Source organism: Rhodococcus jostii NBRC 16295, assembly GCF_001894825.1.
Classification (GTDB): domain Bacteria; phylum Actinomycetota; class Actinomycetes; order Mycobacteriales; family Mycobacteriaceae; genus Rhodococcus_F; species Rhodococcus_F jostii.
The window spans coordinates 1-56,906 of the sequence record NZ_BCWY01000018.1 but is presented as its reverse complement, the minus strand read 5'-3'; the positions used below and the strand labels follow the sequence as shown (position 1 = coordinate 56,906).

Genomic DNA, 56,906 nt, shown 5'->3' with positions numbered 1-56,906 from the left:
GCCCCCATCCTCTACGTCCTGACCTACGACGACTTCGACGACGCGATCGCGTTGCACAACGAAGTACCCCAAGGACTGTCGTCGGCGATCTTCACCACCAACCAACGCGAAGCGGAACGATTCCTGTCCGCCGACGGCTCAGACTGCGGCATCGCCAACGTCAACCTCGGCACCTCCGGCGCCGAGATCGGCGGAGCATTCGGCGGCGAGAAAGAAACCGGCGGCGGACGCGAATCCGGCTCCGACGCCTGGAAAACCTACATGCGACGATCCACCAACACCGTCAACTACTCCACCGAACTCCCACTCGCCCAAGGCGTCAACTTCCTCTGACACCGGAACGTATCGAGCTGAACGAGAGGGAAATGCGATGACGAACCTTCGATCCGACACCCAGTGGGACTCGGTGAGCGCCTGGGACGACGACCCGGTGGTCGCGTCGTGGAACGGTCTTCCGGTGTTGGAACAGAATGTCACGGCCGACGTGTGTGTCGTCGGCCTCGGCGGATCGGGTCTCGCGGCGATCGGCGCCCTGGTCGAACGTGGGCTGCAGGTTGTCGGCGTCGACGCCGGTCGGGTCGCGGCCGGCGCGGCGGGGCGCAACGGCGGCTTCCTCCTGGGCGGCCCGGCGACGTTCCTCCACTCGTCCCTCACGACCTGGGGGACGTCGTCGGTCGATCTCTATCGCGCGACTCTTCTCGAGTTGGACCGGCTTGCCGAGATGCTGGGTCCGGAGGTCATCGCACGGACGGGCTCCATTCGCCTCGCGGGATTGCCCGGCGAACCGGTCGACGACGCCGAGGCCGCCGACCGTGTGGCGGAACTCGTGGATTGCGCAGCACTGGAAACGGTGCTGCGTGAGCACGACATTGCTGTCGAAGAATACGACGGCGAGCTCGGGCGCGGCCTGTTTCTGCCCGACGACGCGGCCATGAACCCCTCCCGTCGAGCTCTGGGGCTGGCGTCACTCCTTCGGGGGCGGGCCGGCCTGTACGAGCACTCGCCTGTCACCGCCGTGGAGAGTGGAAGGGTGACAACAGAACACGGTTCGGTCAGTGCGCCTGTCGTCATTGTCGCGGTGGACGGCAAACTCGAACAGGTCCTCCCGGACTTGCAGGGGCGGGTCCGGACGGCACGCCTGCAGATGCTCGGGACGGCGCCGGGGCTGCCCGAACGCCTGTCGTGTCCTGTGTACGGACGCTGGGGATACGACTACGCCCAGCAAGCCGGCGATGGGCGCCTGTTCGTCGGGGGCGGGCGAGACCGTTTCGTCGACACCGAGTGGACATTCGACACTTCACCCACTCCGGACGTCCAGGGTTACATCGAACGAGTAGCGGAACGTATGGCGGGCAGGCCTGTCGACGTCGTTCGGAGATGGGGTGCGTCCGTGAGTTACACCACCGACGGCCGACCCCTCTGCTCCGAGGTTCTTCCCGGTGTCATCGCCATCGGTGGGTACAACGGCACGGGAAACCTGGTGGGCCCCGTCGCTGCCCGCGCGGCTGTGGCACTGGCACTCGACTCGACGACACCCCCGGTGTACTTCTCCGCCTAGCCGGCGAGGGGGGGAGGGCCGACGGCCCTCCCCCCTCGATCGCAACCGCGCGAACGCCGTATTCCGGTGTGTCAATCCGCGAATCGGTTGACGTCGAACAACTCCAAGGGGAATTCAGGGGTCGATCCGCAACTGAGATCGGCGGCGATTTCCCCGATTACCGGTGCAAATTTGAAACCGTGACCAGAGCACGCGGAGATGACCGTCACGTTCCTGTAGGCGCGTGGATTTCCGATGACGAAGTGTCCGTCGGGTGTGTTCGTGTACATACACACCGCGGCCCGCACGGGGCGCGAACCCAATCCGGGCAGATAACGACGAACGAGGTCCCGCAACGGAGCGGTGTCCTCGTCGTGGACCACACGATCCAACTCGTCAGGGTCGGTCTCGCGCCCGCCGAGATGGAGCGCGATCTTGACCGTCTCGCCGTCCATGCTGGGGAAGCCGTACCACCTACCTTCCGGACTGTCCCTCAGAAATACCGGGAACCGGTCCGGCCCGAACTGTGTCGGATCCTCGGCCGGGAACCATGCGAGTATCTTGCGCTCCACAGTCAACGGGAGCTGGGCGGCAGGGAGAAGGCCGGGAATCCAGGCGCCGGCCGCGACCACGACGTGGTCGGCTCGTATGACCTCGTCATCGAGTCGCACGAGCACCGTGTCACCGGGACCGTCCTCGATACCCAGGACGCGGCTCTCGGGCCGCACAGAGGCACCCAGTTCGCACGCACGGCGTGCTGCACCGGTGATCGCCAACTCCGGCCTAATCACGCCGGCGTCCTTCTCCCAGATGGCCGTATCCCCCTCACCCAATCGCTGAGTAGGAAACCGGGTACCGAACTCGGCCGGGTCGAGAATCTCCTGGGTGAGGGCATGGACCTTGGCTGCTTCGAGGGAGCCACCCACGATCACGCCGGTCGAGGGGCCGATGCTGAGGCCCCCGGTCATCGTCAGGACGGGTTCGCCGATTTGCTCACCGAGTTCCTGCCATCCTCGGAGCGCGGCCCGGAGCATCGGGACATACGCCGGATCCTCATGATATGCGGTTCTGAAGATGCGCGACTCGCCGTGCCCGGAGCCACGATCGTGCCCGGGAGTGAACTGCTCGAGACCGACGGCAGGAACACCCCGCTCCGACAGTCTCCACATGATTGCGGAGCCCATCGTGCCGGTACCTATCACGGCGACACTGGTCCTCGTCGTAGTCATCGAGCACGTACCAGCGCGTATTCGCCGGCGGGGGAATCGGTCATGATCACAAGCCCTCTCGAATGTGCAGTACCTCTGTCCCGGCAGATAGTGGTGCCGTCGAGCGCATCCACTACCTGCCGACCAGATATGTTGCCATCCCATGACTCCGCACCTGAGTCGCCGAACGTCGTGCGCTCGAACATTCGGTCACACGGGAAGTCGCCTCGCCACTAGCCGAAGCTGACGCCCTGTTCAATTCCGAGCTGCGTCAGACTTTCTCGCAGCGATGCGTCCTGCTGCGCGCGATACAGCGCCTCGGGGGTGTGCACTTCCCGTTCGAGAGCGCCCGCGAACCAGTCGATGGTGTAGTCGGCGCCGGTGTTCGTGGTGTCCTTCGTGCCGTTGCCGGACAGGTTCGACTGGAAGATCCCGGCCGCGCTGCGCGGAAGGAAGTCCTCGTACACGATCGGTGTGGCCACCAGCGTTCCCGACCGAACCAGTGCGGCCGGATCGCGGTCCGCCACACCGGAGGGGGAGTGCGCGTCGCCCACGCGGTACGTGAAATACGCGAGCGCCTCCTCCTCGAGACCTGCTTCCGTGGTGGGGAAGTCGGAGGCGTCCCACACCGACCTCCCGGCATCCTGCCACGACGAACCGTTGCGTGCGGCGGCATCCGTCTCCGCCATCAGCGCGTCGTACCGTTCCCGGCCGCGGGGAGTGAGCGCGATTCCGCGCGACTCGACCTCACCGAACCGCACCCGCAGTGTGCCGTCGACGACCTCACCGTTCGATTCACGGAACTTGCGGGGCTCCGCGAGGGCCCGGAACGAGGTTTGCCGGAGCAGAACGTCGGGGCCGTTCCATCTCGGCGGGCCCTGGATCTGGTCGATCATCTTCAGGCCGCGTCGCTGCATCCGGGTGTAGAGCTCGTCGATGTCCAGGACGCGCGGTGTCAGGTGATTGATGTGGGTTCGGGTGACTCCGCCGATGTCGGCGGCCACGGCCGAGACGTGCTCCAGTTCGGCGTACCACGCACGATCGGTCGGCTCGGACGACAACTCGAATGCGGAGGTCGCCAAGTGGACGAACGTATCGGCCTCGGCGGAGGGAAGACCGCGTTCGGCGATGGCACGCTCGGCCAGCGTGAGTAGTTCCTCGCCGAACAGTGCGCGTCGGCCGAGGAACGTCTCGAGCCGGCTCTGCAGGTCTTCGGAGAAGAAGCGGCGATCGTCGACCGCGAGCATCGACGTGAACACCCGAAATGGGTTACGTGCGAGTTCGTCGACCTCGATCGGCCGGAATGCCGTCGACACGACCGGAACTGCGCTCCGCGCTGCGTCGCGCAGGTCGTAGAACCCGACGGGCTGCATACCGAAACCGGCGAAGATCGTGCCGACCTCACGGAGTTCCCGGGGAGTGCCCACGCGGATCGCGCCGTGTCTCTCGGCGGTCACCCGGCCGATGTCGCCGAGCCGCTCCGCGTCGTCGCGCCCGGCGACGACGGCTGTGTTGATGTCCTCGCACACGTCGACGAGTGTGGCGTAGGCCGGTACCTCACGGCCGTACATCGAGGACAGAGCGGCCGCGAATCGCGCCCGCAACTGCCAGGTGGGGATTACGGTCATACTTCTCATGCTCCGATCGATGTCCCGGTTATGCGTTCGCGCGGATCTGACCTCGCGCCACCATCGCGGCACGCACTCTCGACTGGGCGATACGACGAGCGGCATCGTGTGGCAGGGCGCCGTGCGCCGCGACCTCGTCGAGGACCTCGCTGGTATTGGCCCGGAGGCGCTGGGAGACGAGGTCGAGTACGGCCTTTCCTTCCGGACGGAACGGGGAGTAGCGGGCCTCCATGGCGACACCGGCCGCCACGATTCCTCCGGCGTTGGCGACGAAATCCGGAACGACCAGTACGTCGTTGCGCGCAAACACCTTCAGCGCCTGCGGGCTGGCAGGCAGGTTGGCACCTTCGACGACCAACCTGGCCTTGACCTCGCGGGCGGCCTGTTCGTCGATGACGTCCTGCAAGGCGGCAGGGACCAGGACGTCGCAGTCCACGAAGATCTCACGCCCTGCGGGCAGGACGGTCGCACCCGGATAGTGCTCGACCAGGTGATCACCGAAATCGGCTTTCAGCTTCAGCAGCAGAGCAACATCGAGGCCATTCGGGTCGTGAAGGGCGCCCGCTGACGTCGACACGGCCACGATCGTGGATCCGAACGCGGCGAAGCGTTCTGCCGCGGCGGAACCCACAGCGCCGAAGCCTTGGATGGAGATCCGTGCGGTGCCGAGGTCGATGCCCCGCCGTTCCGCGGCGACCTGAGCGGACTCGGCGACGCCGAAGCCGGTCACGCCGAGCTGATCGTACGGAACACCGCCGAGTTCGTGCGGGCTGCCGACCGCCGCGCCACGGTCGCCGAGTTCGTCCTGGAAGATGGCCGCGTCGTTCTCGGTGAGTCCCATGTCGAGCCCGAGGACGTACTCGCGTGGTACTTCGTTGGACAGCTTGCGGGCAAAGGCCCGGAGGATCTCCTCCTTGTTCGCTGCATTCGGATCACCGGCGATTCCCGCTTTCGCTCCGCCGTGGAACATGTCGACACCCGCCCATTTCCACGTCATCACCCGTGCGAGGCGTGCGATCTCGCCGACGGTGACGGTAGGGCTCATCCGCGTTCCGCCCTTCCCGATTCCCCGGGCCGTGTTGTCGATGACGAGCACGCCTTTCATGCCCGAGCGGCGGTCGGAAACGACCACCACCTTCTCGGGACCCCAGTCGTCGATCTCAGAGAGTAGGTCGGTCATGATCGGTGTGCTCCTGTGCTGCGTAGTGTTTGACCGTCGACCGGTTCCGGCCGACGGCGATATCGTGGACATCTGTTCTCGACTCGAAGGATGACGCGACATGCTCAACCCAGTTCATCTGCGGACACTCGAAGTGGTGACCGAGACCGGATCGTTCGCGGCGGCGGCTCGCGAGCTCGGATACACGGCCTCGGCGGTGTCGCAGCAAATGGAAGCGCTCGAAAGAGCTTCCGGTATGCGTCTTTTCGATCGTGAGGCGCGTGGGGTCAAGATCACCGAGATGGCGAGAATGCTGACCGAACGCGCTCGGGGCGTTCTGGCCGAGCTCTACGAACTCGACGCCGACGTGCGGGGAATCGCCACCGGGCGTACCGGTCGGCTCCGCGTCGGATGCTTCCCGACCGCGGGTGCACGTATTCTGCCGACGGCGTTGTCGAACTTGCGGGAGACTCATCCGGCAGTTGAGGTGTCTCTCAGGATCGGCGAGCCGAAGGATACCGTGCCCATGGTCGAATCCGGCGAACTCGACATCGCGTTCACCTACGAGTACGCGGCGCTGCAGCAGCGATGGTCCGATGCAGTGGTCGAAAAGCCGTTGATCGTAGAGGATCTGGTATTCCTGAGCCCCTCCGATGAGGGAATCCGTGAGGCGACGGATATCGAGCGTGCCAGCACGTTGCAGTGGATCTCGAGCGGCGCCGGCACAGCCGGTGAGCTGACGATGTACCGAATCTGTGCGGATATGGGATTCGTCCCCGAGCTCAACCTCAGAACCGAATACTACGATCTCGTCACGGAATTCGTCGGTGCCGGACTCGGAGTGGCGATCGTCCCCGCATTGGGAATCCTCGACCACCCGACTGTGTCCATCGTGCCGCTGCACTCGCCCTGGGCGCGCCGCACGGTCGCGTTGGTTCACCGTCGGAACCCCAGCAACCCGCTGATACCGGTGGTCGTGGACTCCTTCGTGGAAACGGTGACCACGCACGATTGGGGTCGGTACGTCACCGTGGCGGCGCTCTGAACGTCTCGAACTATCCACCGTGATCCCTTTCCCGTAGCCTGCGCGTGGTCACCGATGCGTCAACCATGCACGACCGGGCGGACGACTGAAAGTGCTGGAGCGACCGACCTGGTGACCCTCAGGGCAAGTTCTGCTTAATGATGAAAATAGCTGGTCCAGGGCTTGCCTGCTGACTTCGGGGCCCGCCGGGGTGCCCGTGACCCCAGTATTCGTCATGGTGACGGTCACGGCCCGGCGCGAGGAACAGTCGACCTTACGGTGAGACATCGAGACTCTGATCCTGTGACTCTTGCCCGCTGATCGGCGCCACAGGATGATCTAGGAATGGCCGAACAGATCGACGACTATTTCACCTCCGTGGTGTCGGAGCTGGTGCCCGGTGAACGCCGCCCCGGACGGCGCCCGGACGACCCGATCCAGCTGCCGTCGCCGTTGTCGGTGCAGGGCGCCCTGGACCTCTTCGACGCCCAGGTCGGCAGCAGGCATCTCGATCTGGCGGCCCGCTGGTTGCGGTCGCGGGGGAAGGGTTTCTACACGATCGGCTCCTCGGGGCACGAGGGCAACGCGGCGGTCGCGGCCGCGCTGCGACCTACCGATCCCGCTCTGCTGCACTACCGTTCCGGTGGTTTCTTCCTGGCGCGGGCGCAGCAGGTGGACGGCAGTGATCCGGTGCGCGACGTCCTCCTCGGGCTCGTGGCGGCGACGGAGGAGCCGATATCGGGTGGCCGTCACAAGGTGTTCGGTCGCCACGACCTCAACATCATTCCCCAAACCTCCACCATCGCTTCGCATCTCCCACGGGCTGTCGGTGTCGCCTTCTCGATCGCCCGTTCGGAGAAGTTGCACGTCGACTCGGCTTGGCCGGCCGACGCGGTCGCCGTGTGCAGCTTCGGGGACGCGTCCGCGAACCACTCCACCGCCGTCGGTGCGATCAACACCGCGGTGCACGCCGCCTACCAGGCGTTGCCGTTGCCGCTGCTGCTGGTGTGCGAGGACAACGGGATCGGGATCAGCACCAAGACACCGAAGGGCTGGATCGCCGCGAACTTCGGTGACCGGGCGGGACTCGAGTACTTCGAGGCGGACGGCTCCGATCTGCCGGCCGCGTACGCGACGGCGAAGCATGCCGCCGACTGGGTCCGCAGGCACCGAAAGCCCGCGTTCCTGCACCTGCGCACGGTCCGATTGATGGGTCATGCCGGATCGGACGTCGAGTCCGCGTATCGGACGTCCGCCGAGATCGTCGCCGACTTCGACCGCGACCCGCTGCTGTGCACCGCGAAACTGCTCGTCGCCGGCGGGCACCTCACCCCGCAGGAGGTGCTCGACCGGTACGAGAACACGCGCGCCGAGGTCCTCGAACTGGCCGAGCAGGTCAGCGGATTACCTCAGCTGGACAGTCCCGCAGCGGTGATGAAGCCCCTCACCGACAGCACCGAGGAGGCCGCCGCGGCCGCGCCGGAGCGCGTCGATCCGGCCCGTCGTGCGCAGGTGATCGGATCCCCGCTCCCGGAGCAGGAGGGCAGGCTGACCCTCGGTCTCGCAATCAACCGGGCACTGCTCGACGTGCTCGCCCGATACCCCGAGGCGCTGGTGTTCGGTGAGGACGTCGCCCGCAAGGGCGGGGTGTACGGCGTGACCCGGGGTCTGATGAAGAAGGCCGGGTCGGCGCGCGTGTTCGACACGCTCCTCGACGAGCAGGCGATCCTGGGACTCGCGCTGGGAGCGGGGGTGTCGGGCCTGCTGCCCATCCCGGAGATCCAGTACCTGGCGTATCTGCACAATGCCGCCGACCAGATCCGAGGGGAAGGCGCGACGTTGCAGTTCTTCTCCGACCGCCAGTACCGCAATCCGATGGTGGTGCGGGTCGCCGGATACGGGTATCAGAAGGGGTTCGGCGGGCATTTCCACAACGACAACGCCGTCGCCGCACTGCGCGACCTCCCCGGCATCGTCGTCGCGTCGCCCGCGCGTCCCGACGATGCCGCGGCCATGATGCTCACGTGCGCCGCGGCGGCGCGCACCGCGGGTGCGCTGTGCGTGTATCTCGAGCCGATTGCGTTGTACCACACCAGAGATCTCTACGAGGACGGCGACGAACAGTGGCTGTCGCCATATCCGGATCCGGCGCGGCTTCCGTCGAACCACGTGCCGATCGGGTCGGCACGCACCTACGGTGAGGGAACCGATCTGACCATCGTCACGTTCGGCAACGGCGTGCGGATGAGTCTGCGCGTCGCGCGCCGGTTGGAAGAGGCGCACATCGCTGTACGAGTGGTGGACATGCGGTGGCTCGCACCGCTACCCGTGCGGGACGTCCTGCGTGAAGCGAAGGCCACCGGCAGGGTTCTCGTCGTCGACGAGACCCGCAGATCCGGCGGTGTCTCCGAAGGTGTCGTCGCCGCACTGGTCGACGAGGGTTTTTCCGGATCCGTCGCGCGCGTGACCAGCGACGACAGCTTCATCCCGCTCGGCGACGCCGCGCTCGAGGTCCTGCTTTCCGAGGACACCATCGAGGCGGCGGCGATCAAACTCGTGGGCCGCTAGTACCGCATCCCTCGCGCTTCGGTATGACGGCAACGTCAACCCGTATCCCCCGCAGCATTGCCAACGCGTGCCCCGGTCCGGCATGTTCGATCTGCACTTCACTACTCCGGCGGACAGGACCAGATCATGAGTGGCGATCACCCGACTCACATCGTCGTGATGGGCGTGACCGGCTGTGGAAAGACGACGGTCGGCCGGAAGCTTTCGGAACTGTTGTCCGCGACGTTCCTCGATGCCGACGATCTGCATCCGCCGGCGAACATCGAGAAGATGTCGGCCGGCAAGCCGTTGACCGACGAGGATCGTGAACCGTGGCTGGAAGCTGTGCGGGACTGGCTGCAGACGCAATCCGCGGACGAACGGAATGCCGTGATTGCGTGTTCCGCTCTGAAACGCAGATATCGGGAGATCATTCGCGGAGTGAGCACACCGGTACTGTTCGTTCACCTGGACGGTTCGCGTGTAGTAATCGGACACCGGTTGGCGGAGCGGGGCGGACACTTCATGCCGCCGTCGCTGCTCGACTCGCAGTTCGCCGCGCTGGAACCGCTCGCTGCCGACGAAGCAGGGATGGTGCTGTCCATCGATCCGACACCCGAGGACATCGTCCGAGTCGTCGCAGACTTCCTCGACGAAGAACGAAAGGTTGCACAGTGAGTGCGCATCAGAGCTTCGACGTCGAGGGCAAGGTTGCTCTCGTCACCGGGTCGAGTCGGGGAATCGGATTCGCCCTCGCCCACGGCCTTGCCGAGGCGGGTGCGGAGGTCGTGCTCAACGGCCGCGACGTCGAGGCACTCGACCGCAGCCGGGACGAGATCGTGAACACCACCGGCGCGACAGTTCACACCTGCGCATTCGACGTGACCGCGCCCGAGGAGGTCGCCGCCGCGGCGCTGCGGGTCGAGAACGAGATCGGTCCCGTCGAGATCGTCGTGAACAACACCGGCGTGCAACACCGCAGCCCGCTGCTGGAGTTCGGCGACGACGATTTCCGGCGGGTGCTCGAGACCAATCTGACCAGTGCGTTCTACGTGGGCCGCGAGTTCGCGCGAGCGATGGTCGATCGCGGGCACGGGAAGATCGTCAACATCTGCTCCGTCCAAAGTGAACTCGGCCGGACGGGCATCGCCCCGTATGCCGCGAGCAAGGGCGGTCTGAAGATGCTCACACGTGGAATGTGCGCCGACTGGGCGCCATTGGGGCTACAGGCCAACGCCATCGCACCCGGCTACTTCGACACGCAGCTGACCGAAGCGCTCGTGAACGATGCCGAATTCAGTGCGTGGCTCACGAAGCGCACCCCGGCCGGACGGTGGGGGCGTACCGACGAACTCGTAGGCGCCCTCCTTTTCCTCGCCTCGCCTGCGTCGGATTTCGTCAACGGCCAGATACTCTACGTCGACGGCGGACTGACCGCCGTAGTCTGACCCATTCACCACCATCGAAAGTGCCTGATGCCGAACACCGCAACGCCCCGCATCCACCTCGGACCGAACCCTGACGCGGCCCTGACACGGGGAATCGAGAGGGGCGGCGGAACTCTCGTTCCGTTGGACGACGCGGAGGCCGTCGTGTGGGCGCAGGGGCCGGACACGTTCCCCGGGCAGCTCCCGGACTCCGTGCGCTGGGTGCAGTTGCCCTCTGCCGGGGTGGAGCCGTGGATCTCCGCGGGAATCGTCGACTCCGACCGGGTATGGACATCTGCTGCAGGGGCTTACGCGGGCAACGTCGCGGAACACGCACTCCTGCTGCTCCTGGCCGGCGTCCGTTCCCTGCCCGGGCAGGTGCGCGCGACGTCGTGGCGCAAGACCGAATTCGACCCGCAGGTGGGCACGCTGCGTGGTGCGACGGTCGCGATCGTCGGCTGCGGCGGCATCGGTCGCGCGATGATCCCGCTCCTCACCGCGTTCGGGGCGCGCACTCTCGCCGTGACCCGGTCGGGAACCCCGGTCCCGGGTGCAGTCGAGACGCTGCCTTCCGATCGGACAACGGAAATCTGGTCCAGAGCAGACCATTTCGTCATCGCCGCGCCGGCGACGGCGGCGACCGCTCACATTGTCGACGAGGGCGCGCTCGCGCAGATGAGATCGACGGCGTGGATCGTCAACGTGGCCCGTGGTTCGCTGATCGACACCGCGGGGCTCGTCGACGCGCTGCGGGCGGGGTCGATCGGCGGGGCCGCACTCGACGTCGCCGATCCCGAACCCCTTCCCGACGGACATCCGCTCTGGACCCTGCCGAACGCCATCATCACGCCGCACGTCGCGAATCCCGCGACCGGACTGACGCGGCTGCTTGCCGATCACGTCGCGTCCAACGTCGAACGCTTCGCTGCCGGAGCGCCTTTGATGGCGCCGATCGACCCGAGCCGGGGTTACTGAAGGCCTCGTTCGGCTTCCGAACTGGTTCTGATGTAGTTGGCGACGACACTGCGCAACACCTCGCGTACCGCCTCGGCAGGTCCCGAGAGCGGCTGATTGGCGGGTGTTCCGAGGGAGACCTGGACTTCGATCGACGGTTCGATTCGGCGAAGTTCCAGGTTCTCCACGTTCATGATCCGGCGGGCAACCGAGAACGGTAGTACCGTCGCGCCCAGACCGTTTCGGACCGCCTGAGCCATCAGGGTCACCGATTCCACCTCGCCGACCACCCGCGCATGCTCGAAGGCATGCTCGTAGGCCTGCTCCACCACCTTGCGGATGGTGTGCATCGGGCCGGGCAACAGCAGCGGGAGGTCCGCGAGGTCCTTGATGGCCACGGCGGTCCCGGTGTCCCCGGGCAGACCGGTGCCTGCCGGGGCGACCACCATCAGCTCCTCGGTGAGGAGACGCTCGAAGTTGACCCCCTTGATCGGGCCCGTGTCGTACAGCAGTGCCATGTCCATCCGGCCCGTCATCATGGCTTCGCTCAGCACTCCGCCGAAATTCTCGTTGATGTGCAGAAGGATGCTGGGGTATCGCGACCGCACGGCGGTGAGCAGCGGCAACGCGATGGAGCTGACGGTGCTGTATGGCGCGAGGCCGACGGAGACCCCGCCCGCGAGTTCGCGGCCGACGACGCTCACCTCGGCTTGAGCGCTCTCCACCTGCCGCAGGATTACCTGCGCGTGCCGGTACAGCGCGCGACCCGCATCGGTGGGCTCCACTCCCTGCTTGCTCCGGATCAGCAACTGCTGGCCGAAGTGGGTCTCGAGCGCCGTCATCTGCTGGCTCAGTGCCGGCTGGGCGATGTGCAGTATGTCTGCCGCCCGCGTGATGCTTCCGGCATCGACTATGCGGACGAATGAGAACAAGCGTCGGGTATCCACGAGCGATCTACCTTTCTGACGATGCGGCGGCTCGAGCACGCGACGGTTTCGGCAAGATTGCCGAGCGGAAACGCCGCTGTAGCAAAGTGCATGTGCCAATTCTCGAGTCTGTGCATCGCCGCTGTTCAAACACCATAGACGTTCGTTATCGCCTCACGTAAAACAGGTATTAACCGCCCGAACCGGATTCTGCGTAGCGTCCGTACACATCGAAAGTTCACCGGAACTGCCCCCGCGGTTCCATTGCAGGCCCTCATGGGAGGCACTGTGACTACCAAGATCGATCTCGTCGCCGACCTCGGCGAGAGTTTCGGCGCATGGACGATGGGCGAGGACGACGCGCTGCTCGACGTCGTCACATCCGCCAACATCGCGTGCGGCTTCCATGCCGGTGACCCCAGGACAATGGACGCCACAGTCCGAGGATGCGTCGCTCGCGGAATCGGCATCGGCGCGCACCCCAGCTTTCCCGACCTGGCGGGGTTCGGCCGGCGCGCGATGGACCTGACCGCCGACGAGGTGCGCACGGACGTTCTGTACCAACTCGGCGCACTGCACGCCTTCGCGACTTCGCGCGGCACGACGCTCTCGCATATCGCACCGCACGGTCGGTTGGGAAATCTCGTCGCGACGCGCCCGGACTACGCACGCGCCGTCGTCGATGCTGTGGAAGCGTTCGACCCGCGGCTGATCGTGCTCGCGCAGGACGGTGAACTCGCCGACCAGGCCCGTGATCGTGGGATTCGCGTCGCCATCGTCGCCATCGTGGACCGCGCGTACCGCTCGGACGGCACCCTGGTGCCGCGGTCCGAGCCCGGTGCCGTGATTCATGACCGGGACACTCTGGTGACGCGCACGGTGCAGATGGTGGCCGAGGGCGTCGTCGAGGCCGTCGACGGCACACGCATCCCGATCCAGGCCGACACCGTGCTGCTGCATGGCGACAATTCCGACGCCGTACGCAACGCGAGAGCGATTCGTGAGGCACTCATCGGTGCGGGTGTCGTCCTCGCCCCGCTGACGGAAGTTCTCGCGGCGAGGGCCGAGAGGGAGTCCGCATCATGTCCGGGGTGACGGGCGCACAGGTGCAGGCGGAGTTCGTCATCTCGGATTGCGGAGACTCCGCGGTGCGTCTCACGTCGCTCGCGCCGGATGTCGAGGACCGCTGGCGGGTGGTCCACGCCGTCGCCGCCGCACTCGACGCGCGTGGCGACGCGGCCGCGATCACCGGCGCCATCCCCACCTACGACGCACTGCTGATCGAATTCGATTGTGGTGTAACCACTCACAACGCCATCAGGGAACTCGTCGAACGTCTGATCGTGCTTCCCGCCGAACCCGCGACGCGGAGCCCTCGGCAGGTCGAGGTTCCGGTCGTCTACGGCGGCGACTTCGGACCGGACCTCGACGACGTGGCAGCACACCTCGGACTGTCGCCGGCCGAGGTGATTCGGGTGCACGGTTCGAGCCCACTGACCATGCGATGCTTCGGATCCCCGGGAGGGGCCCCGATGCTGGACGGTCCCGCGTTCCCTCAGCCCGTCCCGCGCCGCACGGTTCCGCGTCCGCACGTACCGGCCGGGGCCGTCGCCGTCGCGGGACGGCAGGCAGTCATCTCGGCGCGTCCCGCTCCGGGCGGCTGGCCGGTGATCGGTCGAACACCGCTGACCATGGTCGATCTCGCGACGGAGTCGCTGTCCGACTTCCGGCCCGGAGACACGTTCCGCTTCTTCCCGATCACCGAAGCCGCGTGGTCGACGTACGAGGGGGCGCGTCGTGGCTGAATCGATCACCGTCACCACCCCCGGGCTCACGTCGATCCAGGATCTCGGCCGGCCCCGAGCCGGTCGGTTCGGGCAGATGACCGGGGGCGCCTCCGATCAGTACAGCGCCGACGTAGCGAACGCACTGGTCGGGAGCCATCGCACCGCGCCTCTGCTCGAATTGGTCGCGATGGACTTCGGCGCCGTCGCCAGCATCGACCTGCTCGTTGCCGTGACCGGTGCGCCGGCGGACGTGGAAGTCGGGGGTGTAACCCGTCCCCAGTGGGAGCCGTTCGTGTGGACCGCGGGCGAAGAACTCACCGTCCGCGGAATCCGCGACGGACTCCGCGTCTACCTCGCCGTCCACGGCTCACTGTCCGCGTCCTACCTGCTCGGCAGTTGCGCCCCCGACTCGGTTCTCGGCTTCGGCCGGCAGCTGACGGTCGGCGAGTCCGTCGCCATCGACGTCGACGGACCGCCGATCGACCACCCGCACTTCCGGTTTCCGCTGTTCCGGCTCGGCGCACGGCCCGCGTCCTTCTCCGGGAGTTGGTCGATCGACGTCACGGACGGTCCCGATGTGCACGAGTTCGGTGCCACCGCCGACCGGTTGTTCGAATCCTCGTTCGTCATCGGCGACAACACGAACCACATCGGTCTCCGCCTCACGACGACCGATCCGGAGAGCACCGTTCCCCGGCGCGACCGATCGACGGAAGTGCTCTCCCGCGGTGTTCCGATCGGTGCGGTCGAGGTACCCGCCGGTGACGAGATCCTCGTTCTGCATCGCGGACGAGGAGTGACGGCCGGCTACCCGGTGCTGGCGGTCGTGACCGCCACCGCTCTGTCCCAGCTCGGCCAGGCACGCCCCGGCCAGGAGGTGCGGTTCCGGAAGGTGAGCGTCCCCGTCGCCGTGGACGCGTACCGGACACAACGCCGCTCCATCCAGCTCCTGCGCTCGCGCGTGGCGAACGTATTCGCCAGTCTTCGCATTCCGCTTCACACAGAAACGACATCCGCCCAGCACACCTCTGCATCCCAGATGGAGTCAGTATGACCAACGCGATCTCACCCGACACGGCCGGGCACACGGCCGACCACGAGGTGCAACCCCGACAGATACGTAAGGTCGTCCTGGCCGGGTGCGTCGGCATCTTCGTCGAGCTCTACGACAACGGCATCTTCGCGTTCATGGCGACTGCTCTGGCCATCGTGTTCTTCGACGTGTCCAAGTCGAGCGACGCGTTGATGCTCGTCTTCGCCGGTTACGCGATCTCGTTCTTCGTCCGACCGCTCGGCGCCGTCGTCTGCGGCATCCTCGGAGACCGGATCGGCCGCCAGAAGATGCTCGTCTTCGTGATTATGCTGATCAGCATCGCCACCGCCGGAATCGGTGTTCTCCCGACCTATGCGGCGATCGGCGTCGCCGCACCGGCGCTGTTGATCCTCCTGCGCATCCTGCAGGGATTCTCCGTGGGCGGTGAGGCGGCGGGAGCCATGACCTTCCTCGCGGAGCACGCACCGGAGGGCAAGCGCGGACTCATCACGAGCTACGCACAGATCGCGTCCTTCCTGGCCCTGCTCACGGGCACCCTGGTCGCGTTCGCGATGTCACCGTGGCTCAACCAGGCTGCGATCGACGGCGGTGGGCCGGCCAGCTGGGCCTGGCGAGTCCCGTTCCTCGTCGCGATCCCGATGGGCATCATCGGGTGGTACATCCGGCGGGCCATCAGCGACACCCCGAACTTCGAGAAGCTCAAGGCCGAAGGCGGACTGTCCCGCAACCCGCTGAAGGAAGCCTTCGCGACTCCCGAGCACCGCAAGGCGATGCTGCTCGCGCTGTTCATTCCGCTGATGAACGGTTCCGGCTACTACGTGCTCTTCTCCTACATGCCGACGTTCCTCAAGGGCGACAAGATCGGCTTCTCGACCGGCACCGCCCTGCTCGTGACCGCGGCGAGTCTGGTGGCGATCTCCGTCGCCATCCCGTTCATGGGTGCTCTCTCCGACCGCGTCGGCCGCAAGAAGGTCATCGCCGGCGCGGCGATCGCCATGGCCATCGGTGCCGTCCCCTGTTACGCCCTGATCGCGACCGGCAACTTCGTGCTCGCGGTGCTCGGCGCCTGCATCATGGCGGTGATCTTCGCCGGTCACACCGCCGTCATCCACATCCTCATCGTGGAACTCTTCCCCACCCGGGTCCGCTACTCGGCGTACGGGCTGGGCTACAACATCTCCTCGGCGGTCTTCGGTGGCACGGCGCCCCTGCTCATGACCTGGCTGATTCCCCAGTTCGGAATCTACGTTCCCGCGGTCTACGCCGTCGTCACCGCAGTCGGAACGCTCATCGCCGTCAGCACCGTCACCGACCGGGCACACGTGCCGCTCCGCGACACGCTCTGACGGATCCAGACTCGGCCCGGTGGTCTCCTGACCATTCGAAGACCACCGGGCTGTACCAACTTTCACCACCAGCAAGGCAAGGGAGCGTCATGCCATTCAACGACTACCGGACCGCATTCGTCACCGGCGCCAACACCGGAATGGGCGCCGCGGTCACCGAGATCCTGACCAAGCGGGGACTCACCGTCTACGGCGTCGCCCGCAACAAGGAACGGCTCGACGAGGTGGCGGACAAGACGGGAATGATCCCGCTCGCCGTCGACATCACCGACATCGACGCGTTGGCCGCGGCGGTCGACGGCCTCGACATCGACGTCCTGATCAACAACGCCGGAGTCTCCGCGACGGGCAACATCCTCGATGCCTCCGCGGACTCGGTCGACGCCATGGTCGACGTCAATCTGCGTGCGGTCCTGCACCTGTGCCGGCTGCTGATGCCGGGGATGGTCGAACGGGACCTCGGCCACATCGTGAACATCAGCTCCATCGCGGGCCTGTACAACTTCTACGGCCACACCGCCTACCACGCCACGAAGGCTGCGGTGCACCAGATCTCGCGACAACTCCGCAACGACACCATCGGCAAACGCATACGCGTGACCGAGATCTGCCCGGGCCGAGTCGAGACCGAGATCTTCGGACGCAACCTCGGTGGATCGCCGGAGGCGATGAAGGAGGCGTGGGAGACGTATTACGAAGGCTTCGAATCCATCACGACGAAGGACATCGCCGACACGATCGAATTCGCGATCGACGCCCCGCGCCATGTGAATCTCGGATTGATCGAGATCATGCCCACCTTCCAGGTTCCGGGTGGGCTCGACTTCATCCGGCGCAACGATTGAGGCCCGCTGTGAACACTCCAGACCACGACCCCGGCGCGGCCCTTCCTGCCGAGACTCTCGGGGTGGTGGCGCACGCCGCCGGCGACCTGCGCATCGAGTCGGTGCCTCTCCGCAGGCCCGCGTCGTCCGAGGCGGTCGTCGAGATCGCGTACGGCGGGATCTGTGGATCCGACCTGCACTACTGGACGCACGGGGCGGCGGGCGAGTCGATTCTGAAGGCACCCATGCTGCTGGGCCACGAAGTAGTGGGCACAGTGGTGCAGGCCGCCGCGGACGGCAGCGGCCCCGCAGCGGGTGAACCTGTCGCCGTGCATCCCGCCACCCCCGGCGGCCGATCCGCCCGGTTCCCCGCGGATCGCCCGAATCTCTCGCCGGGGTGCACGTACCTCGGCAGTGCAGCGCAATTCCCCCACACCGAAGGGGCATTCGCGAAGTACGCGGTTCTGCCCTCGCGCATGCTGCGGCGGCTGCCACCGGACCTTCCACTGCGCACCGCGGCCGTCGCGGAACCTGCCGCGGTCGCATGGCACGCCGTGGCTCGCGCGGGTGACGTCGACGGCAAGAGTGCCCTCGTCGTGGGGTGCGGACCCATCGGTGCCCTGGTGGTCGCAGTCCTGCGTCGGGCGGGTGCACGCGAGATCACCGCGGTCGACGTGCACGAGTATCCGCGGGCGGTCGCACGGGCGCTCGGCGCGGACAAGACAGTGGACGCCAACGATTCCGAGAGCATCGCGGCCGTCGACGCCGACATCGTCGTCGAGTGTTCCGGCAACCGCTTCGGGCTCGAATCGGCCATCCGAGGTGCGACACGCGGCGGCAGGGTGGTCCTGCTCGGTCTGCTTCCCACCGGACTGCAGCCCGCACCGCTGTCGCTCGTCATCACACGGGAGCTCGAGCTGGTCGGGTCCTTCCGATTCAACGACGAGATCGATTCGGTGCTCACCGCTTTGGCGGACGGCAGCCTGAACGTCGATCCGGTGATCAGTCACGAGTACGGCATCGAGGACGGCCTCGAAGCCTTCTCCGTCGCCAAGGATGCGTCCGCGTCCGCGAAGGTGTTGCTGGCGTTCTGAATCCAGCCATGCCGAACAGCTATCACACGACAAGCAATCGGTCTTGTACAGGTGGGGTACCCGCCCGATAGCCTGGGTATGAAGGTACCGCCCGACTTGCCGGCCTCTTTCGTTCCCATGCCCTCTACCAGGAGGAACAATGTCCACCTTCGTTCCAGCAGCACGAGTCGACCAGATGCGTGAATCGCCGAGTGTGGCAGCTGCGCAACGGGTTCGCGAGCTCCGGGCGTCGGGTCGGGAGATCCTCGACCTGACGGTCGGAGAGCCCGATTTCGACACACCGGACCACATCAAGGCGGCGGCCGTCGCGGCGATGGAATCCGGCCTCACCAAGTACACCCCCGTCAACGGCATTCCCGCACTGCGGGACGCGATCGCGAAGCGAATGCTCGACCGGACGGGCGTCGAGTTCGCGGACAACGAGATTACCGTCGGAGGAGGCGCCAAGCAGGTCATCTTCCTGGCGCTGATGGCGACGGTGGAGGAGGGCACCGAGGTCATCGTGCCCTCGCCGTACTGGGTGTCCTACCCCGACATGGTGACCGTCCACGGCGGAACGCCCGTCGTCGTCGACTGCCCGGAGTCCGACCGGTTCCTGCTCACGGCCGACAAACTCGCCGCCGCGATCACTCCCGCAACGAAGTGGGTGATCCTCAACGCGCCGTCCAACCCGACCGGCGCCGTGTACAGCGAGCGGGAACTGACGGAACTGGCAACGGTCCTCGACCGGAACCCACACGTGAACGTCCTCTGTGACGAAATCTACGACGAGATCGTATACACCGGCACACCCGTTCCGAACCTGCTGTCCTCCGCGCCGCACCTGCGCGACCGGATCCTGGTGACCAACGGAGTGTCGAAGGCCTACGCGATGACCGGATGGCGCCTGGGGTACGGGGTCGGGAACAAGGGGCTGATCGCCGCGATCAACAAGCTGCAGTCGCAGAGTTCCTCCTGCCCGTCGTCGATCAGCCAGGGCGCAGCCGCCGAGGCACTGACCGGGGATCAGAGTTTCGTCACCACGTCCGTCGCGAGCTATCGCGCCCGGCGGGACATCACCTTCGAATTGTTCTCCGGCATAGACGGTCTGCAACCGGTGCTCCCTCAGGGCGCCTTCTACCTGTTCATCGGATGCGCGGGGCTCGTCGGCAAGCGCACTCCTGACGGGACGCTCCTCGCGAACGACCAGGACGTGGTGCTGTTCCTCCTCGATCACGCGTCGGTGGCCACGATTCAGGGGTCCGCATACGGCGCCGAGTCCTATTTCCGAGTCTCGTTCGCCACGTCCGAGGACGTGCTGAGAAATGCCGCGGCCGCCGTCGAGAAGGCCGTGGCGTCACTCTCCTGATCCCCACCCATTCCACGAAATACGGAGACACACAATGGTTCACGTCACCACTAAGATCGACCGTGCCGACAAGGCCGCCATCGACCGGCTGGGCGCCTTCTCGGCCGCCACCATTCACGAGGCCCAGGGCCGCAAGGGTGCACTCGATTCGGGAATCAAGCCCATCGACCGCGACATGTCTTTCTGCGGGTCCGTGTTCACGGTCGTCTGCCATCCGCGCGACAACATCATGCTGCAGGTCGCCATCAGCTACGCGCAACCCGGCGACGTCCTCGTCGTGTCCTCCGGGGATCAGCCCGCAGGACAGTTCGGCGACGTGCTGGCCAATGCCTGCGTGGCGCGAGGCATCACCGCACTGGTCACGGACGGCGGGGTGCGGGACACCCGGGAGATCCGCGAACTCGGGTTTCCCGTCTTCTCCAAGCACGTGTGCATCGAGGGGACGGTGAAGGAATCGCTCGGGCCGGTCAACCAGCCGTTGGTGTTCGGCGGCCAGATCATCTACCCCGGCGACGTGATCAAGGGGGACTGTGACGGGGTGGTCGTGATCCGCCGCGACGAGGTCCAGTACGCCATCGACGCTTCCCGTGAGCGCGACGCTGCCGAAGCCGCGTACATCGAGCGGTACAGGAAGGGTGAAACCCCGATTCAGGTCAGCAACCTTGCTCAGGTGCTCGAGACCAAGGGCCTCACCGTCGACCAGTGAGTCGGCCGCTCCCTGCCGCAGATGTCGATCGCAGTTCCAGACGAAGGCGTAGGTCATGACTGTTCACGAGTTGGCTCTACCGGTTTCGGCACCGGATCGCGTTACCCCGGGGGCGTTGGCCCACCGCGCCGCGCTGTCGCAGTTGCGTGACGCGACGGACATCCTCGGTCTCGACGACGGCATGTATCGGCTGCTGGCCACACCCCGGCGTTCGCTGACGGTGTCGGTTCCTCTTCGCCGCGAAAGTGGAAGGGTCGAGGTCTATTCCGGCTACCGGGTGCAGCACAACCTCACCCGCGGACCGGGCAAGGGCGGCGTTCGTTTCCACCCGGACAGCGACATCGACGAGGTGACCGCGCTCGCGATGTGGATGACGTGGAAGTGCGCGCTGCTCGGGCTGCCGTACGGGGGAGCCAAGGGCGGCATCGCCATCGATCCGCGGGGGCTGACCCGTTCGGAGAAGGAACGGCTGACCCGCCGCTACACGCAGGAGATCCTCCCGTTCATCGGCCCCGACAAGGACATTCCCGCACCCGACGTCAACACGGACGAATCCACCATGGCCTGGATGATGGACACTTACTCCGTGAATGCGGGCTACTCCGTCCACGGAGCGACGACCGGGAAGCCGCTCACCGTCGGCGGGTCGAACGGCCGCGCCGGCGCCACCTCCCGCGGGGTCGTGCTCGCGGCACTCGACGCGATGCGGCACAGCAACATCGATCCGGTGGGACGCACGGTCGCGGTGCAGGGGTTCGGCAAGGTCGGCGCCGGGGCCGCACGGTTCTTCGCCGACGAGGGCTGCCGCGTGGTGGCGGTGTCCGACATCAGTGGAGGGTGCTACCAGTCCGGTGGACTCGACATCGCGAAGCTCGAGGCATGGGCCGCGGCGGGCGAGACCCTCGCGTCCTACCCGCACGCCGACCGCGTCACCAACCGGGAACTCCTGAGCCTCGACGTCGATGTGCTGGTTCCCGCAGCGATGGACGGCGTCCTCACCGCAGACAACGCCGCCGATGTCCGCGCCCGCATGATCGTCGAAGGGGCCAACGGACCGACATCACCCGAGGCCGACGCCGTCTTCCAGAGCAACGGCGTCACCGTGGTCCCCGACATCCTCGCGAACGCCGGCGGGGTGGTCGTGTCCTACCTCGAATGGGTCCAGAACCTGCAGGCATTCTCGTGGACCGGCGCCGAGGTGGACCGCAAGCTCTGCGTGTTCATGCAGAACGCCTCGCGCAGCGTGTGGGCCCTGGCGTCGGAGAAGTCTCTGACCCTGCGGCGCGCTGCCCACGTCATCGGTGTCGGGCAGGTCGCGGAGGCGCACGAGGCGCGAGGACTGTTTCCCTGACGGTCGTCCCGCGTCGAGGCTAAGCCGTGAACACCTGATCCGAAGTTTCTGCGCGGAGATGATGCTCGTCGTCGCCGGGTGTGTCCGAATGTCCGGTCAGCTCGTCGAGAAGGATGTATCCCCCGTAGCCGAGGCCGGCGACGGCGAGGACAGCGGCGTACAGCCGGTCGAGCATCAGTTTCTCCGTATCGTTTCGGAAACCCCCGAGCCGGCCAAGTATGCCGCGGCACGGACGCCGGGGGCCCTACCCGTTCGGGTAGGTTTCCGGTCAGTATTCGACTGACCATACGGTTGGAAACCCGGCGAGTTCGGCTATTTGACGGCAATGACGTCGACGGGCCGAATGTCGGGGTCCTTGGCGAGCAGTTCGGGGCCGACCTTCCCGAGTGCTGCGGGGATGGCGCCGGTCAGGTGCGCCTGCCGGCCGTCCTCGTTCTCGAACGTATCGAAGATGCCGTACGTGGTGTCGCTGATCTTGAACGCGTACCAGGTGACGGTGCCGTTCTCTTCCGCCGCCAGTGCGCGTCCCTGTTCCAGGAACGCCGCCAGTTCTTCGCCCTTTCCCGGCTTGGCCTCGAGCAGTGCCAGTAGTCCTCTGTCGATCGCCATGATGTCTCCTCGTGGTCGGTTCCGGCTGATCCACCTCTGACGTTAGGGCCGCCCCGCGGCGAACGGGGCGGCGGATGCGCCACTTTTGTTACCGTTTCCGTCATGAGGGTGGCGGTTCTCGCCGTGGACGGCATGTTCGATTCGGGACTGAGCGTCATGCTCGATGTCCTGGCGACGGCCGACGCCCTTTGCGGCGACACCGAGGCCGTCGAGCCCCCGTTTGCGGTGACACCGGTCGCCGTCGGGTTGTCGGTTCGCACCGGGCACGGACTCACACTGGCAACCACGCCGCTGACGGAAGTCACGGAGCTTCCCGACATCCTCGTGATGCCCGCGATCGGGGTGAAGGCCCCGGCGCAGATCGTCGACGTGGTGCGCGGGCATCCGGCCCTCGACTGGGTGGTCGAGGGGCGCAGCGGGGGCGCCGCCCTGGCCGCGGCCTGCAGCGGCACCTTCTTCCTGGCCGAAGCGGGCGTGCTCGACGGGCTGGCCGCGACGACGAGCTGGTGGCTCGGGCCGGCGTTCCGCGCCCGCTATGCACGCGTCCACCTCGACGAGCGCCGCACACTCACCCAGGACGATCGGGTGACGACGGCAGGGGCAGCGTTCGCCCACATCGATCTCGCACTGACGATCGTCCAGCAGCACAGTCCGGCGCTGGCCGACCTGGTGGCGCGGTACCTCCTGATCGGGGACCGACCGTCCCAGGCCATCTTCGCCGTGCCGTCCCTGCTCGCCACCGCAGACCCCACGATGACCGCGTTCGAACGATGGATCCGTGACCACCTCGCCGAACCGTTGCCGATCGACGGTGTCGCGCGTGCGATCGGGGTCAGCGAACGAACGCTGCAACGCACCACCGCCGCGGTCCTCGGCATGACACCGGTGGAGTTCGTGCAGGAGATCCGACTCGATCAGGCAACGTTCCTCCTACGCACCACCCAGCAGAGCGTCGACACGATCGCCGGCGCGGTGGGGTACCGGAACGCGGCCACGCTGCGCGCGTTGATCCGCCGTCGGCGGCACACGAGTATCACCGAGATCCGTCGTGGCAGAAGCCGATTCGGACCCGAACGTCACGGGAGTCGGGCCGGAAGATAGTCGGCACTGGCGCGAAAGGCACAGGCGCGGCACCATCGATGGTGACGAACGGAGAGGAGCATCGTGAATCGAAACCAGCCGTTCGTGTGCGAGATGGCCTTCCACATCGTTCACCTGCACCGGGCGGGCGCGACGGACCAGGCGCTGAACCTCCGGCGCCAGCCGCAGGGGATGACCGTCGACGACGAACAACTTCACCGAGCCGTCGCGCAGATCTACGGCCTGCCCGACCAGTCGAACGAGGGGTTGGAGGAGTGGGCGCGCTCCCAGTACCTGTCCGACGGTCGCGACAAGGGCTACCTGTCGGACGGCGACCTGGACGCGCCGCTGTGGCTCCTGGCCGGCAAGGCCCACACCTTCTACGGCGACCTGAAACCGCAGGTGAGCTGAAGCCCCACGCTCTCCGCTAGTCGGCCCGCGCCGACATGTGGGCTGCCAGGCCGTCGAAGATCCGGGCCAGGCCGAACTCCAGCGCATCGTCCTGCCCGGACGTGGAACTCGCCGACGCGAAGGCGGCCGTCGCCTGGGGGTAGCGGTCGGCGTTGGCGGCGAGGATTCCCGTCATGATCGCGTTCAAGGACTTCTCGGGTGTGTCGGTTTCGGCCCCGGTCGCCGTCGTCTGCTGAGCCAGACTGCGCACGTGGCCGGTGATCAGGACGACCGCGTCCAGTCGTTCTCCTCCGGTGAGTCCCGTGTCGGTGAGCGCTTCGAGCCCGGTTTCGAGCCAGTCCAGTTCGTTGGGCCCCAGCACTCGGGGACCGACGGCGACGTCCACGACCCATGGGTGCCGTCGGAGTCCGGCCGACATGCGCAGCGCCCACTCGTGGAGCACTGCGCGCCAGCCGCCGTCGATCTCGGACAGGTCGGGTGCGGGTCCGAGGGCGGCGTCGAGCATGAGGGCGGTCAATTCGGATTTGCCGGGGGTGTAGCGGTAGAGGGACATCTTGGTGAACCCGAGGTGCTCCGCGAGGCGTTGCATCGACAGCGTGGCGAGGCCCTCGGCATCCGCCATCGAGATCGCGGTGGCGACGATCTGCTCGAGACTCAGGGCAGGTTTCGGACCCCGTTTCGGTCTCGCCGGCGATCCCCACAGTAGTTCGGCGGTATGGGGCTGGGTGACCATCTGCGCTCCTCCGGCCGACTCTTGATCCGGAATAGTGTCTACCATACACTGATTTGTGTCCGACAGACACAATTAATGCCCTGGAGGCTCCCATGCCGAATAGAACCGTCCTGATCTCGGGTGCAAGCATCGCCGGGCCGGCCCTGGCGTTCTGGCTCAGTCGCTGCGGATACGCCGTCACCGTCGTCGAGCGGGCGCCGGACCTCCGACTCGGCGGCCAGGCTGTCGACTTCAAGGGGGAAGTTCACCGTAAGGTCTTGGAGCGGATGGGGATTCTCGACGAGGTGCACCGCAGGCAGACCGGAAAGACGGACCTGCTGATCGTCGACGAGCGTGACCGGCACGTGGCGACCATCCCGGGCGAATTCATCGGCGGAGACGTCGAGATCCTGCGCGGCGACCTGACCGAGATCCTCTACGAACGGACCGTGGATTCGTGTGAGTACCTCTTCGGCGATTCCGTCACCGCTCTGGTCGACACTGAGTCGGGGGTCGAGGTCACGTTCGAGAAGTCGGACGCACGCCGTTTCGATCTGGTGTTCGGCGCCGACGGCATCCACTCGGCCGTGCGTCGCCACCGGTTCGGGCCGGAGGAGGACTTCGTCCGATTCCTCGGGTACTACTACGCCGTCGTCGGTTCCACGGACGCGGTGAGCGAAGCCGCGCCGGACAAGGAACGCGCAACGGGACTGATGTACAACGAGCCGGGGAGGATGGCGGTCGTCGGTGGACCGAAGGCTCCGGAGTTGTTCGTCTTCGCGTCCGACGCGATCGAGTACGACCGTGGCGACACCACCGAGCAGAGACGACTGCTGGCCACCGCGTACGCCGATGCAGGGTGGCGCGTGCCCCGGTTGCTCGAACACCTGGACGACGCGCCCGACTTCTACCTCGACTCGATCGCGAGGGTCGAGACCGACGCCTACACCGCCGGTCGCGTAGCCCTACTCGGCGATGCCGCGTACGGAAACACGCTGGGCGGCTTCGGGACCGGACTTGCTCTCGTGGGTGCGTATGTACTGGCGGGTGAGCTCGCCGCCGCCGACGGCGACCACCGGGTGGCGTTCGGACGGTACGACGAGCAGATGCACCGGTACGCAAAGATCGCTCGCAAGGGCAGCGCCGGACCGTTTCTCGCGCCGAAGTCGGCCACGCGAATCAGGCTGCGTAACTGGACGTTCAAGTCCAGGACGTTGTTCGGCCTGATGATGAAGCTGACCGACTCCTTCGCCACCGACATCGACCTGCATGACTACCCGGCGCTGCGATCAGCCGGGCGTCCCGGCAATGTTGACCATCCATGAAATGCCGAACTTGTCGGTACAGGCGCCGAATTCGTCTCCCCACATCTGCTTCTCCAGGGGCACGGACACGGATCCACCGTCGGCGAGCTTGGCCCAGTAGCCGCGGAGTTCGTCGCCGTCGTCTCCGCTCAGGCTCACCGCGATGTTGGTTCCCGGGTTGTGTTCCATACCGGGCGGGGTGTCTGCACCCATGAGCGTGTAGCCGGTGTCCGACTCGAGCATGGCGTGCATGATCTTGTCGGCACCCTCGCCTTCCGGCGCACCGTATTCACCGAACGTGTTCAACGCCAGGGTGCCTCCGAAGACGTCCTTGTAGAACTCCATTGCCTGCCGCGCGTTGCCGTCGAAGCTGATGTAGGGGTTGAGACGAGAGGTCATGAGGCATGCTCCTTCTTCGTGCCGGAACCGACAGCAACGACGGTACAACGACCGGCCGACACGATGTCGGGAACGGGAACCCCTGGCGGATCAGTGGGTCGAGACCGTCGCGAACGCGGCCCACAGCACCGGTGAATGCTCGATCGTCCGCTCGTCCCGCCAGGCGGCCACCCGCTCGCGCTGCCAGTCGCACAGAGCCCCGACCGCGTCGGGCAGTTCGTGCGCCGCGTCGATCGAGCAGATGGCGTCCTGCAGTGGACGCGTCTGCGGTCCGGCGTCCGCGAAGCGCTGGAACGCGAGGTCGGTGGGCAGGGCCCAGCGGCTGGCCGTGACGAGTTCCGCCCCGCCGGCGATCATCGCGGAGACCAACCCGAGTGCCTCGCTGAACCGCAGGTCACCACCGCTCTCGCAGGCGATCAGCGCAACCCTGCTCGGGATCGGCCACAACTCCGCGCCGCGGATCGGCTCGGCCGTGAGCGTGTGCGTTCCCAGCAGGAGGTCCTTCGCGGACAGCGGCCGGTGTGCCCGCTTCGGCTCCGCGAACCCGAGTGAGTCCACGGCGCAGGCGAGGTGCAGTTCGGCGTGCTCGCTCTGACCGGACTCGGGTGCGGACGCCGTGACGTGCCCGACGTACACCATCCGCCCCGCGCCCTCCCGTAGTGCGGTGCCGAGCCAGTTCCGGTCGACGTCTTCGCGGCGGAAACAGTCCGTCGGTCCGCCCACGACCGGCCGCAGCCTGCCCTCGTCCGCGTAGGCGGCCACCCGCCGCGACAACGGACTGTCCGCGTCCATCCGCCCCAGGACGGAGCCGAGCGCCGAGTCCGCCTGGAACCCCGGAACCCGGGGGTCGAGCATCGCGACCACGGGCAGGTGCCGGGTGTGCGTCCAGCTCCGGGTCTCGCGTCCGGGCGAGTGGACGATGCTGAGCGGCGCGAGCACACTGACATCCGCGATGTCGACGAGACGCAGGCCAGGGTCGGGCGCGATCAGCTCCCACGGCACCTGCGCGACCCGGGGTGACGGCTGTATCCGGAGATGCGGGCGCACACCGCGGGTGAACAGGTCGTGCAACTGCCGGGCAAGGCCGAACGGAAGGAACGTGCGCGAAAGGTGCTGAGCCAAATCGTGTTCAGCCTTGTAGGAGGCGAACGCCCCCGTCGTCAGCGCGCGGTGCAGACCCTCCGGACCCGTGAGGTCGGGCAGTGCCCGCCCCAACGCTGCGAGGGTCTCGTTCACCTGCGCCGCGGGTGCCGTACCGACTCCGCCGGGCAGGGTGTCGTGCGTCCACCGCCACGACACGTAGAGGTCCCCGGCATCGGCCATCCGCACGATTGCCGTCGGCTGCCCGTGTGCGTTCACCATGCGGGCACGGTCCTGCTGTCGCGGACCTCGCGCCGATAGCGTTGCTCGGCGGTCGCGATGGCGGTCCCCAGCACGATCCGACCGTCCGGCGTCACGGCCAGCCGCGGCGGCAGCGGCACCGGCAGACCGGCGTCGGCCGCGACTCCTGCCAGCGCCGCGCCGAGCTGGAACGCACCCGCGGAGTCGGACGTGCCGGCCGCGGGAAGGTCGGGCAACTCCAGGGGCAGCCGCGCCGCGGTGCCGTGTCCGGCCCGGCCGACGTCCACCGTCGTCCCCGCGCACTGCGCCTCGACGAGATCGGCGACCAGGCGCGCGTCGCCCGAGGAGTAGGCGAGGCGGAACGCCAACTGCACGGCGGGGTCGGCGATCTCGCGGTTCCACTGCTCGCGTTGGCGCCCGTTCGGGAGCGTGAACCGCACGGCGTCGATGGCGATCGCCGCCGGCACCGCGAGCGCGGTGGCTCGTGCCCGCAGAGCGGTGTCGGGCGGGTCGGCGGACGTGAGCACGGCTTCGAGTAGGGTCGCGTGCCAGAAGTCGACCTGCGCGCAGTGCAGGCCGAGCCCCAGCTCGGTGTACGTGGTGAACGCGGATGCGAGGAGCTTCTCACCCTCGTCGGATCGCCCGTCCGCGAAGGCGACGGTGGCGAGGCGGGTCTCGACGTCCGCGACGTCGAGCACCGCTCCCGAATCCCGGAAGTAGTCGACGCTGCGGCGATAGAGGGCCCCCGCCCGCTCGGTGTCACCCCGGCCCTCGGCGAGGAAGGCGAGCACCTTCGATCCGATGCCCGCCCGGTGGCCGATGCCGGCGTGCTCGAAGAACGTCTGACTCGCCAGCAGCAGCGGTTCGGCCGCGTCGAGCCGACCCGACCGGACGTGCATGATGCCCAGGTTCTGCTGCGTTTCGGCGACGGCATTGACGTCGCCGGCGGTCTCGAACGCGGCGAGCGCCTGCCCGGCGAAGTCGTCGGACAGATCGAAACGCCCGGTCTCGAAGTGGACGGCTGCCAGGTTCATCAGAGGATGACCGGCCAGTCCCGGAGCGAAACGCACCGCCGCTTGCAGGGATTCGGTGGCAATGTCGGCCGCGTGCGCCCACTGCTGCCGGTGCATCGCGACCGCGGTCAGCGACAGCAGGCACGCCACTGTGAGGTCGCCCTGATCCTCGCGGGTCGCGAGAATGTTCCGCGCCTGCTCGAGCGCGTCCTGTGCGCCGTCGAGGTCGCCCAGGTGCTGCAGCGCCTGCGACAGGTTGACCAGGGCCGCGGGACGCATCCGGGCGGCGTCGGCAGGCATCAGCGTGAGAGCCTCGCGGTAGAGGGTGACGGCCCGGGTGTGATCGCCCAGTTCGTCGGACATGCTGGCTGCGTTGATGATCGCGCTCGTCCGGAGATCGCCCGTGGCCCTGTGTGCGGCCTGTTCGAACGTGTGGAGCGCCTCGGCGACATCTCCGCGGGCATACGCTGCCGCGCCGGCCGCGAGAAGGTCACGCCCCGTCTGATCGTCCATCTCAGAAGTCCGAATCCGAGGCAGCGGCCTCTATCTCGGCGAGCAGGGGCGCGTCCGGTCCGTCGTCGGGCGTGGTCGCCGCGGCCCGGAGGAGTCGCTGCCGGATCAGGTTTCGCACCCGCTCCCGGACCTCCGCGCCACCGCCGTCCGCGGATCCGGTCGTGCCGAACCCGGGCACGTGCACGTCCACGGACACGCCCGCCTCCGATCCGCTCGGTGCGGCCGCCACGCCCGACCAGGTGTCTCCCGACAGGCTCAGCGAAACATCGACGGTTCCCGACGCGGTGCCGACCGATGCCCGTGGCCGCAGATGCTCCGGTACAGCTGAGGAGAGACCGGGTGCGGCAACGATACTCACCCGCACGGTCGTGGTCCCGGAGGCGCGCACCACCTCCCACGCCACTGCGCGCTCGGACGCGTCGACGAGTCCGGGCGGGTACCGGCGCCAGTCGGTTCCGGTGGTGCCCCGCGTCAGGACGAGTGCGCTCGGCAGCGTCGCGGTCGCGACGCCGGCCGCGAGGGCGTAGTCATCCGCCCGCGCGGGTCGGACGGGGACTGCCGGGGCGGCCGGTGCGAGTGCATCGGCCCCGTCGACGAGCAGATCGCATTCCTCTACGAGAGTGGCGATCTCGCCGTTCAGTAGCTCCTCGTCGAGTGCCGGGAGGGCGTCGACCGTCGAGGTCGGCCACCACCGCGCCGCCCACAGCGCGAACGCGAGCCGCCGAGCACAGGCGGCCACCCGCGGTCGTGCCGGTGCGACCGAGATTTCGGTCCCCGAACCGGCTGCCACGGCGAGTGCCACCTCTTCGCCGAACACGGCCCACAGCCAGTTCTGCGCCGAGTCGACGTCGTCGATCACGGCCGCCGGAACCGCGTGTTCCGCGAGCACACTCCACGACAGGTGCCCGCCCAGGGCTTCCAGTACTGCCACGTCGATGCCTGCGGCGTCGTCGAGGACGCTCGGTGCGTCGTCGGGGGCGATGATCCAGATCCCGTCGGGGGCGCGCTCGATCCGCACCGTGCCGGTAGTCAACTCGCCCTCGATTCGGGAGCATCCGCCGCATCCGTGAGCGGAATTGCGCTGAGCGCCTGCTTGACCCGCATTCGATGATCGAGGATGACCGACCGCGCCACCCCGTCGAGGAGGTCCCAGAGTTCGCCTGGTTCGTGAACGGAGAACCCGCGGACGTCGCGGCCGTGCAGGCGGACCCACAGCCGGCGGAGATAGGGGCGCCACGGCTCGACGAGTTCGGTGGCGATGACCGCCAGCGGATTCGTTTCGGGCAGCGCCGCCGCGTCGGGGTTCACCGTGAGCCGGCGTGCCTGCAGGACGTACGCCTCACGTTGCCAGCGGCCGTTGATCACCCGGGCGGCGGCCGTGTCCGGACGCGACGCTGCGGCCCCGATCGGGCGAAGACCGTTCGCCAGCGCGGCACCCGTCGTCGCCGCGACCCGCAACGATTCGTCGAGAAGTGCCCAGGGTGAGCAACTTCGGGCGATCTCGGCGGTGACCAGTTCGTGGATCGGTGGCAGCTCCGCCCGATCGGTCGACGCGCGGAGCAGGGTGAAGACGCGCTCGTGGACGGAACGATCGAAGGGAAGCCCGAGCGCCGTGGTGGACGCCGACAGTCCCAGACAGGGCGGTTCGGGAACCGGATGCGCCGTCAGCCCGAGCCGGTGGGCGGAAACCTCGGTCGTCCAGAGCGAAATCCCGTGGTGAGTGCCCGCGTGGCCGGCGATCACCCTGTCGAGGGCCTGCTGTCCGTCGTCGCCGTCCTGCCCGAGTCGAGCTGCGGGGCAGGCGTCGAGCACGGCGTCGATCGCACCGGCGTGATCGGCGCCCGGCGCACCCGACAGCGGTCGCCGTCCCCACGCGACGGCGATCAGGGCGGTCAGTTCCCGTGCCCGCGCCGGGTCGGTGACGTGGGCTTTCAACGCCTGCGTGGTGCGGCCGGCCGTGAACTCGTGCACGTCGCGCAGGGTGTCCTCGGCGACGGACTCGTCGCGCAGCGGGTCGGGCAGCCCGGAGCCGGTCGCGAGTTCGAAGCAGCGCTGGAAGTAGAGGTCCTGCGGGTTGCCGTCGGTGATGCGCAGAGCCCGTCGGACCCGCTTGAGCAGAGTGAACCAGGCCGCGGTGGCTCGGAGTGCGTCGGCGGAGGCATACACGCGGGCGGCGAGCAGCTGCGCGCCGTCGGCCGTGACGATCGGACCGGCGCACAGCGGGTTCTGGACCGGGCGGATGACCAGCGGATCGAGGATCAGTTTCACGGTGCGGCTCAGTGGTCCGCCGTCGCGTCCGCTGAGCGGTTCGACTCCGTCGAGTTTTCGCCAGACCTCGTCGAGAACCATGGCGCGCGGTCGCCGAGCAGCCTCCGACCCCGCCGATCCCGTCCGCATTCGAGCAGGTTACCGCAGGGATGCCTCGACCACGGGACGAGAAATCTGGGATCGGTAGGGCGCGAGAAGTTCCTACCTTTCTCACATCGGCTCCGGAACGCGAGCCGAAGGAATCGACGACGGGCGCCGAGCGCCCCTCACGAAACGTGAAGGACGGATCATGAACAAGGTCATTCGGACTCGGAAGCGCGTCTACACCGCCGGCATCGTGGCGGCAGCAGGTGTCGCCCTGCTCGTCACGGGGTGCAGCGACGCCAGTGACACAAGTTCCGGCGGAAGCTCCGAGCAGTCCCCGGCCGCGGCGGCTCCGGCGGGCGCGTCCTCGGCTTCGGTCGACGGCAAGGCACTGGACGCGGACTTCGACGCGACCTGCGCCAAGCAGGGCGACACCCTGGCGTTGGCGCTGGCGGACACCGCCAACGCGACGTACGGCGACCTCGCCGTCTCGGCCACCGTCACCGGCACCGACACCGTGCAGGCGGTCGGGATCGCGGGCAGCAAGGGCGGGTCGAACGGTCTCCCGTACGCCCTGGGCTTCGGGCAGGGAATGCCGGGCGGTTCCGCGAAGGTCGTCAAGGACGGCGACACCTACACGATCACCGGCGAAGGGGTCGGCGCCCCCGACATGAGCAACCCGACCGCGCCGAGCGCCTCGAAGTTCGACATCACGTTCGCCTGCTCGACCGTCGTGGGCGGCTGAGCCCGCCCACCCGGGACGCGCGCGGACAGGTGAGTCCGCGCGTGTCCCCCCACCTTCCCCTCAGTTCGGGCACGGAAAGGACACATCGTGAAGAAGATCGTGCGTACCGGGGCCGTCGTGTTTCTCGGCGGGTCGGTCGGCTACTACCTCTGGCACGGCCTCGGCAACCGGGGGCGGACCGACTACGGCATCGACGCGCTGTCGTGGGTGGGCCCGCAGATGATCTGGCCGATCGCCGCGATCAGCCTGTTCGTGGTCTGCTTCGCCGTCACCGGTGACAGCGTGGTGGCAGCGTTCACAGGACGGAACAGTGCCGCATTCCGCCATGCAGCGGTCGGAATCGGGACGGTGCAGTCCGTGCGTCAGACGGGAATGACCCTCAACGATCAACCGGAAGTGCGGATCGACCTCGGCGTGGAGTGCGCCGACGGCAAGATCTTCGATTCGCACGCCGAGATGATCGTGCCGCTGACCGAGTTGGCGCTTCTCCGTCCGGGGGTCGTCCTGCCCGTCCGCTATCTTCCGGACCGCACCGACAAGGTCGAGATCGACCGCTCGGGCGACATGTCGACGGCGCAGGAAGCGTTGAATCGATCCATGATTCGTCAGGGAGTCACCACGGCCGGCAAGCTCGACATCGCGGCCCGCGGCATCCCCGCGCAGGCGGTGGTGCACGCGCTCAGCGTGCCCGGCGAGATCCGCAACGGGAATTCGAAGGTCGAACTCGGGCTTTCGGTCACCCGGCCCGACGGCACGACGTTCACCACCCGTGTCGAGAAGTTCCTGCCGCCGCGCAGTGTCGGCCACGTTCAGGTGGGCCGGGTGGTGACGGTCCACTATCTCCCGGGGAACGAGCAAGAGATCGTCATCGCCCTGCCGGCGAACGTGTGACGGACGCGATCACTACTCGGCCCGGGGCGGCAGTCCCAGCGACCGGACCAGGACCAGGAGTTGTTCGCGCAGCGGCCCCACGTCCCCGACCGCGGCGGTGAGGGCGGCATCCTCCTTCTCGAGAGCCAACAAGCGAAGGTAGATCGCGCGACCCGACTCGGTGATCGCGACCCGTTTGCGGCGCTCGTCGTTCGGGTCGGTCTCCCGAGTGACGTACCCGGCGCGTTCGAGGCGGTCGATGGTGCGGCTGATGGTCTGGTCCGTCACCCGCGAGGCCTTCGCGATGTCCCGTTGCGAGGCCGGCCGGTCGGCGATCGTGTGCAGCGAGATGAGTCCCGCATGGGTCATGTTCTGCGACCGCAGAATGTCCTCCCACGAGTGCTCGACCAGCCGCGCAGCCGTGGACAGCAGGCGTCCGGTGGGCCACTGGTCCATGCCGTCGCTCGTCATTTCTTCGCCTCCATTTGCAATTTGCTCAGCAGGCTGAACAAAATGGGAACATCGCAATCCGGACATCCGGTCGTCGAACCGTCCAGCATTGGAGAGCACGTGACCACAACTGCCCGCCCGCGCCCGGTTCGTCGCCTGCGGTGGATTCTGCCAGCCGTGCTGGTGATCGTCTGGCTGGCCGTCGGCGGTTTCGGTGGTCCGTTCGCCGGCAAACTCTCCTCGGTCCAGCAGAACGACAGCACGTCGTTCCTGCCCGCGTCGGCCGAGGCCACGGAGGTCTCGGCGCTGCAGAAGGGTTTCACCGACACGCAGTTCGTGCCGGCGATCGTCGTCGCCGAACGGACGTCGGGGATCACCGCTGCCGACATCGAGTTCCTCGCCGGCACCGCGGCTTCCTTCGCCGGTTCGGAGGGATTCGGCGACGAGGTGTCACCGCCGATCCCGTCCGCCGACGGACGGGCACTGCAGATGTTCGTGCCGGTCGACAGCGCCGGCGAGGTCGGTGACAGTGTCACGGAACTCCGGGACGCGCTCGGTGCCGCCCCGGAGGGTCTCACCGTCCTCGTCACCGGACCCGCCGGTCAGGTCGCGGATCTGTCGTCCGCGTTCGCCGGCATCGACGGACTGCTGCTCCTGGTCGCGGGTGCCGTCGTGATCCTGATCCTCATCGTCGTCTACCGCAGTCCGATCCTTCCGTTCGCCGTGATCACCTCCGCCGTCTTCGCGCTGGGACTGTCGAGTCTGCTCGTGTATCTGCTCGCCGACGCCGGTGTGATCGCGCTGAACGGCCAGAGCCAGGGAATCCTGTTCATCCTGGTATTCGGTGCCGCGACCGACTATGCACTGCTGCTGGTGTCCCGCTACCGCGAGGAACTGCGGATCGAGCGGGACAAGTACCGCGCCATGCGGACCGCGTGGTGGGCAACGCTCGAACCCGTCGCCGCGTCCGCGGGCACCGTCATCGCCGGCGTGCTCTGCCTGCTGCTGTCCGATCTCAACTCCAACCGCGGTCTCGGACCGGTGGCGGCCATCGGGATCGCGGCGTCGTTCGTCGCGTCCATGACATACCTGCCTGCCGTGCTCGTGCTCCTTGGCCGGGCGGCGTACTGGCCGACCCGGACCGCCTACGACGCGCGGCATGCCGAGAAGGGCGAGGCCGCAGACCACAAGTTCTGGGCCGCGCTCGCGAAGCGGATCGGCGCACATCCGCGTCGATTCTGGGTGGCGTCCAGCATGGTGCTGGTTCTCTTCGCGCTCCTGATGCCCCAGTTCGAGGCGAGCGGTGTAGCGGAGTCCGAGACGTTCCTTCTCGATGTCGATTCCGTTGCGGGCCAGCAGGTTCTCGGCGATCACTTCGACGCCGGTTCCGGTTCGCCGGCGGTGATCATCGCGAACGAGGGCTCCCGCGACGCGGTGGTCGACTCTGCCCGGGTCGATGGAGTCGGCGACATCACCGTGCTGTCCGCACCCGGCACGCAGGACCCACTGGTGGTGGACGGCCGGGTGGCGATCGAAGCCACCCTGACCGATCCGGCCGATTCCCTCGCGGCCGAGGACACCATCGTCCGCCTGCGTGACGCCGTCCACCCGATCGACGGCGCCGACGCCCTGGTCGGCGGCACCACCGCCACGGACCTCGACACCAAGACCACGTCGACGCGTGACCGCACGCTGATCATCCCCGTCGTGATCCTCGTGGTGTTCGCGATCCTGTGTCTGCTGCTGCGGTCGCTGCTCGCGCCGCTGCTGCTGATGGGAACGGTGGTGCTGTCCTTCGCTGCGACGCTGGGCATTTCGTCCCTGGTCTTCGAGCACGTCTTCGGATTCCCGGGCGCAGATCCCGTCGTCCCGCTGTTCGCGTTCGTGTTCCTCGTCGCCCTCGGAATCGACTACAACATCTTCCTCATGACCCGGGTGAGGGAGGAAGCTCAGCGTATCGGCACCCGACGCGGGGCGCTGCGCGGCCTGACCGTCACCGGTGGCGTCATCACATCGGCGGGAGTGGTTCTGGCGGCGACCTTCTCGGTCCTCGCCGTCATCCCGCTGATCTTCCTCGCGCAGATCGCGTTCATCGTGGCGTTCGGCGTGCTCCTCGACGCACTCCTCGTCCGGTCACTGCTGGTTCCCGCACTCACCGTCGACATCGGGCAGAAGATCTGGTGGCCGAGCAAGCTCGCATCGGCGCCGGAGACGGACGAGACCGTCCGCGCGGAGCCGGAATTGGATCCGAGTCGTGCGTGAGATCTTCACGCCAACGCGAGCAGCGCCAGCGCTGCCTGGTCGGGAACGGTGACGTTCAGGCTCGTCAGCTTCTCGAATCTGCCGAGGCGGTTGAGCACCGTGTTGCGGTGGCAGAACAACTGCGCCGCGGTGTCGGTGACGCTGCCCGTCGCGAGGTAGGCGCGCACCGTCTCGAGGATGCGTTCGCGTTCCTCGTCGGTGATCGAGGCGAGCCCGGACAGTAGGTGGGCCGAGAAATCGGTCTGATCGTCGAGGCGGCCCTTGGTGACCCGCGCCCACGCTTCCGTCAGCGTCGTCAGGCCGTGTTCGTCGGGGCGGATCGTCCGGAAGATCTCGTGGGCGGTGTTCGCGGCCGCCGGCACCGCGGCGAGGCCGGACACCGCCGCGACCATGCCGCCGGCCACGTCCTGCAGTTGCCGGTGCTGGGTCTCGAGCCCCCGTGTGGGCGTCCGCGGCGCAGGCCACAGAACCACCACGCGGCCGGACTGATTCAGGACGAAGAGTTGTTCGCCACCGGCCGCCAGAGTGTTCGCGATCCTGTGCACGGCCTGGGATGCTTCGGGATCCACGACGACGACCCGGAACGTGGCGTCGGCGTCGACCTTCAACGCCCGGGCGATCTGTTCGATCTTGCTGGGGACGAGGCCTGCCGGGCCGAACAGTTCCGCCAGGTACGTCTGCTGCTCGTCGCGGGTGAAGGCGGCCATCGCGGCCTTCTCCTCGAGGTAGCTCTGGTGGACGGCGCGAGCGTAGTCGTCGACCACATTCCACAGGCTGTCGACGTGCAACGCGAGGACCGCCATGTCTGCCGAGTTCGCGCGCCACAGCAGAGCCGACCAGATGATGCCGAAGTCGAGACGGACCGCGGTCACCAGATCTTCGACGGGTATCCCCTGCCGCGCGCGCAGACGCCCCAGGTCGGAGGGCAGCGAGCTGAGCTGAGTCGTCGTCGCGCCGGCCGTGACTGCTTCGAGGATCAACCGAATCGACTCGCGCGCGGAATCGCGAAGAGCGTCCTGGTCGACCAGCCCGGACTGGTAGGCCTCGACGGATTCGAGCCGGTCGAGGAAGGCGGTGGCCAGATCGTCGGTGTTGCGCATGGCGCCGACGATCAGTTCACGCCAACGAGGCAGAGTCTCCTGCTTCCGCTTGGCGAGGTTTCTCACGGCAAGGTCCTTTCGACCGAGTTTGCGGTCAGGTTTCGTCGAGATCTCCGATTCGAGCATCGGGGTAACACGTCGTTGGAGATTCGTTCATCGGCTCTTGTCGCGGTAGGCAAATCACCTGGGACAGCTCGGCGGCATCGTTGCTCCTTCGCCGTCACATTATGCACATACACAATAATCCTGCCCTTCCTCGAGGCAGATTGCGATTTCCTCCGGTTGCCGGGTGCGGTTTCATTGAAGACACGCCAATTGGACTTTCCTGCCCTTCACCCGCGACATTCGGAGCAAATCCATGAGCCCCTCGGCAACCCGACAGGTCGGCCCCCCGACGCCGATTCCACGAGACACGTCCCGTCGCGTGGCATTCGCCGCATTCGTGGGAACGGCGATGGAGTGGTACGACTTCTTTCTGTTCACGACCGCCGCCGCGCTGGTGTTCAACGTGCAGTATTTCGTCTCCGACAACGCGCTGACGGCGACGCTCGCCTCGTTCGGCACGCTGGCGGTCGGATTCGTCGCGCGCCCGGTGGGTGGACTGCTCTTCGGGTGGCTCGGCGACCGGGTCGGTCGCAAGAAGATCTTGATGACCACCATCGTCGGCATCGGGGTCGCCACCGTGCTGATCGGCATGCTGCCCAACTACTACTCGATCGGGGTCATCGCACCGATCGCCCTCATCGTGCTGCGCGTACTTCAGGGGCTGGCCGTCGGAGGTGAGTGGAGCGGTGCGGTCACGATTGCCGCCGAGAACGCCTCACCGGAGGAACGGGCGAAATACGCGTCCATCCCGCAGCTCGGATCTCCGGTCGGCACGATCCTGTCGTCGGGTGCCTTCTTCCTGACCTCTGCCCTGTTGTCGGAGGACGTCTTCGATTCGTGGGGTTGGCGTATCCCCTTCCTGCTGGCTCTGCCGTTGCTGGGAGTGTCCATCCTGATCCGCCGTCAACTCGAGGAGTCCCCCGAATTCGAGGCCTTGCAGGAGGAGGACGCCGTCGCGGAGGCACCACTGCACCAGGTGTTTGTCGGGGCGTGGCGGCAGCTGCTCGTCGGAGCGTCCGTCATGCTCATCGGCGCAGGCGGCTTCTACCTGATCACGACGTTCATCATCAGCTACGGCAAACGGGTTCTTGGCCTCGAAGCGTCGATGCTCCTTCTGGCGACCGTCATCGCGGCGGTGATCGAGATTCCGGTCATCATCTCCGGTGGACAATGGGGTTCGCGGTTCGGCTCGTGCCGCGTCGTCATCGGTGGCGCCGTCGCCACGATGGTCCTCGCGTTCCCGATCTTCTGGGCAATCGGCACCGCGCACCCCGTGCTCGTCGTACTCGGGATGAGCGTGGGCGTTGCGGCCGTGTCCTATCCGTATGCTGTCAGCGGGGCCGTACTCACCAGTCTGTTTCCCGCAAAGGTGCGGTACAGCGGCGTGGCCGTGTCGTCGAACATCGCAGGGCTGGTATCCGGATGCGTCCCGCTGATCGCGACCGCCGTGCTCACCGTCACCGGCGACCACCTCTGGCCCGCCGCGATCATGCTCGTGGCCATCGGCGCGATCGCCCTCGCCGGCGGCGTTCTCGCACCGCGATGGAGCGTCGTCGAAGACGGCCTCAAGCACTGACATTCACGTCTCGACCCACAGAAGGACAGTCGTCATGAGCACAGCAGAGCAGCACCGTCCCGTCACCGCCCCGCCCGCGACACACGAACAGAGCGAGTGGGACCTGCGCGTCGAACTGGCGGCCGTGTACCGGCTCGTCGCGCACTTCCGGATGACCGATCTCATCTTCAGCCATATTTCCCAACGCCTTCCGGGCGACGAACCTCGCTTCCTCATCAATCCGTACGGACTGCTGTTCGAGGAGATCACCGCGTCGAATCTCGTCGAGGTAGGTCTGGACGGCGAACTGTTCACGCCGTCGCAGTACCGGGTCAACCCGGCCGGCTTCGTCATCCACAGCGCCATCCACGCCGCCCGACCCGACGCGCACTGCGTGCTCCACACCCACTCGCGCAACGGTTGTGCGGTGGCAGCGCAGAAGAACGGCCTTCAGCCCGTCAACCAGACGTCGATGGAGTTCTACAACCGGATCGCGTACCACGACTACGAGGGTGTCGCACTGAACGATGCGGAGAAGGCCCGACTCGTTGCGGACCTCGGTGACAAGAACGCGATGATCCTCCGCAACCATGGCCTCCTGACAGTGGGAGACAGCGCGCGCCGGACCTTCCTGCGGATGTTCTACCTCGAGCGGGCCTGCGAGATGCAGGTCGCAGCGCAGTCCACCGGCCAGGAACTGATCGTTCCGTCGCCGGAGGTCTGCGAGCACACCGCTCGACAGCTGAACAACGAAAACCGCGCCGGCGGAACCGATGACCACGACAACAGCGACAATTGGGACCTCGCCTGGTCTGCGCTGCTGCGTCTGGTCGATCGCATCGCCCCGGACTACCGGTCCTGAGATGACAGATAACACAAAACGCCGTGCCGTCGTGGTGGACGGGGTCGGTACGCTCGTCGCCGATCCCGCACTGCTGCCGGACCTCTGGATGCTCGACGTGTCGCCGCACCTGCCTGACGGTGACGACGTCATCGCGATGGCGGTGAATCCGGAGACCGCTCAGGTCGGGCCGGAGGACCTGGATCGAGTCCCGAATCTGCGGCTGCTCGCCGCGACGTCCGCCGGCACCGACCATCTCGACATCGAGGAGGCACGCCGCCGCGGAATCACCGTCACGAACACCCTGGACTACTGCACCGACGAGGTCGCCGACCACACCACGGCGCTCGTCCTGGGGCTTCTCCGCCAGACGCACCGCCTCGACCGATCGGTTCACCGCGGCGAATGGACGGTGGGCACCCCGCGTCCGCGGTTCGTACGTGGCGCAACCCTGGGGATCTGGGGTTTCGGCGCGATCGGGCGCGCGGTGGCGCACCGCGCACATGCCCTCGGCATGCGTGTGCAAATACATTCGCGCCGGCCGATCGGCGAGGATTTCCCGGAGTACACCCAGGTGGGCTGGGACGAGCTGATCACCACCAGCGACGTCCTGTCCGTGCACGTACCGCTCGGCGACGAGACGCGGGGACGGCTGGACGCGCAGGCGCTGCGGTCCATGCGGCGGGACAGCTATCTGGTCAACGTCTCTCGCGGCGGAATCGTCGACGAAGTGGCTCTCGACGCCGCGTTGCGCTCCGGTCACCTGGCGGGCGCGGCGGTCGACGTGCTCGCGACCGAACCGCCCGTCGACGGTCACATTCTGTCCGCCACACCGAATCTGGTCATCACACCGCACGCCGCGTGGATCTCCGAGTTGTCGATCCACGCCCCGTTCCGCATGTTCGCCGAGGCGGTGGCGGCGCTTCCGGAGGAACCGGACCGGTAGCCCGAGCGGTCGAAGACGTTGGTATGCCCACCCACACGACGCGAGTCGTGTGGGTGGGCATACGTGTCACGCCCGAGCGAATCCTCCGCAGGGGTGCCTGTGGGAATGCACAACGATCGTGCGCGAACCGGTTGAGGTTCGTCATCCCGAAATCAGGCCGGGACGTGCTTGTATTGATGTATCCGCAGTCGCACACGATGTCGACTCCGCTACCCGGACGCCGGGGCCGGCGGACGCAGATCCACTCCCGGGAGGACTCCACATGACCACCGCCAGCAAGACCGATTTGGATCGTTCCGTGGTCGCGGACTTCCAGCATTTGTCACAGTTCGGAGCGACTGCCGGTGGCGGCGTCGACCGGCAGGCCGCCACCGATGCCGACGGGGCCCAGCGGGCGTGGCTCGCCGAGTGGCTCGTCGCGCGAGGCTTTCGTGTCGAATACGATCGTGCAGGCAACCAGTTCGGTCTGCTGGAAATCCATCCCGGCGCCCCCTATGTTCTGACGGGCTCCCATCTCGACAGTCAGCCGCTCGGCGGCCGCTACGACGGCGCGTACGGGGTGCTCGCCTCGGCGCACGCCGCTCAGCGCGTCGCGCAGAAGTGGCGGGAGGGCAACATCGCGCCGAAATACAACCTTGCGGTGGTGAACTGGTTCAACGAGGAAGGCTGCCGGTTCAAGCCGAGCATGATGGGCAGTTCTGTCTACACCGGCAAACTCGGTGTGGAACAGGCGTTGTCGACGACAGACCGCGACGGAGTCTCGGTCGCGGAGGCGCTGTCCGGTATCGGCTGCCTGGGATCGGGTGCGGGACCGCAGGCCGCCGCATATGCCGAGATCCACATCGAGCAGGGCCGAAATCTCGAGAACGACGGAATCACCATCGGGGTGGTCGACTCCACGTGGGCGGCGCAGAAGTACGAACTGGTGGTTCACGGCGATCAGTCCCACACCGGGTCGGCGACGATGCCCGACCGGCAGGACGCACTTCTCGGTGCCTCCCTGCTGGTGGTCGCGGCACGCGAGCTCGCCGACGACTTCGCGGCTGCGCCACTGCACACCTCCGTCAGCCAGATGACCATCGAGCCCAACTCCCCGGTTGTCATCGCCCGGGAAGTGCGGATGCACCTCGATCTGCGATCGCCGAACGAATCGGTCGTCGATCTGGCCAACGAGCGACTGATGGCCCGGTTCGCCGAGATCGAAGCCCGCGCTCAGGTGCGCATCGAGAAAGCCACCGCGCATTCCTGGGGAGTGGCGGGCTACCAGCCCGAGGGCGTGAAGCTCTCGATGGCCGCCGCGGAGGACCTGGGTCTGACGTATCGGCAGATCATGACCGTGGCCGGGCACGATTCCGTGAACATGAAAGACGTTGTGCCGACGGTGATGCTGTTCGTGCCGAGCGTGGACGGAATATCGCACAACGAGCACGAATTCACGACCGACGACGATGTGTGCGCCGGTGTGGATCTGTTGACCGAGGTGGTCGCCCGCCTCGCCGTCGGAGAACTCGACCAGACCGCGTAGTCGGAATCTGAATCAACCGCGCCGGCCCTGCCGGCGCGGTTGATTCAGTTCTGCTGCGCCGCAAGCGCGACCATGGCGAGCGCCGCATCGGCTGGTTTCGTGATGTCGAGCCCGGTCAGCTCCTCGATTCTGTGAAGCCGGTTCAGCACGGTGTTCCGATGGCAGTAGATGGTCGCGGCCGTTCCCAGCAGGCTACCGGTGTGGAGATACGCCACCATTGTCTCCAGAAGGCGCTCGTTCTCCCGTTCCGTTGCCTCGCGCAGGGGAACCAGAACGTATTGCCCGAGATCGCAACCGATCTCGGCGAGATACTTCTTCGCCAGCATCGGCCACGAGGCCTTCAGATCGGTGACGCGTTCCTCGTCCGGCCCGAGCTGATCGACCATTCTGCTCGCGGCCAGCGCTGCCAGGGGAATGTCCGCGATCGCCCGGGCGATCGGCGCCACTGCCGCCCGAACCTTGTCGAGTAGCGCCAGTTCGCGCGGCGTCACCACCATCGGTGACGTGGCGGGTATCTGCCAGAACGCGATGAGGTGGCGTCCCTGCTCGTGCGTGAAGACCCGTTCGGAGAAGTGCGCCCTGTCGATATTGTGCCGGAGTGTCACCGCCGACTCGCTGGGCACTGCCACGACCCGGTAGAAGGACGACACCGAGACGCCGAGAGCGCGGGCGATCTGTACATGGTTGACCTCGAACTGGCCGACGGCGTCGAACAGAAGACTGATCTGCTGGCGCTGGAGGTCTTGACGTTCGCGCGTCAATTGATCCTGTTCCGCCAGGTACGCGGCCTGAGCGAAGCGGGCGAAGGTGTCGACGACGTTCCACACCTCCTCGGCGTGCGCGGCGAGGACGTGAGCTTCACTCCGGCCGGCCGTCGACAGCAGCCCCGACCACAGAATCGGGAAATCGAGCCGGATGGCCGTGAGCATCGAGTCCAGAGGGATGCCGTCGCGCGCTCTGCGCCTCCCGAGGCGGGAGGCCAGTCGCTGGACCACTCCGACCTGTGTGGGGTCGACGAGAGCGCGAAGCATCAGTGCGAACACCTCGCTGCTGGTGGCGCGGAGTTCGGCCTCCCGGAGCCCGGCATCGCGGTACTCGCCGGGATCGAGAAGCCGCTTCATGAACTGCTCGACCAACGTGCCCAGGTTCTCGCTCTGCCGTGACACCAGACCGTGCCACCGCTCAGTGTCTTGTCGGTTGGTCATCGCCACCGTTCTCCGTTCCTACTGTACTAACGCACAAATGCGCCGTCTGCCCGAACGTGAGGCCTCGGTACCCGCCTCGGAGTTCACGTGGTCGGGCCCGTGATGCGGCGAAGTCGTGAAGAGGCAATTGCTCCGGGTGACAATCGTGGACCATCCGAACCCATTGTGTACAGCGGATCGGGTGAGCCCAGGAATGTTCCCGAATCGATGTGCTTTCGCCCATTTAGGCCGCGCGTTTTCGTTGACCGCTGTCATTGGATGTGGCGCAGTTCACCAGCAGACTTTAATTCACCAAGTTCCCAATCCAATTCCGGAGTCTCCCAGTGCGTATTGCCGTCCTTCAAGCAACGTCCGCGGTCGGGCACGTCGACGCGAATCTCGACACCCTCGCCGCCGCGGCCTCGGGCGCGGCCGACGGCGGTGCGGACATCCTCGTCACCCCCGAACTGTTTCCCACGGGGTACGCGCCGGCCAGGATTCACGACCTCGACGGTGCGCCCGTGCGACAGGCGGTTTCGAACTTGGCGGAGAGCAGTGGCATCGCCGTCGTCGCCTCTACCGTCGAGCAGTCCGGTACCGGACGGTTCATCACCGCCACCCTGTTCGGTGGTGACGGCACACAGGTGCTCCACTACCGGAAGTCGCACCTCTTCGGCAGGGAGGAGGCGCAGTTCTTCACCGCCGGCACGGAACTGTCGACCATCGTTCGTTTCGGTGATCTCACAGTCGCGCTGGGGATCTGCTACGACGTCGAGTTCCCGGAGTACGTTCGCGCGCTCGCCGTCGCAGGGGCCGACCTGGTGCTCGTGCCCACGGCGGTTCCCACCCGCGTGTCATCGACATTCGACTCCGCCGCCGTGCCGGGCCTGCTCGTGCCGGCGCGCGCACTCGAGAACACGGTGGCGATCGCGTACGCCAATCAGTGCGGCACCGGGTTCGCCGGCCGAAGTTGCATCGTCGCGCCGGACGGATCCTGTGCGGCGCAGGCCGGGGACGAGGCGAAGCTGATCTTCGCCGACATCACGAGCGAAACGATTCGCGCGGCCAGAGCGGACAATCCGTACCTGCTGTCGCGCCGACTCGACTTGTACTGACGAGAAACATCTTCCGAACCGAACCACCCTGAAGGAGTAGTGTGTCTTCCTCTGCCCCGATCACGATGCTGATCCCCGATTTCCCGTTTCCCTACGACGAGTACGTTCGTCACCCCGCCGGGATCGGTGCCGTGCCGAGCGAGGCCTACGGTCGCAAGGTCGCCGTCGTCGGCGCCGGCATGGCCGGACTCATCGCAGCGTACGAGCTCATGAAGATGGGCCTCCATCCGGTGATCTACGAATCCGCGGAGATCGGCGGGCGGATGCGAGGCAAGAGATTCGGGACCGGTGGGGGACCGGTCGCCGATCTCGGCGGGATGCGGTTCCCGGTGTCGGGACAGACGTTCTTCCACTACGTCGATCTGCTCGGGTTGAACACCGCACCGTTCCCCAACCCGTTGACCGACGCGAGCTCGAGCACGATCGTCGAGTTGGGTGGCAAGGCGCACTACGCCCACACCCCGGACGAGCTGCCCGAATTCTTCCACGACGTCTCCGCGGCATGGAGCGACTGCCTCGAGGAACGGGCCGCCTTTACGGAGATGCAGACCGCCATCCGAGACCGCGACCTGAAGAAGATCAAACGCATCTGGAACGAGCTGGTGCCTGCGTTCGACGGCATATCCTTCTACGGATACCTCGAATCGTCGAAAGCCTTCTCCGCACTGCCCTTCGAATATCGGGAGGCGTTCGGTCAGGTCGGATTCGGCACCGGCGGATGGGACACCAACTTCCCGGACTCGATGCTCGAAGTCCTGCGCGTCGTCTACGTCGATGCGGACGCGCACCAGCAGCGCATCCTGGGCGGTGCCGATCAGGTGCCGCACGGGCTGTGGAACCACGCCCCCGCAGACCTCGTCCACTGGCCGGACGGAACAACTCTCGCCTCCCTCCACCACGGATCACCCCGGACCGGGGTGCAGCGGATCAGGCGCGACCATACGCCCAGCGGTGGTCCCGGCGGGATCGCGATCACGGATCGGTGGGGAAACGAAGAGTCGTACGACGCGGCTGTCGTCACCTGCCAGTCGTGGCTGCTGTCGGCCCGCATCGAGTGCAGCGAAGAGCTGTTCAGCCAGAAGCTCTGGATGGCAATCGAACGTAGCCATTACATGCAGGCGTCGAAGACATTCGTGATGGTGGATCGCCCGTTCTGGAAGGACGTCGATCCCGAGACGGGCCGCGACGTCATGAGCACGACCCTGACCGACCGCATCACCCGCGGCACCTACCTGCTCGACGACGGACCGGACAAGCCGGCGTTGATCTGCCTGTCGTACACCTGGAACGACGACTCCCTCAAGTGGATGCCACTCGACGCCGACGAGCGCGTGAAGATGATGCTCCACTCACTTGCCCAGATCTACCCTGGTGTCGACATCGCCTCGCACATCATCGGCGAGCCGGTCACCGTCTCGTGGGAGGCGGATCCCCATTTCATGGGTGCGTTCAGCGACAACTTGCCCGGGCACTACCGCTACCAGGAGCGGTTGTTCACACACTTCGAACAGTCAGACTTCGAACCCGGGCACAAGGGAATCTATCTCGCCGGTGACGACATCTCCTTCACCGGTGGATGGGCGGAAGGCGCCGTCACCACCGGCCTCAACGCGGTGTGGGGGGTCATGAATCAGTTCGGTGGCACCACGCCGCCGTCGAATCCCGGCCCCGGCGACCTTTTCGACTCGATCAAACCTGTTCGACTGGACTAGGAGAGCACTGTGAGTACGAGCCATTCACCCGAATCGCCTGCGGTACACATTCCGTCGGACTCCTCGGCACGCCTGTCCCATGAGGGGGACGGCGACTACAAGAAGGACCTCAAGACCCGGCAGATCCGGATGATCGCGATCGGCGGCGCGATCGGAACAGGACTGTTCCTCGGAGCCGGTGGTCGCCTCGCCTCGGCGGGGCCCGCCCTGGTGGTCGTGTACGCGGTCACCGGTTTCTTCGCCTTCCTGATGCTGCGTGCGATGGGTGAGCTGGTGCTCCATCGGCCGACGTCTGGATCCTTCGTGTCGTATGCCCGGGAGTTCTACGGCGAGAAGATGGCGTTCGTCGCCGGGTGGATGTACTGGATGCTGTGGGCGATCACCTCGATCGTCGACGTCACTGCCGCCGCGATCTACGTCCACTACTGGCACTTCTTCACGTCGGTCCCGCAGTGGGTGCTCGCGTTGGGCGCATTGACGATCGTCCTGTTCGTCAACCTGTTGTCCGTCAAAGTCTTCGGGGAACTCGAATTCTGGTTCGCGATCATCAAAGTCGTTGCACTCGTCTCGTTCCTGGTGATCGGCGGGATCGTCGTCGCGCTCCGCTTCCCCGTCGACGGTCACGCGACCGGCTTCACGCTGATCTCGGACAACGGTGGATGGCTCCCGAACGGCATGCTTCCCCTGGTCATCGTGATCGTCGGTGTCACGTTCGCCTACTCCGGCATCGAACTGGTCGGCATCGCAGCGGGAGAGACACCGAATCCCGCCAAAATCATGCCGCGCGCGATCAACAGTGTGATCGTCCGCATCATGGTGTTCTATGTCGGCGCCGTACTGCTGCTCGTCCTGCTGCTGCCGTACACCGACTACAGCCCGACGCAGAGCCCGTTCGTCACGTTCTTCACCCAGCTGGGCATACCCGGCGCCGGCAACGTCATGAACTTCGTGGTGCTGACCGCAGCGCTGTCCAGTCTGAATGCCGGTCTGTACTCGACGGGCAGAGTTCTGCGGTCGATGGCGATGAGCGGAACCGCGCCACGGTTCACCGCTCGCATGAGCAGTTCCGGCGTGCCCTACGGCGGAATCCTCCTCACGGCGGTGGTGACGCTGATCGGGGTGGGACTGAACTACGTCGTCCCCGACCACGCATTCGAGATCGCGATCAACGTCTCCTCGCTCGGCACATTGACGACGTGGGCGGTGATCGTGCTGTGCCAGATGAAGTTGCACCGCTGGGCGACTCGCGGAGTGGCGGAACGCCCGGCGTTCAGAATGCCGTTCGCCCCGCACTCGTCGTACGCGACGCTGGTGTTCGTCGCGGCGGTCCTGGTTCTCATGGCGCTCGACTATCCGGTCGGAACCTACACGGTCGCGTCGGTTGTCGTCGTCATCCCGGTACTGGTCGCGGGATGGTTCGCCGTTCGGTACCAAGTGCAGGTGCTCGCGGGCCGGCAGCCGACACACCGGTAGTCGATGTCCCGACAGCGCCCACCGGTGCCCCGCCCCGCACGTGTGCTTCGCGACAACTGGGGCATCGGTGGTTCGGTGCGAGTCCTGGCTGTGCGCGCGGAGAGATGTTTCCAGCAGATGTCACGATCGTCACGTCGCTTTTCGCCCGGGAACTCGAGGGTGCCAGGCGGCCAGTCATTCTCTACGAGAACGGCTCCCGGATCGCTGCATTGCCGCAACGCAGGCTCAATGTGTAACGGCCGCACCGAGGCGGACCGGGAGGTGGGAGTCTGCCCATCGGGGAGGTGTAAACAGTGTGTGTTTCCCTATTGAACGTGTCTCCTGTCACAGCGGATAGTTGATGTCATCGGGAGTGGTCAGCTACCCGTCACTCTTTCCCAGCCGTTCTTTGGAGAACCCATGGCTCAATCTGCAGTCGGCGGCCCGGCGTCGCAAGATATCAAGAGCAAGATGCGCAAAATTGCCACGGCCAGTGTTATCGGCACAACCGTCGAGTGGTACGACCTCTTTGTCTTTGCCACGGCGTCGGCCCTGGTCTTCAACAAGATCTTCTTCCCGAGCTTCGACGCGCTCGTCGGAACCATGTTGGCCTTCGGCACGTTTGCCGCTGCGTACGTCGCCCGGATCGTCGGCGCCGCGCTGTTCGGTCACTTCGGTGACAAGTTGGGCCGGAAGTCCATGTTGCTGATCTCCCTGATCACCATGGGCGCGGCGACCTTCGCGATCGGACTGCTACCCACCTACTCGGCGATCGGCATCATGGCCCCGATACTGCTGTTGACTCTTCGGGTCATCCAGGGCCTCGCGCTCGGCGGCGAATGGGGCGGTGCGGTTCTGATGGTGGTCGAACACTCGCCCAAGACGAAACGAGGATTCTACGGCTCATTGGTCCAGGTCGGGGTTCCCGGCGGAACATTGATCGCCAACCTGGTCTTCCTGATCATCGCCGCGAACTCGCCCGAGGAATTTCTTCTTACCTGGGGTTGGCGTATTCCCTTCCTCGCGAGCGCTCTCCTTGTGGCCGTCGGCCTCTACATCCGCTTGACTCTGGAAGAGACACCGTCGTTCCAAGCGGTCAAGGAAGCCGGCGCGAAAGCCAAGATTCCCTTCGTAATTCTCATGCGCAAGTACTGGAAGCAGGTTCTGCTGGGCGGTATTGCCACCTTGTCCACCGGCACCGCGTTCAACATCATGGTGGCCTTCGGACTCACCTACGGCAAACAGCAGCTCGGCTTCTCCAGCGACACCATGCTTTTGGCGGTTCTGATTGCCTGCGCCACAGGGCTCTTCATGATTCCGGCGTTCGGCGCACTGTCCGACCGCATCGGGCGCAAACCCGTGATCATCGGTGGCATTGTCGCAGAGGCTCTCGTCGCCTTCCCCATGTTCTGGATGATGGATACCAAGTCCGTCCCGATGGTGATCTTCGCCTACATCATGATGATGACCGCCTTCTCTGCCAATTACGGCCCCATCGCCACATTCTTGGCCGAGCTGTTCGGGCCCCGGGTCCGGTACTCGGGCCTGTCCATCGCGTACATGCTCTCGGGACTGCTGGGGAGTGCCGCAACCCCCGCCATCACGACGGCGCTCCTGAGTGCCACGGGCTCAGGGTCCTCCGTGGCCTGGTACATGATCGGATCGGCGGCGGTCTCAATCGTTGCTCTGCTACTGCTGACGGAAACTCTGCGGAACAGCCTCGACTCGGCCGACGAAGCGCCAGAAGAGAACTCTCTCCCGGAGGCGGATTCTCAGCGGGTCCGGGTCTGATGCGGCGCATAGGCGTAGTGTCCGGCGACGTGCGTCCGGTCGGACCGTTCTCTCACGCAGTGGTGGCCAACGGGTTCGTGTTCACCTCGGGTCAACTCCCCGCCATCTCGGACCTCAGCGATCAGCCGGACGCCTTCGACGACAAGGTTCGTCAGACTTTGGCCAATCTGGAGGCGACGCTGCGTGAAGCCGGATCCTCCCTGCAGAACGTGGTCAAGGTGAACACCTACCTCACCGACCCGGGGCAGTTGGAGCCGTACAACGCGGTCTATTCGGAGTTCTTCGGGAGTGACCTACCCGCTCGAACCACCGTGTGCGTCAATATCTTCGGAATCTCATTGGAGATCGAGTGCGTCGCCGTCCTCGCCGAAAACTCGATCCCGGAAGGAACATGATGTCTCGAGCTCAATCGTCCACTTCGCAGCAGACGCTCCCCACCTCGGCGGCGCTGCTGGCCAAGCTCCGCCGGGTCAGCTTTCCGACTATCGGGCACTACCTCGAAGAGGGGTTCGTGGATCCGGTCGTCCGTTCTCTCCTCTCCGATGTGCGTGTGGTGGGCCGCGCACTGACAGTGCGCATTGCGGATGCGGACGCAGTGGCGATGAATCACGCATTGAATGCCCTGAGGCCGGGCGACGTGCTGATCGTCGACATGGGAGGCGACGCGGTTCACGCTTCGGTCGGAGCTGTCACCTCCTGCGCGGCACTGTCCGCCGGTGCGGTCGGAATCGTCGTCGACGGAGTGGTGACCGACATCGTCGAACTGCGAGAGGGAGGGCTGCCGATATTTGCACGCGGCACTTCAGTTCTCACCACCAAGAGGCGTGACGGTGACAACAGCGCGATCAACGTGCCGGTCGTGGTCGGCGGTGTTTCCGTCAGCCCCGGCGATATCGTCCTCGCCGACGACAACGGTGTCCTGGTCCTGACCCCGGACGCTGCGGCGGATGTCGTCGATCTGGCCCTCGCGTCCGACGCTGCCGAACCCGAAACCCTTGCCCGTCTCCGGGCCGGCGAACCCGTCGCCGACGTGCTCTATATGGGCGGCAAGACAAGCAGATCGTGAAGGAACCACCGCGGTGAACCCGTCAATCAGGCACAGGGTTCACCGCGTGTACAAAACGGCGGACTCCAACATGCTGTCGATGAAGGGGCGCGGCACGGTCGGCCACTCCGGAGGCCACCGTCCGGCAATCTGATCGTCGCGGAGCGCACGCAGGAGCGGCACGACCTGCGGTCCGCCGTCGAGTGGGTAGCGGACCATGCCCTGTTCGGCGCACTGTGCGGCGATCGATGCGAGCAGACTCTTGGCCTCCTCGGTGCGTCCCGCGGTTGCCAGACATGCCACCAGTAGTCGTTTTGCCTGCAGTAGTGCCCGGTCGCGGCCGCGACCCTCGAGCCGAGTCACCCATTCGGTGACCCACTCGCAGGCGAGGTTCACACGCTCCGGGGTGTCCTCGTCGAGCAGCAGTCTGATGGCGGTGGCCTCCTCGAGTTGCGCGGTGATCTCCTCGATACCGTCGACCGGGCGCCGGCGCGTGGCGTACTCGACGGGTGGCCGCGCCTCGATGCCGGGTGCGACGGGGAGTCCCAGCCTGACCCGCTCGTTCTCCAGTTTTGCCCGCAGCCTCGATTGACGATCATGTAGGTGCGGTCGACGTCCTCGGGGTTGCGATCTCGTTTGTCACGAGAGTCTGTGCGGAATTGACCAGGGGAACGAGCCAGGTATTTGATGGCGTACCCGTTCTGCTGCTTCCGCATCGGGACGGGGACGATGCCGATGTCGATTCCGAATCCGTGGCCGCGGTGATGATCAGACCTGAAATGCCGTATGTGCCGCCGCCTGGAGGCGGTGGAGTCGGTGCGCACACTCGCTGCCGATCGAGCGAGTGCCGGTCAGGGTATCGGTACCAAGGCGGTACGCGCCGTCTCACATCGTCAGCGACGGCGTGGCCGGGACGGGGTCGAGGACTCGGAGGAGGAAGGCGAGCTGGTCGGCCAGCGCCTGCTGCTGCCAGGGGCCCCGGTAGACGTCGAAGTGATCGACGGGGTACTCGCGCAGCTGCGCGAGTGCGCCGGCCTTCGCGGCGGTCCGGCGCGCCGCATCGGGCGGCGCGATCCGGTCATGTGTGCCGACCTGTACCAGGATCGGGCACCGGAGACGACGGGCGAAGGGGGTGGGCCGGTTCAACCCGACCTCCAGTGCGGTGCGGGCACACACCTCGTTACGCCAGGTCGCCCCGGCCATGGACGTGTAGGCCTCCTCGGCGCCGGGCGTGCTGATGATCGCCGCCGACCCGGGCTGCCCGACCACCGGAACGTGGTGCGGCGCAAGCTTGGTCAGCGCGCGGGCGAGGTCCCGCAGCCCGTGCCCGGTGGCGCGAACCAGCTGACCGGCCCCGGCGTAGCGGGCGATCTGCATCAGGGCGGCCAGCCCGTCGGTGGCCGGTGTCAGGGACACGACCGCCGCGATCCGCTCATCCTGCGCGGCAACCTCGATGACGTGACCACCGGAGTACGACGTCCCCCACAGTGCGATCCGGTCGGGGTCGACGCCCGGCAGACGCCGGGCCGCGTCGATCGCGGCGCGGTAGTCCTGCCGCTGACGCCGGAACGACACATCCTGGCGGGGTGTGCCGTCCGAGTCACCGAAACCGCGGTAGTCGAAGACGAACGCATCGATGCCTGCCTGAGCGAATGCCTCGGCGTAGCCGAGCAGGCCGGTGTCCCGGGTGCCGCCGAAGCCGTGTGCCATGACCACGCACGGCCGGCCGGTTTCCGGGGCCGGCGCGTCGGTGGTGGCCGGAACGTGCCAGGCCGCACAGGTGACGCCGTGGCTGGTGAAGGTGATCTCGTTCTTCATCGTGCTCGCTCCGGTCATGACGCCAGCAGGGCGGGCTGGTGGGCGGTGAATCTCAGGTCGGGGTCCTCGATCGGCCCCTCGCGCAGCCGCTCGACGTCCTTCTCGTAGGCCATCTCGGCTGTCCACGGGCCGCTGGTGCCGGCCCGGGGGAACGCGGCGACCGCACGCTGGACGTATCCGGAGGTGAGGTTGAGCAACGGGACCCGTTCCATGTCCGGATCGGCGAGGACCGGTTCGACGGTGGTGTAGCCGTGGGAGTCCATGTGGTCGAGCAAGCGGCAGAAATGCTCGCTGATGAGGTCGACCTTGAGCGTCCAGGAGATGTTCGTGTAGCCGAGCGCGAACACGAAGTTCGGCATGCCGCTGAGCATCATCGCCTTGTAGACGGTCGTATCGGGCGGATTCACCGGCTCTCCGTCGACTCTGATTCGGATTGCACCGAACGCCAACATGTTCAAACCGGTGGCGGTGACGACGATGTCGGCCTCGAGCTCCTGTCCGGACTCGAGCCGGATCCCGGTTTCGGTGAAACGCTCGATCCGGTCCGTCACCACCGAGGCATGCCCTGTCGAGATCGCCTTGAACAGGTCGCCGTTGGGCACCATGCACAGGCGCTGATCCCAGGGGTTGTAGCGGGGGGTGAAGTGGGTGTCGACGTCGAAGTTCTCTGGCAGCTGGCGGCGGACGTTGGCGATCAACAGCGTGCGCATGAGCTTCGGAGAGCGGCGGCAGGCCTTGAAGATCCCACGGTTCATCATGATGTTCTTGCGCCGGATGATCGGGTAGGCCCGCTTCGGGCCGATCAGTTTGTTGAGCGCGTTCGCGATCGCGTCCTCGGCCGGCAGCGAGAGCACGTAGCTCGGCGAGCGCTGCAACATCGTGACGTGCTCGGCGGTGCCGGCCATCGCTGGGATCAGCGTGGCTGCGGTCGCCCCGCTGCCGATGACCACCACCTTTTTGCCGGAATAGTCGAGGTCTTCGGGCCAGTGCTGGGGATGGATCACCCGGCCGGTGAAGTCCTCGATGCCGTCGAACTCGGGCGTGAAGCCGGCCTCGTGGTTGTAGTAGCCCGTGCCGGAGAACAGGAATCGCGCGGTGATCTGCACGGTCTCGTCGCTGCCGGAGCGTTGCGCGGTCACCGTCCAGCGCCCCGTCGATGAGGAGAACTCCGCCGACGACACCCGGTATCCGAATCGGATGTGCTCGTCGATGTGGTTCTCGGTGACGGTCTCCTGCAGGTAGTCCAGGATGATGTGCGCGTCGGCGATCGCCTTCTTGTGCGTCCACGGCTTGAATCCGAAGCCGAAGGTCGGCATGTCCGAGTCCGAGCGGATCCCCGGGTAGCGGAACTGGTTCCAGGTCCCGCCGATCGCGTCCTTACCCTCCAGGATCGCGAACGTCGTGTCCGGCCGGCACGTCTTCAGGTGGTAGGCCGCGCCGATTCCGGAGATCCCGGCGCCGATGATCAACACATCGAACTCCATGGTCTCCGCCTCGGGGGTGGTCGTGATCGTCACTGGGTGTCTCCTGGTCACTGTCGAGTGGGGTGTGATGTGTTTCACAGTAGGGATACCGCCCGCCCGCCGACATGTCCGACCGCCTAGTCCTTGCCACCAACTATGTGCGGGAGCACACTTTGTTGATGACCAGCGGAACGACCCCCGCGGCGATCGTCGGGCTCATGGGTGATGTCGCCGAGTCGATGCTCGCCGAACTCGATCAGTTCGTCGAAGACATGGACGCCGCGGAGGTCGAGCTGGCCCCGGCACTGGGCGCCGATCCCGCGATCGCGGCGGAGATGTCGGCAAGCAACCGCGCGAACGTCGCGCGCCTGCTCACGACCCTCGCACGCCGCGACGGCCGGGCCACACCGATCGACGTCCCGCCCGAGGCGCTGGATGTGGTCCGCACCGTCGTGCGGCGCGGCATCGACCTCGACGTGATCTTCCATGCCTACCGCCGGGGACAGAACCTCGTGTGGCAGAGCTTCATCGCACACGCCGCTCGGGTCGTCCCACCGGGCCCGCAACTCGTGGAGCTGTTGGAGGCATTCTCGCGGCACCTGTTCGAGTACGTCGACCATGTGATCGGCCGTGTCATCGCCGACGCGCAGCGCGAGCGCGAGGAGGTTCTCGGTGGTGCGCTCGCCCGCCGCACCGAGACCGTACGTCTGATCCTCGACGGTGCCCCGATCGACAGCCGCCGCGCCGGCGAACGCCTGGGATACGATCTGGCCCAACGCCACACCGCGCTCGTGCTGTGGTCCCAACCACCCGGCGAGGTCCAGGGCGCGCTGGAGTCCGCCGCCACCATCCTCGCCCGCGCCGCCGGTGCACGCCCTCCACTGACCCTCCCCGCCGGCACGTCGACACTGTGGGCCTGGCTCGGCACCGACTCCGACCCCGCACCCGCCGCCATGCGCGACGCGATCAGCCGAGCACAACCCAATGTCCGCGTCGCGGTCGGCCCCACCCAACCCGGCATCACCGGCTTCCGCCGCTCACACGACGCGGCGCTGACCATCCAGCGGCTGCTGAGCGGGCACCCGAACGGCGCACGCCTGACGCTATACCGCGACCTCGAAGTCACGGCGCTGGCAGCGCAAAACCCGGACCGCGCCGCCGAATTCGTCGCCACGACGCTGGGCCCGCTCGCCGCGGACACACCCAGCGCAGCGCGGCTCCGCGAGACCGTGCGGGTGTTCCTCGACGAAGCCGATAACGCACCCCGCGCCGCGATCCGTTTGCACACCCACCGCAACACCGTCCTGCAACGCATCGCGCGTGCAACCGAACTCCTCGGTCACCGCCCCGGCGAACGCCGGCTGGCGCTCGAACTCGCACTCGAGCTCGCCCACCACATCGGGCCGCGGGTCCTTACCCGGACCTGACGGAAATTCAGAAACCCGATGATCACGGGACTGTCCGATAATCGGTTGATCTGAGTCTGGCCGACACGCCGAGCTCAGCTTGGCGGAAAGGCGAGATCATGACCGAGACACTCGATCCCATGGATCAGCCGAAGGTTGATCGCCAGGAGTCGGTGCAGGTCCCACCGAACGCCGCCCGCGCGATCTCGGACCTCGAGGCGGAGGTGCTGAACGCCCTTCTGACGGCGATAGGCCCGGATCGGGACCTTGGTTCAACGAACCCGAGCCGCTCGCCCCGGGGTGGCCTGCCTGGGACCTGGAAGCCGCTCTCTGGGCGTTGCCGGAGATCGGCCGAGATGATGGCTACGAAGTTGATTGCCGGCAAACGTCCCCGGCTGTACCCGATCTGGGATTCGGCGGTCAGTGAGGCCCTGGGCGCCGGGCGGGCACATCTGAATCCGGTCCGGGAGGCGCTCCGCGCCGACGACGCGGCGTTGCACCGCCGGTTACTGTCGATCAGGGAGGAGGCGGGCCTGCCGCAGCGAGGTTTCGGCAACTGCGGGTGTTCGATGTGGTCGCGTGATGGACGGCACGAGCCGCGGCCTGGGTGAGTGCTCTGATCTGAGAAGATGACACGTCCCGGGGGTGATCGGGGTCAACACCTGGTGCGGAGTTGTGAAGTCCGCCGAAAAAGGTTGTGGTGGGATGTCGAGAATCCGCGTGCGGCTTCGTTCCCGGAGTGAAACGGCCACAATTGGGCCGTACCGTAGCGAGGAGAACATGATGGCCAAGTATCTGCTGCTCAAGCACTACCGTGGCGCGCCGGCATCTGAGAACGATGTGCCGATGGATCAGTGGACGCCGGAGGAGATCTCCGCTCACGTGCAGTACATGAATGACTTCGCCGCGCGGCTCGAGGGCACCGGTGAGTTCGTCGACAGTCAGGCACTGTCCGCGGAGGGCACGTTCGTCCGGTACGACGGTGAGGGGCGGCCGCCGGTGACCGATGGTCCGTTCGCGGAGACCAAGGACGTGATCGCCGGTTGGATGGTGATCGACGTCGAGACCTACGATCGGGCGCTCGCGTTGGCCGGTGAGTTGTCCGCGGCTCCGGGTGCGGGTGGGAAGCCGATCCATGAGTGGCTCGAGTTGCGTCCGTTCCTGGGCGGATGTCACGACGGTGACGGAGTGACGCACGGTGGATGAGGTCCTGCTGCGGACATTCTCCCCATCCTGATCGGTGTCCTCGTCCCGGCGCGGCGCCCGAACGGGGACACCCTGATCGAGGCGGAGCGCGGGTGCTGCCGATGATGGGTGGTGTGGACGAGGTGACACCGGCGGGGTCGGGGAGGGGATGGCGGATTTCGCTGGGGGTGTGTGCGGGGCTGCTGCTGGGGTTCTTCTGCTATCTGCCGGCGGTGATCTTGTGGCAGCACTACGGGGATGTTCCGCAGCCGAGGGTGTATCCGCACGGTTCGTTCACGTCGTTCGGGTCGGATCCGCCGCCGGTCGAGTACTGGGTGAGCTGGGCTGGGCCGGCTTTTGTGGTGATGGCGTGCGGGCTGATGACGGTTCCGTGGCGGCCCGCTCGGCAGTTCGCGTTGCCGTTGGTGTGCGCGTTCGTGCCGATGGCGGCGTTGGTGGCGTGGTTTTTCATCGGGATGGAGTTGTTCTTCACTCCCGACTGAACCTGCTGTTCGGATTGTTCGAGTGCGTCGGTGATGCGGCCGTGGACCGGAGTGGAGCCCGGCTGGTGCGCTCGTGTCGTCGAGCCGAGCGGCTGTCGCCGGGCCGAGCGGCTGACTGTGAAGAATCACCGGGCCGTTCGAGATCCGGAACGGCAGCATTGACGTCATCGTCGTGCGCA

The 56,906-nt window shown here is 66.6% G+C and carries 54 protein-coding genes (1 of these 54 running past the window's edge); 36 read left to right on the top strand and 18 right to left on the bottom strand.

The genetic code is table 11. The features are described from left to right. Positions 1-333: the 3' portion of an L-piperidine-6-carboxylate dehydrogenase gene (amaB, locus tag RJ1_RS14390; protein ID WP_073360899.1), read on the top strand. The gene continues 1,197 nt to the left of window position 1, outside the view; only the last 333 of its 1,530 coding nucleotides appear in the window; its start codon lies off the left edge, out of view; its stop codon occupies positions 331-333. A gap of 37 nt (positions 334-370) precedes the next feature. Then, positions 371-1,558, top strand: coding sequence for an NAD(P)/FAD-dependent oxidoreductase (locus RJ1_RS14385; protein WP_073360898.1), 1,188 nt, complete (start codon positions 371-373; stop codon positions 1,556-1,558). Between the two features lie 71 nt (positions 1,559-1,629). Here the strand turns inward: RJ1_RS14385 and solA are convergent, their stop codons facing one another. The 3 genes from solA to RJ1_RS14370 form a co-directional block, all read right to left on the bottom strand. After that, on the bottom strand, positions 1,630-2,766 hold the full coding sequence (solA, locus tag RJ1_RS14380) for an N-methyl-L-tryptophan oxidase (RefSeq protein WP_073360897.1): 1,137 nt from the start codon (positions 2,764-2,766) through the stop codon (positions 1,630-1,632). 212 nt (positions 2,767-2,978) lie between these two features. After that, a complete protein-coding gene (hglS, locus tag RJ1_RS14375; RefSeq protein ID WP_073360895.1) occupies positions 2,979-4,373 on the bottom strand; it encodes a 2-oxoadipate dioxygenase/decarboxylase in 1,395 nt (464 codons plus the stop codon). Positions 4,374-4,401: 28 nt separating this feature from the next. Next, positions 4,402-5,553, bottom strand: a complete 1,152-nt coding sequence (locus tag RJ1_RS14370; protein WP_073360894.1) for a Glu/Leu/Phe/Val family dehydrogenase — start codon at positions 5,551-5,553, stop codon at positions 4,402-4,404. 100 nt (positions 5,554-5,653) lie between these two features. Here RJ1_RS14370 and RJ1_RS14365 point away from each other — a divergent pair, with 100 nt between their 5' ends. From RJ1_RS14365 to RJ1_RS14345, 5 genes are all read left to right on the top strand, one after another. Beyond that, the gene (locus RJ1_RS14365; protein WP_073360892.1) at positions 5,654-6,577 is read left to right on the top strand and encodes a LysR family transcriptional regulator; all 924 of its coding nucleotides are present in this window, start codon (positions 5,654-5,656) and stop codon (positions 6,575-6,577) included. Between the two features lie 324 nt (positions 6,578-6,901). Continuing rightward, positions 6,902-9,124 carry a thiamine pyrophosphate-dependent enzyme gene (locus RJ1_RS14360; protein ID WP_073360891.1) on the top strand — a complete coding sequence of 741 codons (2,223 nt, stop codon included), beginning with the start codon at positions 6,902-6,904 and terminating at the stop codon, positions 9,122-9,124. A 126-nt stretch (positions 9,125-9,250) separates the two neighbouring features. Further along, entirely contained in the window at positions 9,251-9,781 is a 531-nt protein-coding gene (locus tag RJ1_RS14355; protein ID WP_073360889.1) for a gluconokinase, read from the top strand. Next, entirely contained in the window at positions 9,778-10,551 is a 774-nt protein-coding gene (locus RJ1_RS14350) for an SDR family oxidoreductase (protein WP_073360888.1), read from the top strand. The genes RJ1_RS14355 and RJ1_RS14350 overlap by 4 nt, the downstream gene beginning before the upstream one ends. A gap of 27 nt (positions 10,552-10,578) precedes the next feature. Beyond that, positions 10,579-11,505 (top strand): D-isomer specific 2-hydroxyacid dehydrogenase family protein, encoded by a 927-nt coding sequence (locus tag RJ1_RS14345; protein WP_073360886.1) that lies wholly within the window; start codon positions 10,579-10,581, stop codon positions 11,503-11,505. On the opposite strand, the gene nac is transcribed toward RJ1_RS14345, so the two are convergent. Then, complete coding sequence (gene nac / locus RJ1_RS14340) at positions 11,499-12,416, bottom strand: nitrogen assimilation transcriptional regulator NAC (RefSeq protein WP_073360885.1); 918 nt, start codon at positions 12,414-12,416, stop codon at positions 11,499-11,501. The two genes, RJ1_RS14345 and nac, sit on opposite strands and share 7 nt — an antisense overlap. 270 nt (positions 12,417-12,686) lie before the next feature. Between nac and RJ1_RS14335 the strand changes: the two genes are divergently transcribed. The 9 genes from RJ1_RS14335 (at position 12,687) to RJ1_RS14295 (ending at position 21,920) form a co-directional block, all read left to right on the top strand. Then, on the top strand, positions 12,687-13,505 hold the full coding sequence (locus RJ1_RS14335) for a LamB/YcsF family protein (protein WP_073360960.1): 819 nt from the start codon (positions 12,687-12,689) through the stop codon (positions 13,503-13,505). Next, positions 13,493-14,215, top strand: a complete 723-nt coding sequence (locus RJ1_RS14330; protein WP_073360884.1) for a 5-oxoprolinase subunit B family protein — start codon at positions 13,493-13,495, stop codon at positions 14,213-14,215. Before RJ1_RS14335 ends, RJ1_RS14330 begins: the two co-directional genes overlap by 13 nt. Continuing rightward, positions 14,208-15,251 carry a 5-oxoprolinase subunit C family protein gene (locus tag RJ1_RS14325; protein ID WP_073360882.1) on the top strand — a complete coding sequence of 348 codons (1,044 nt, stop codon included), beginning with the start codon at positions 14,208-14,210 and terminating at the stop codon, positions 15,249-15,251. Before RJ1_RS14330 ends, RJ1_RS14325 begins: the two co-directional genes overlap by 8 nt. Further along, complete coding sequence (locus RJ1_RS14320; protein ID WP_073360881.1) at positions 15,248-16,597, top strand: MFS transporter; 1,350 nt, start codon at positions 15,248-15,250, stop codon at positions 16,595-16,597. Before RJ1_RS14325 ends, RJ1_RS14320 begins: the two co-directional genes overlap by 4 nt. Positions 16,598-16,686: 89 nt before the next feature. Then, complete coding sequence (locus tag RJ1_RS14315; RefSeq protein WP_073360879.1) at positions 16,687-17,442, top strand: SDR family oxidoreductase; 756 nt, start codon at positions 16,687-16,689, stop codon at positions 17,440-17,442. An 8-nt stretch (positions 17,443-17,450) separates the two neighbouring features. Beyond that, positions 17,451-18,515 carry an L-idonate 5-dehydrogenase gene (locus RJ1_RS14310; protein ID WP_073360877.1) on the top strand — a complete coding sequence of 355 codons (1,065 nt, stop codon included), beginning with the start codon at positions 17,451-17,453 and terminating at the stop codon, positions 18,513-18,515. Positions 18,516-18,654: 139 nt separating this feature from the next. Then, the gene (locus RJ1_RS14305) at positions 18,655-19,863 is read left to right on the top strand and encodes an aspartate transaminase (RefSeq protein ID WP_073360876.1); all 1,209 of its coding nucleotides are present in this window, start codon (positions 18,655-18,657) and stop codon (positions 19,861-19,863) included. A gap of 34 nt (positions 19,864-19,897) precedes the next feature. Further along, positions 19,898-20,569 carry a 4-carboxy-4-hydroxy-2-oxoadipate aldolase/oxaloacetate decarboxylase gene (locus tag RJ1_RS14300; RefSeq protein ID WP_073360874.1) on the top strand — a complete coding sequence of 224 codons (672 nt, stop codon included), beginning with the start codon at positions 19,898-19,900 and terminating at the stop codon, positions 20,567-20,569. 55 nt (positions 20,570-20,624) lie between these two features. Then, on the top strand, positions 20,625-21,920 hold the full coding sequence (locus RJ1_RS14295) for a Glu/Leu/Phe/Val family dehydrogenase (protein WP_083400602.1): 1,296 nt from the start codon (positions 20,625-20,627) through the stop codon (positions 21,918-21,920). Positions 21,921-21,939: 19 nt separating this feature from the next. On the opposite strand, the gene RJ1_RS46740 is transcribed toward RJ1_RS14295, so the two are convergent. Then, positions 21,940-22,095 carry a hypothetical protein gene (locus RJ1_RS46740; protein ID WP_162850353.1) on the bottom strand — a complete coding sequence of 52 codons (156 nt, stop codon included), beginning with the start codon at positions 22,093-22,095 and terminating at the stop codon, positions 21,940-21,942. A gap of 137 nt (positions 22,096-22,232) precedes the next feature. Further along, a complete protein-coding gene (locus RJ1_RS14290; RefSeq protein ID WP_073360871.1) occupies positions 22,233-22,529 on the bottom strand; it encodes a putative quinol monooxygenase in 297 nt (98 codons plus the stop codon). Between the two features lie 102 nt (positions 22,530-22,631). On the opposite strand from RJ1_RS14290, the gene RJ1_RS14285 reads away from it, so the two are divergent. After that, positions 22,632-23,630 carry a GlxA family transcriptional regulator gene (locus RJ1_RS14285; protein WP_073360870.1) on the top strand — a complete coding sequence of 333 codons (999 nt, stop codon included), beginning with the start codon at positions 22,632-22,634 and terminating at the stop codon, positions 23,628-23,630. Positions 23,631-23,693: 63 nt separating this feature from the next. Beyond that, the gene (locus RJ1_RS14280) at positions 23,694-24,020 is read left to right on the top strand and encodes a hypothetical protein (protein WP_073360868.1); all 327 of its coding nucleotides are present in this window, start codon (positions 23,694-23,696) and stop codon (positions 24,018-24,020) included. Between the two features lie 16 nt (positions 24,021-24,036). Here RJ1_RS14280 and RJ1_RS14275 read toward each other — a convergent pair whose 3' ends face one another. Next, a complete protein-coding gene (locus RJ1_RS14275; RefSeq protein ID WP_073360867.1) occupies positions 24,037-24,753 on the bottom strand; it encodes a TetR/AcrR family transcriptional regulator in 717 nt (238 codons plus the stop codon). 92 nt (positions 24,754-24,845) lie between these two features. Between RJ1_RS14275 and RJ1_RS14270 the strand changes: the two genes are divergently transcribed. Continuing rightward, entirely contained in the window at positions 24,846-26,057 is a 1,212-nt protein-coding gene (locus RJ1_RS14270) for an FAD-dependent monooxygenase (protein WP_073360865.1), read from the top strand. Here the strand turns inward: RJ1_RS14270 and RJ1_RS14265 are convergent. From RJ1_RS14265 to RJ1_RS14245, 5 genes are all read right to left on the bottom strand, one after another. Further along, a complete protein-coding gene (locus tag RJ1_RS14265) occupies positions 26,022-26,435 on the bottom strand; it encodes a VOC family protein (RefSeq protein ID WP_073360863.1) in 414 nt (137 codons plus the stop codon). The two genes, RJ1_RS14270 and RJ1_RS14265, sit on opposite strands and share 36 nt — an antisense overlap. Positions 26,436-26,525: 90 nt before the next feature. Continuing rightward, complete coding sequence (locus tag RJ1_RS14260; protein ID WP_073360862.1) at positions 26,526-27,797, bottom strand: CHAT domain-containing protein; 1,272 nt, start codon at positions 27,795-27,797, stop codon at positions 26,526-26,528. Then, on the bottom strand, positions 27,791-29,302 hold the full coding sequence (locus RJ1_RS14255) for a tetratricopeptide repeat protein (protein WP_073360860.1): 1,512 nt from the start codon (positions 29,300-29,302) through the stop codon (positions 27,791-27,793). Before RJ1_RS14255 ends, RJ1_RS14260 begins: the two co-directional genes overlap by 7 nt. Position 29,303: 1 nt before the next feature. Next, on the bottom strand, positions 29,304-30,335 hold the full coding sequence (locus tag RJ1_RS14250; protein ID WP_073360858.1) for a hypothetical protein: 1,032 nt from the start codon (positions 30,333-30,335) through the stop codon (positions 29,304-29,306). Continuing rightward, positions 30,332-31,651 (bottom strand): hypothetical protein, encoded by a 1,320-nt coding sequence (locus tag RJ1_RS14245; protein ID WP_073360856.1) that lies wholly within the window; start codon positions 31,649-31,651, stop codon positions 30,332-30,334. Before RJ1_RS14245 ends, RJ1_RS14250 begins: the two co-directional genes overlap by 4 nt. A gap of 208 nt (positions 31,652-31,859) precedes the next feature. On the opposite strand from RJ1_RS14245, the gene RJ1_RS14240 reads away from it, so the two are divergent. Together RJ1_RS14240 and RJ1_RS14235 are read left to right on the top strand one after the other, a co-directional pair. Beyond that, on the top strand, positions 31,860-32,399 hold the full coding sequence (locus RJ1_RS14240; protein WP_073360854.1) for a lipoprotein LpqH: 540 nt from the start codon (positions 31,860-31,862) through the stop codon (positions 32,397-32,399). A gap of 87 nt (positions 32,400-32,486) precedes the next feature. Beyond that, positions 32,487-33,290, top strand: a complete 804-nt coding sequence (locus RJ1_RS14235; protein ID WP_073360852.1) for a hypothetical protein — start codon at positions 32,487-32,489, stop codon at positions 33,288-33,290. Positions 33,291-33,302: 12 nt separating this feature from the next. On the opposite strand, the gene RJ1_RS14230 is transcribed toward RJ1_RS14235, so the two are convergent. After that, positions 33,303-33,740, bottom strand: a complete 438-nt coding sequence (locus tag RJ1_RS14230; RefSeq protein WP_073360851.1) for a MarR family winged helix-turn-helix transcriptional regulator — start codon at positions 33,738-33,740, stop codon at positions 33,303-33,305. A gap of 42 nt (positions 33,741-33,782) precedes the next feature. On the opposite strand from RJ1_RS14230, the gene RJ1_RS14225 reads away from it, so the two are divergent. Further along, positions 33,783-35,981 (top strand): MMPL family transporter, encoded by a 2,199-nt coding sequence (locus RJ1_RS14225; protein WP_083400603.1) that lies wholly within the window; start codon positions 33,783-33,785, stop codon positions 35,979-35,981. A gap of 5 nt (positions 35,982-35,986) precedes the next feature. On the opposite strand, the gene RJ1_RS14220 is transcribed toward RJ1_RS14225, so the two are convergent. Then, positions 35,987-37,147 (bottom strand): PucR family transcriptional regulator, encoded by a 1,161-nt coding sequence (locus tag RJ1_RS14220; protein ID WP_162850354.1) that lies wholly within the window; start codon positions 37,145-37,147, stop codon positions 35,987-35,989. A 292-nt stretch (positions 37,148-37,439) separates the two neighbouring features. On the opposite strand from RJ1_RS14220, the gene RJ1_RS14215 reads away from it, so the two are divergent. From RJ1_RS14215 to RJ1_RS14200, 4 genes are all read left to right on the top strand, one after another. Then, entirely contained in the window at positions 37,440-38,762 is a 1,323-nt protein-coding gene (locus tag RJ1_RS14215; RefSeq protein ID WP_073360847.1) for an MFS transporter, read from the top strand. Between the two features lie 34 nt (positions 38,763-38,796). After that, positions 38,797-39,603, top strand: a complete 807-nt coding sequence (locus tag RJ1_RS14210) for a class II aldolase/adducin family protein (RefSeq protein ID WP_073360846.1) — start codon at positions 38,797-38,799, stop codon at positions 39,601-39,603. A gap of 1 nt (position 39,604) precedes the next feature. Continuing rightward, a complete protein-coding gene (locus RJ1_RS14205) occupies positions 39,605-40,528 on the top strand; it encodes a 2-hydroxyacid dehydrogenase (RefSeq protein WP_073360844.1) in 924 nt (307 codons plus the stop codon). Between the two features lie 262 nt (positions 40,529-40,790). Then, positions 40,791-42,053: a M20 family metallo-hydrolase gene (locus RJ1_RS14200; RefSeq protein WP_073360842.1), complete on the top strand. Its 1,263-nt coding sequence runs from the start codon at positions 40,791-40,793 to the stop codon at positions 42,051-42,053. Between the two features lie 44 nt (positions 42,054-42,097). Here the strand turns inward: RJ1_RS14200 and RJ1_RS14195 are convergent, their stop codons facing one another. Continuing rightward, complete coding sequence (locus tag RJ1_RS14195) at positions 42,098-43,258, bottom strand: PucR family transcriptional regulator (protein WP_073360841.1); 1,161 nt, start codon at positions 43,256-43,258, stop codon at positions 42,098-42,100. A 323-nt stretch (positions 43,259-43,581) separates the two neighbouring features. Here RJ1_RS14195 and RJ1_RS14190 point away from each other — a divergent pair, with 323 nt between their 5' ends. The 6 genes from RJ1_RS14190 to RJ1_RS14165 all read left to right on the top strand — a co-directional run bounded on the left by RJ1_RS14190 (position 43,582) and on the right by RJ1_RS14165 (position 50,373). Beyond that, entirely contained in the window at positions 43,582-44,352 is a 771-nt protein-coding gene (locus RJ1_RS14190) for a nitrilase-related carbon-nitrogen hydrolase (protein WP_083400605.1), read from the top strand. Between the two features lie 65 nt (positions 44,353-44,417). After that, positions 44,418-46,064 carry a flavin monoamine oxidase family protein gene (locus RJ1_RS14185; protein ID WP_073360838.1) on the top strand — a complete coding sequence of 549 codons (1,647 nt, stop codon included), beginning with the start codon at positions 44,418-44,420 and terminating at the stop codon, positions 46,062-46,064. 9 nt (positions 46,065-46,073) lie between these two features. Further along, on the top strand, positions 46,074-47,537 hold the full coding sequence (locus tag RJ1_RS14180; RefSeq protein ID WP_073360836.1) for an amino acid permease: 1,464 nt from the start codon (positions 46,074-46,076) through the stop codon (positions 47,535-47,537). Positions 47,538-47,936: 399 nt separating this feature from the next. Next, on the top strand, positions 47,937-49,307 hold the full coding sequence (locus RJ1_RS14175) for an MFS transporter (RefSeq protein WP_073360835.1): 1,371 nt from the start codon (positions 47,937-47,939) through the stop codon (positions 49,305-49,307). Between the two features lie 17 nt (positions 49,308-49,324). Next, complete coding sequence (locus RJ1_RS14170; RefSeq protein WP_205415372.1) at positions 49,325-49,702, top strand: RidA family protein; 378 nt, start codon at positions 49,325-49,327, stop codon at positions 49,700-49,702. After that, entirely contained in the window at positions 49,702-50,373 is a 672-nt protein-coding gene (locus tag RJ1_RS14165; RefSeq protein ID WP_073360831.1) for an RraA family protein, read from the top strand. The genes RJ1_RS14170 and RJ1_RS14165 overlap by 1 nt, the downstream gene beginning before the upstream one ends. Positions 50,374-50,412: 39 nt before the next feature. Here the strand turns inward: RJ1_RS14165 and RJ1_RS14160 are convergent, their stop codons facing one another. The 3 genes from RJ1_RS14160 to RJ1_RS14145 form a co-directional block, all read right to left on the bottom strand. Then, a complete protein-coding gene (locus tag RJ1_RS14160; protein ID WP_073360829.1) occupies positions 50,413-50,748 on the bottom strand; it encodes a hypothetical protein in 336 nt (111 codons plus the stop codon). A 489-nt stretch (positions 50,749-51,237) separates the two neighbouring features. Further along, positions 51,238-52,170: an alpha/beta hydrolase gene (locus RJ1_RS14150; RefSeq protein WP_073360958.1), complete on the bottom strand. Its 933-nt coding sequence runs from the start codon at positions 52,168-52,170 to the stop codon at positions 51,238-51,240. A 14-nt stretch (positions 52,171-52,184) separates the two neighbouring features. After that, a complete protein-coding gene (locus tag RJ1_RS14145; RefSeq protein ID WP_162850393.1) occupies positions 52,185-53,654 on the bottom strand; it encodes a flavin-containing monooxygenase in 1,470 nt (489 codons plus the stop codon). Positions 53,655-53,812: 158 nt separating this feature from the next. Here RJ1_RS14145 and RJ1_RS14140 point away from each other — a divergent pair, with 158 nt between their 5' ends. The 4 genes from RJ1_RS14140 (at position 53,813) to RJ1_RS14125 (ending at position 56,727) form a co-directional block, all read left to right on the top strand. Next, a complete protein-coding gene (locus RJ1_RS14140) occupies positions 53,813-55,060 on the top strand; it encodes a PucR family transcriptional regulator (protein WP_073360826.1) in 1,248 nt (415 codons plus the stop codon). Positions 55,061-55,158: 98 nt separating this feature from the next. Continuing rightward, on the top strand, positions 55,159-55,650 hold the full coding sequence (locus RJ1_RS14135) for a DUF6308 family protein (RefSeq protein WP_240319871.1): 492 nt from the start codon (positions 55,159-55,161) through the stop codon (positions 55,648-55,650). 172 nt (positions 55,651-55,822) lie between these two features. After that, on the top strand, positions 55,823-56,245 hold the full coding sequence (locus RJ1_RS14130) for a YciI family protein (protein ID WP_205415373.1): 423 nt from the start codon (positions 55,823-55,825) through the stop codon (positions 56,243-56,245). Positions 56,246-56,346: 101 nt separating this feature from the next. Then, on the top strand, positions 56,347-56,727 hold the full coding sequence (locus RJ1_RS14125; RefSeq protein ID WP_240320027.1) for a hypothetical protein: 381 nt from the start codon (positions 56,347-56,349) through the stop codon (positions 56,725-56,727). Positions 56,728-56,906: the final 179 nt, after the last annotated feature.

Excerpts from the sequence above, each read along its gene's own strand:
- RJ1_RS14385 (WP_073360898.1), top strand. The coding sequence starts at position 371 with ATGACGAACCTTCGATCCGACACCCAGTGGGACTCGGTGAGCGCCTGG.
- solA (WP_073360897.1), bottom strand. The coding sequence starts at position 2,766 with ATGACTACGACGAGGACCAGTGTCGCCGTGATAGGTACCGGCACGATG.
- hglS (WP_073360895.1), bottom strand. The coding sequence starts at position 4,373 with ATGACCGTAATCCCCACCTGGCAGTTGCGGGCGCGATTCGCGGCCGCT.
- RJ1_RS14370 (WP_073360894.1), bottom strand. The coding sequence starts at position 5,553 with ATGACCGACCTACTCTCTGAGATCGACGACTGGGGTCCCGAGAAGGTG.
- RJ1_RS14365 (WP_073360892.1), top strand. The coding sequence starts at position 5,654 with ATGCTCAACCCAGTTCATCTGCGGACACTCGAAGTGGTGACCGAGACC.
- RJ1_RS14360 (WP_073360891.1), top strand. The coding sequence starts at position 6,902 with ATGGCCGAACAGATCGACGACTATTTCACCTCCGTGGTGTCGGAGCTG.
- RJ1_RS14355 (WP_073360889.1), top strand. The coding sequence starts at position 9,251 with ATGAGTGGCGATCACCCGACTCACATCGTCGTGATGGGCGTGACCGGC.
- RJ1_RS14345 (WP_073360886.1), top strand. The coding sequence starts at position 10,579 with ATGCCGAACACCGCAACGCCCCGCATCCACCTCGGACCGAACCCTGAC.
- RJ1_RS14335 (WP_073360960.1), top strand. The coding sequence starts at position 12,687 with ATGGGAGGCACTGTGACTACCAAGATCGATCTCGTCGCCGACCTCGGC.
- RJ1_RS14330 (WP_073360884.1), top strand. The coding sequence starts at position 13,493 with ATGTCCGGGGTGACGGGCGCACAGGTGCAGGCGGAGTTCGTCATCTCG.
- RJ1_RS14320 (WP_073360881.1), top strand. The coding sequence starts at position 15,248 with ATGACCAACGCGATCTCACCCGACACGGCCGGGCACACGGCCGACCAC.
- RJ1_RS14315 (WP_073360879.1), top strand. The coding sequence starts at position 16,687 with ATGCCATTCAACGACTACCGGACCGCATTCGTCACCGGCGCCAACACC.
- RJ1_RS14305 (WP_073360876.1), top strand. The coding sequence starts at position 18,655 with ATGTCCACCTTCGTTCCAGCAGCACGAGTCGACCAGATGCGTGAATCG.
- RJ1_RS14300 (WP_073360874.1), top strand. The coding sequence starts at position 19,898 with ATGGTTCACGTCACCACTAAGATCGACCGTGCCGACAAGGCCGCCATC.
- RJ1_RS14295 (WP_083400602.1), top strand. The coding sequence starts at position 20,625 with ATGACTGTTCACGAGTTGGCTCTACCGGTTTCGGCACCGGATCGCGTT.
- RJ1_RS46740 (WP_162850353.1), bottom strand. The coding sequence starts at position 22,095 with ATGCTCGACCGGCTGTACGCCGCTGTCCTCGCCGTCGCCGGCCTCGGC.
- RJ1_RS14290 (WP_073360871.1), bottom strand. The coding sequence starts at position 22,529 with ATGGCGATCGACAGAGGACTACTGGCACTGCTCGAGGCCAAGCCGGGA.
- RJ1_RS14285 (WP_073360870.1), top strand. The coding sequence starts at position 22,632 with ATGAGGGTGGCGGTTCTCGCCGTGGACGGCATGTTCGATTCGGGACTG.
- RJ1_RS14275 (WP_073360867.1), bottom strand. The coding sequence starts at position 24,753 with ATGGTCACCCAGCCCCATACCGCCGAACTACTGTGGGGATCGCCGGCG.
- RJ1_RS14270 (WP_073360865.1), top strand. The coding sequence starts at position 24,846 with ATGCCGAATAGAACCGTCCTGATCTCGGGTGCAAGCATCGCCGGGCCG.
- RJ1_RS14265 (WP_073360863.1), bottom strand. The coding sequence starts at position 26,435 with ATGACCTCTCGTCTCAACCCCTACATCAGCTTCGACGGCAACGCGCGG.
- RJ1_RS14260 (WP_073360862.1), bottom strand. The coding sequence starts at position 27,797 with ATGGTGAACGCACACGGGCAGCCGACGGCAATCGTGCGGATGGCCGAT.
- RJ1_RS14255 (WP_073360860.1), bottom strand. The coding sequence starts at position 29,302 with ATGGACGATCAGACGGGGCGTGACCTTCTCGCGGCCGGCGCGGCAGCG.
- RJ1_RS14245 (WP_073360856.1), bottom strand. The coding sequence starts at position 31,651 with ATGGTTCTCGACGAGGTCTGGCGAAAACTCGACGGAGTCGAACCGCTC.
- RJ1_RS14240 (WP_073360854.1), top strand. The coding sequence starts at position 31,860 with ATGAACAAGGTCATTCGGACTCGGAAGCGCGTCTACACCGCCGGCATC.
- RJ1_RS14230 (WP_073360851.1), bottom strand. The coding sequence starts at position 33,740 with ATGACGAGCGACGGCATGGACCAGTGGCCCACCGGACGCCTGCTGTCC.
- RJ1_RS14225 (WP_083400603.1), top strand. The coding sequence starts at position 33,783 with ATGGGAACATCGCAATCCGGACATCCGGTCGTCGAACCGTCCAGCATT.
- RJ1_RS14215 (WP_073360847.1), top strand. The coding sequence starts at position 37,440 with ATGAGCCCCTCGGCAACCCGACAGGTCGGCCCCCCGACGCCGATTCCA.
- RJ1_RS14210 (WP_073360846.1), top strand. The coding sequence starts at position 38,797 with ATGAGCACAGCAGAGCAGCACCGTCCCGTCACCGCCCCGCCCGCGACA.
- RJ1_RS14205 (WP_073360844.1), top strand. The coding sequence starts at position 39,605 with ATGACAGATAACACAAAACGCCGTGCCGTCGTGGTGGACGGGGTCGGT.
- RJ1_RS14200 (WP_073360842.1), top strand. The coding sequence starts at position 40,791 with ATGACCACCGCCAGCAAGACCGATTTGGATCGTTCCGTGGTCGCGGAC.
- RJ1_RS14195 (WP_073360841.1), bottom strand. The coding sequence starts at position 43,258 with ATGACCAACCGACAAGACACTGAGCGGTGGCACGGTCTGGTGTCACGG.
- RJ1_RS14185 (WP_073360838.1), top strand. The coding sequence starts at position 44,418 with ATGCTGATCCCCGATTTCCCGTTTCCCTACGACGAGTACGTTCGTCAC.
- RJ1_RS14175 (WP_073360835.1), top strand. The coding sequence starts at position 47,937 with ATGGCTCAATCTGCAGTCGGCGGCCCGGCGTCGCAAGATATCAAGAGC.
- RJ1_RS14165 (WP_073360831.1), top strand. The coding sequence starts at position 49,702 with ATGTCTCGAGCTCAATCGTCCACTTCGCAGCAGACGCTCCCCACCTCG.
- RJ1_RS14150 (WP_073360958.1), bottom strand. The coding sequence starts at position 52,170 with ATGAAGAACGAGATCACCTTCACCAGCCACGGCGTCACCTGTGCGGCC.
- RJ1_RS14145 (WP_162850393.1), bottom strand. The coding sequence starts at position 53,654 with ATGGAGTTCGATGTGTTGATCATCGGCGCCGGGATCTCCGGAATCGGC.
- RJ1_RS14140 (WP_073360826.1), top strand. The coding sequence starts at position 53,813 with ATGACCAGCGGAACGACCCCCGCGGCGATCGTCGGGCTCATGGGTGAT.
- RJ1_RS14135 (WP_240319871.1), top strand. The coding sequence starts at position 55,159 with ATGACCGAGACACTCGATCCCATGGATCAGCCGAAGGTTGATCGCCAG.
- RJ1_RS14130 (WP_205415373.1), top strand. The coding sequence starts at position 55,823 with ATGGCCAAGTATCTGCTGCTCAAGCACTACCGTGGCGCGCCGGCATCT.
- RJ1_RS14125 (WP_240320027.1), top strand. The coding sequence starts at position 56,347 with ATGATGGGTGGTGTGGACGAGGTGACACCGGCGGGGTCGGGGAGGGGA.